General features: G+C 52.6%; 57 protein-coding genes and 1 tRNA gene (2 of these 58 cut by a window edge). 22 read left to right on the top strand and 36 right to left on the bottom strand.

Going from position 1 to position 56,790, the window contains the following annotated elements; all coding sequences use genetic code 11:
• From MKY12_RS09970 to MKY12_RS09955, 4 genes are all read left to right on the top strand, one after another.
• A protein-coding gene (locus MKY12_RS09970) for a PIN-like domain-containing protein (protein WP_339255461.1) crosses the window boundary here: on the top strand, positions 1–472 show its 3' portion. 149 nt of this gene lie to the left of the window's left edge; 472 of the gene's 621 nt are visible here — the last part of the coding sequence; the start codon falls outside the window, past its left edge; it ends in the stop codon at positions 470–472.
• 456 nt (positions 473–928) lie between these two features.
• The gene (locus MKY12_RS09965) at positions 929–1,717 is read left to right on the top strand and encodes a hypothetical protein (RefSeq protein WP_339255459.1); all 789 of its coding nucleotides are present in this window, start codon (positions 929–931) and stop codon (positions 1,715–1,717) included.
• Between the two features lie 497 nt (positions 1,718–2,214).
• A complete protein-coding gene (locus tag MKY12_RS09960) occupies positions 2,215–2,925 on the top strand; it encodes a hypothetical protein (RefSeq protein ID WP_339255457.1) in 711 nt (236 codons plus the stop codon).
• A gap of 98 nt (positions 2,926–3,023) precedes the next feature.
• Positions 3,024–3,245: a DUF4238 domain-containing protein gene (locus tag MKY12_RS09955; protein WP_339255455.1), complete on the top strand. Its 222-nt coding sequence runs from the start codon at positions 3,024–3,026 to the stop codon at positions 3,243–3,245.
• 304 nt (positions 3,246–3,549) lie between these two features.
• Here the strand turns inward: MKY12_RS09955 and MKY12_RS09950 are convergent, their stop codons facing one another.
• From MKY12_RS09950 to MKY12_RS09925, 6 genes are all read right to left on the bottom strand, one after another.
• Complete coding sequence (locus MKY12_RS09950) at positions 3,550–3,789, bottom strand: AAA family ATPase (protein WP_339255453.1); 240 nt, start codon at positions 3,787–3,789, stop codon at positions 3,550–3,552.
• 231 nt (positions 3,790–4,020) lie between these two features.
• The gene (locus MKY12_RS09945) at positions 4,021–4,377 is read right to left on the bottom strand and encodes a group II intron maturase-specific domain-containing protein (protein ID WP_339255451.1); all 357 of its coding nucleotides are present in this window, start codon (positions 4,375–4,377) and stop codon (positions 4,021–4,023) included.
• Between the two features lie 139 nt (positions 4,378–4,516).
• Entirely contained in the window at positions 4,517–5,764 is a 1,248-nt protein-coding gene (gene ltrA, locus MKY12_RS09940; RefSeq protein WP_339313603.1) for a group II intron reverse transcriptase/maturase, read from the bottom strand.
• 510 nt (positions 5,765–6,274) lie between these two features.
• Positions 6,275–6,952, bottom strand: coding sequence for a group II intron reverse transcriptase/maturase (gene ltrA, locus MKY12_RS09935; RefSeq protein ID WP_339255447.1), 678 nt, complete (start codon positions 6,950–6,952; stop codon positions 6,275–6,277).
• 3 nt (positions 6,953–6,955) lie between these two features.
• Positions 6,956–7,081, bottom strand: a complete 126-nt coding sequence (locus MKY12_RS09930; RefSeq protein WP_339255445.1) for a hypothetical protein — start codon at positions 7,079–7,081, stop codon at positions 6,956–6,958.
• Positions 7,082–8,126: 1,045 nt separating this feature from the next.
• The gene (locus MKY12_RS09925; RefSeq protein WP_339255443.1) at positions 8,127–11,714 is read right to left on the bottom strand and encodes an LAGLIDADG family homing endonuclease; all 3,588 of its coding nucleotides are present in this window, start codon (positions 11,712–11,714) and stop codon (positions 8,127–8,129) included.
• Between the two features lie 177 nt (positions 11,715–11,891).
• On the opposite strand from MKY12_RS09925, the gene MKY12_RS09920 reads away from it, so the two are divergent.
• The 4 genes from MKY12_RS09920 (at position 11,892) to MKY12_RS09905 (ending at position 16,189) form a co-directional block, all read left to right on the top strand.
• Positions 11,892–12,140, top strand: a complete 249-nt coding sequence (locus tag MKY12_RS09920; protein ID WP_209878007.1) for a hypothetical protein — start codon at positions 11,892–11,894, stop codon at positions 12,138–12,140.
• Complete coding sequence (locus MKY12_RS09915) at positions 12,137–13,882, top strand: SNF2-related protein (RefSeq protein WP_339255441.1); 1,746 nt, start codon at positions 12,137–12,139, stop codon at positions 13,880–13,882. Before MKY12_RS09920 ends, MKY12_RS09915 begins: the two co-directional genes overlap by 4 nt.
• Entirely contained in the window at positions 13,879–14,961 is a 1,083-nt protein-coding gene (locus MKY12_RS09910; protein WP_339313602.1) for a YqhG family protein, read from the top strand. Before MKY12_RS09915 ends, MKY12_RS09910 begins: the two co-directional genes overlap by 4 nt.
• Positions 14,962–15,112: 151 nt before the next feature.
• Positions 15,113–16,189, top strand: coding sequence for a hypothetical protein (locus MKY12_RS09905; protein WP_339313600.1), 1,077 nt, complete (start codon positions 15,113–15,115; stop codon positions 16,187–16,189).
• A gap of 191 nt (positions 16,190–16,380) precedes the next feature.
• Here MKY12_RS09905 and MKY12_RS09900 read toward each other — a convergent pair whose 3' ends face one another.
• Positions 16,381–16,575 carry a YqzE family protein gene (locus MKY12_RS09900; RefSeq protein WP_036725054.1) on the bottom strand — a complete coding sequence of 65 codons (195 nt, stop codon included), beginning with the start codon at positions 16,573–16,575 and terminating at the stop codon, positions 16,381–16,383.
• Between the two features lie 207 nt (positions 16,576–16,782).
• Between MKY12_RS09900 and MKY12_RS09895 the strand changes: the two genes are divergently transcribed.
• The gene (locus MKY12_RS09895) at positions 16,783–17,586 is read left to right on the top strand and encodes an N-acetylmuramoyl-L-alanine amidase (RefSeq protein WP_339313599.1); all 804 of its coding nucleotides are present in this window, start codon (positions 16,783–16,785) and stop codon (positions 17,584–17,586) included.
• On the opposite strand, the gene MKY12_RS09890 is transcribed toward MKY12_RS09895, so the two are convergent.
• Both MKY12_RS09890 and MKY12_RS09885 read right to left on the bottom strand, forming a co-directional pair.
• The gene (locus tag MKY12_RS09890) at positions 17,573–18,487 is read right to left on the bottom strand and encodes a divergent polysaccharide deacetylase family protein (protein WP_339313598.1); all 915 of its coding nucleotides are present in this window, start codon (positions 18,485–18,487) and stop codon (positions 17,573–17,575) included. The two genes, MKY12_RS09895 and MKY12_RS09890, sit on opposite strands and share 14 nt — an antisense overlap.
• Before the next feature lie 209 nt (positions 18,488–18,696).
• Entirely contained in the window at positions 18,697–19,155 is a 459-nt protein-coding gene (locus tag MKY12_RS09885; RefSeq protein WP_339313597.1) for a MerR family transcriptional regulator, read from the bottom strand.
• A 161-nt stretch (positions 19,156–19,316) separates the two neighbouring features.
• On the opposite strand from MKY12_RS09885, the gene MKY12_RS09880 reads away from it, so the two are divergent.
• The gene (locus MKY12_RS09880) at positions 19,317–20,174 is read left to right on the top strand and encodes an SDR family NAD(P)-dependent oxidoreductase (RefSeq protein WP_339255429.1); all 858 of its coding nucleotides are present in this window, start codon (positions 19,317–19,319) and stop codon (positions 20,172–20,174) included.
• A gap of 131 nt (positions 20,175–20,305) precedes the next feature.
• On the opposite strand, the gene MKY12_RS09875 is transcribed toward MKY12_RS09880, so the two are convergent.
• A complete protein-coding gene (locus MKY12_RS09875; RefSeq protein WP_339255427.1) occupies positions 20,306–21,241 on the bottom strand; it encodes a hypothetical protein in 936 nt (311 codons plus the stop codon).
• A gap of 241 nt (positions 21,242–21,482) precedes the next feature.
• Here MKY12_RS09875 and MKY12_RS09870 point away from each other — a divergent pair, with 241 nt between their 5' ends.
• The 4 genes from MKY12_RS09870 to MKY12_RS09855 all read left to right on the top strand — a co-directional run bounded on the left by MKY12_RS09870 (position 21,483) and on the right by MKY12_RS09855 (position 24,662).
• Positions 21,483–22,361, top strand: coding sequence for a YihY/virulence factor BrkB family protein (locus MKY12_RS09870; protein ID WP_339313596.1), 879 nt, complete (start codon positions 21,483–21,485; stop codon positions 22,359–22,361).
• Entirely contained in the window at positions 22,358–23,044 is a 687-nt protein-coding gene (locus tag MKY12_RS09865; RefSeq protein WP_339313595.1) for a hypothetical protein, read from the top strand. The genes MKY12_RS09870 and MKY12_RS09865 overlap by 4 nt, the downstream gene beginning before the upstream one ends.
• 101 nt (positions 23,045–23,145) lie before the next feature.
• Positions 23,146–23,517, top strand: a complete 372-nt coding sequence (locus MKY12_RS09860; RefSeq protein WP_339255421.1) for a PadR family transcriptional regulator — start codon at positions 23,146–23,148, stop codon at positions 23,515–23,517.
• Complete coding sequence (locus MKY12_RS09855) at positions 23,514–24,662, top strand: DUF2812 domain-containing protein (RefSeq protein ID WP_339313594.1); 1,149 nt, start codon at positions 23,514–23,516, stop codon at positions 24,660–24,662. The genes MKY12_RS09860 and MKY12_RS09855 overlap by 4 nt, the downstream gene beginning before the upstream one ends.
• Before the next feature lie 84 nt (positions 24,663–24,746).
• Here MKY12_RS09855 and MKY12_RS09850 read toward each other — a convergent pair whose 3' ends face one another.
• The 7 genes from MKY12_RS09850 to MKY12_RS09820 all read right to left on the bottom strand — a co-directional run bounded on the left by MKY12_RS09850 (position 24,747) and on the right by MKY12_RS09820 (position 32,155).
• A complete protein-coding gene (locus MKY12_RS09850) occupies positions 24,747–25,406 on the bottom strand; it encodes a GntR family transcriptional regulator (RefSeq protein WP_036725153.1) in 660 nt (219 codons plus the stop codon).
• Positions 25,407–25,423: 17 nt separating this feature from the next.
• Positions 25,424–26,107, bottom strand: a complete 684-nt coding sequence (locus tag MKY12_RS09845) for a hypothetical protein (RefSeq protein ID WP_339313593.1) — start codon at positions 26,105–26,107, stop codon at positions 25,424–25,426.
• 35 nt (positions 26,108–26,142) lie between these two features.
• Positions 26,143–28,275, bottom strand: coding sequence for a hydantoinase/oxoprolinase family protein (locus tag MKY12_RS09840; protein WP_339313592.1), 2,133 nt, complete (start codon positions 28,273–28,275; stop codon positions 26,143–26,145).
• Positions 28,276–28,531: 256 nt separating this feature from the next.
• Positions 28,532–29,878 (bottom strand): citrate transporter, encoded by a 1,347-nt coding sequence (locus MKY12_RS09835; protein ID WP_083684870.1) that lies wholly within the window; start codon positions 29,876–29,878, stop codon positions 28,532–28,534.
• A 206-nt stretch (positions 29,879–30,084) separates the two neighbouring features.
• The gene (locus MKY12_RS09830) at positions 30,085–30,504 is read right to left on the bottom strand and encodes a hypothetical protein (protein ID WP_339255412.1); all 420 of its coding nucleotides are present in this window, start codon (positions 30,502–30,504) and stop codon (positions 30,085–30,087) included.
• A 39-nt stretch (positions 30,505–30,543) separates the two neighbouring features.
• Entirely contained in the window at positions 30,544–31,170 is a 627-nt protein-coding gene (locus MKY12_RS09825) for a hypothetical protein (protein WP_235191872.1), read from the bottom strand.
• A gap of 94 nt (positions 31,171–31,264) precedes the next feature.
• Positions 31,265–32,155, bottom strand: a complete 891-nt coding sequence (locus MKY12_RS09820; protein WP_339313591.1) for a 2-dehydropantoate 2-reductase N-terminal domain-containing protein — start codon at positions 32,153–32,155, stop codon at positions 31,265–31,267.
• A 145-nt stretch (positions 32,156–32,300) separates the two neighbouring features.
• On the opposite strand from MKY12_RS09820, the gene MKY12_RS09815 reads away from it, so the two are divergent.
• Positions 32,301–32,783 carry a TetR/AcrR family transcriptional regulator gene (locus MKY12_RS09815; protein ID WP_339313590.1) on the top strand — a complete coding sequence of 161 codons (483 nt, stop codon included), beginning with the start codon at positions 32,301–32,303 and terminating at the stop codon, positions 32,781–32,783.
• On the opposite strand, the gene MKY12_RS09810 is transcribed toward MKY12_RS09815, so the two are convergent.
• On the bottom strand, positions 32,762–33,097 hold the full coding sequence (locus MKY12_RS09810) for a MazG-like protein (protein ID WP_339314843.1): 336 nt from the start codon (positions 33,095–33,097) through the stop codon (positions 32,762–32,764). The two genes, MKY12_RS09815 and MKY12_RS09810, sit on opposite strands and share 22 nt — an antisense overlap.
• 172 nt (positions 33,098–33,269) lie before the next feature.
• Positions 33,270–33,353 (bottom strand) — tRNA-Leu (locus tag MKY12_RS09805).
• A gap of 180 nt (positions 33,354–33,533) precedes the next feature.
• Between MKY12_RS09805 and MKY12_RS09800 the strand changes: the two genes are divergently transcribed.
• Complete coding sequence (locus tag MKY12_RS09800; protein WP_339313589.1) at positions 33,534–33,992, top strand: hypothetical protein; 459 nt, start codon at positions 33,534–33,536, stop codon at positions 33,990–33,992.
• 120 nt (positions 33,993–34,112) lie between these two features.
• On the opposite strand, the gene MKY12_RS09795 is transcribed toward MKY12_RS09800, so the two are convergent.
• From MKY12_RS09795 to MKY12_RS09770, 6 genes are all read right to left on the bottom strand, one after another.
• Positions 34,113–34,625, bottom strand: coding sequence for a hypothetical protein (locus tag MKY12_RS09795; RefSeq protein WP_339313588.1), 513 nt, complete (start codon positions 34,623–34,625; stop codon positions 34,113–34,115).
• 49 nt (positions 34,626–34,674) lie between these two features.
• On the bottom strand, positions 34,675–35,352 hold the full coding sequence (locus MKY12_RS09790) for a hypothetical protein (RefSeq protein ID WP_339255405.1): 678 nt from the start codon (positions 35,350–35,352) through the stop codon (positions 34,675–34,677).
• Complete coding sequence (locus MKY12_RS09785; RefSeq protein ID WP_339255403.1) at positions 35,349–36,140, bottom strand: SDR family oxidoreductase; 792 nt, start codon at positions 36,138–36,140, stop codon at positions 35,349–35,351. The genes MKY12_RS09790 and MKY12_RS09785 overlap by 4 nt, the downstream gene beginning before the upstream one ends.
• Positions 36,141–36,159: 19 nt before the next feature.
• Positions 36,160–36,381 carry a hypothetical protein gene (locus tag MKY12_RS09780; protein ID WP_036725081.1) on the bottom strand — a complete coding sequence of 74 codons (222 nt, stop codon included), beginning with the start codon at positions 36,379–36,381 and terminating at the stop codon, positions 36,160–36,162.
• A gap of 131 nt (positions 36,382–36,512) precedes the next feature.
• The gene (locus tag MKY12_RS09775) at positions 36,513–36,830 is read right to left on the bottom strand and encodes a hypothetical protein (RefSeq protein ID WP_036725087.1); all 318 of its coding nucleotides are present in this window, start codon (positions 36,828–36,830) and stop codon (positions 36,513–36,515) included.
• 108 nt (positions 36,831–36,938) lie between these two features.
• Positions 36,939–37,508: a xanthine phosphoribosyltransferase gene (locus tag MKY12_RS09770; RefSeq protein ID WP_209877970.1), complete on the bottom strand. Its 570-nt coding sequence runs from the start codon at positions 37,506–37,508 to the stop codon at positions 36,939–36,941.
• A gap of 176 nt (positions 37,509–37,684) precedes the next feature.
• Between MKY12_RS09770 and MKY12_RS09765 the strand changes: the two genes are divergently transcribed.
• Positions 37,685–38,818, top strand: coding sequence for a hypothetical protein (locus MKY12_RS09765; RefSeq protein WP_339255401.1), 1,134 nt, complete (start codon positions 37,685–37,687; stop codon positions 38,816–38,818).
• Here MKY12_RS09765 and MKY12_RS09760 read toward each other — a convergent pair.
• From MKY12_RS09760 to MKY12_RS09750, 3 genes are read right to left on the bottom strand one after another with little or no spacing between them, the layout of a single operon-like run.
• Positions 38,805–42,479: an AAA family ATPase gene (locus tag MKY12_RS09760; RefSeq protein ID WP_339313587.1), complete on the bottom strand. Its 3,675-nt coding sequence runs from the start codon at positions 42,477–42,479 to the stop codon at positions 38,805–38,807. The genes MKY12_RS09765 and MKY12_RS09760 overlap by 14 nt on opposite strands.
• On the bottom strand, positions 42,476–43,867 hold the full coding sequence (locus tag MKY12_RS09755; protein WP_339313586.1) for a DNA repair exonuclease: 1,392 nt from the start codon (positions 43,865–43,867) through the stop codon (positions 42,476–42,478). The genes MKY12_RS09760 and MKY12_RS09755 overlap by 4 nt, the downstream gene beginning before the upstream one ends.
• A 4-nt stretch (positions 43,868–43,871) precedes the next feature.
• Entirely contained in the window at positions 43,872–45,008 is a 1,137-nt protein-coding gene (locus MKY12_RS09750) for a glycosyltransferase family 4 protein (RefSeq protein ID WP_339313585.1), read from the bottom strand.
• Between the two features lie 216 nt (positions 45,009–45,224).
• On the opposite strand from MKY12_RS09750, the gene MKY12_RS09745 reads away from it, so the two are divergent.
• From MKY12_RS09745 to MKY12_RS09730, 4 genes are all read left to right on the top strand, one after another.
• On the top strand, positions 45,225–46,631 hold the full coding sequence (locus tag MKY12_RS09745) for an RsmB/NOP family class I SAM-dependent RNA methyltransferase (protein ID WP_339313584.1): 1,407 nt from the start codon (positions 45,225–45,227) through the stop codon (positions 46,629–46,631).
• Between the two features lie 114 nt (positions 46,632–46,745).
• Entirely contained in the window at positions 46,746–46,835 is a 90-nt protein-coding gene (locus tag MKY12_RS09740; RefSeq protein WP_143803672.1) for a sporulation protein YjcZ, read from the top strand.
• Positions 46,836–47,145: 310 nt separating this feature from the next.
• Positions 47,146–47,811, top strand: a complete 666-nt coding sequence (locus tag MKY12_RS09735) for a hypothetical protein (protein WP_339255391.1) — start codon at positions 47,146–47,148, stop codon at positions 47,809–47,811.
• A gap of 19 nt (positions 47,812–47,830) precedes the next feature.
• Positions 47,831–49,057 (top strand): hypothetical protein, encoded by a 1,227-nt coding sequence (locus MKY12_RS09730; protein ID WP_339255389.1) that lies wholly within the window; start codon positions 47,831–47,833, stop codon positions 49,055–49,057.
• A 125-nt stretch (positions 49,058–49,182) separates the two neighbouring features.
• On the opposite strand, the gene MKY12_RS09725 is transcribed toward MKY12_RS09730, so the two are convergent.
• The 7 genes from MKY12_RS09725 to MKY12_RS09695 all read right to left on the bottom strand — a co-directional run bounded on the left by MKY12_RS09725 (position 49,183) and on the right by MKY12_RS09695 (position 55,797).
• Positions 49,183–49,986, bottom strand: coding sequence for a Cof-type HAD-IIB family hydrolase (locus tag MKY12_RS09725; RefSeq protein WP_339255387.1), 804 nt, complete (start codon positions 49,984–49,986; stop codon positions 49,183–49,185).
• A gap of 334 nt (positions 49,987–50,320) precedes the next feature.
• Positions 50,321–51,070, bottom strand: a complete 750-nt coding sequence (locus tag MKY12_RS09720) for a pseudouridine synthase (RefSeq protein ID WP_209874234.1) — start codon at positions 51,068–51,070, stop codon at positions 50,321–50,323.
• Between the two features lie 3 nt (positions 51,071–51,073).
• Positions 51,074–52,690 (bottom strand): RsmB/NOP family class I SAM-dependent RNA methyltransferase, encoded by a 1,617-nt coding sequence (locus MKY12_RS09715; RefSeq protein ID WP_339255384.1) that lies wholly within the window; start codon positions 52,688–52,690, stop codon positions 51,074–51,076.
• 68 nt (positions 52,691–52,758) lie between these two features.
• The gene (locus tag MKY12_RS09710; protein ID WP_339255382.1) at positions 52,759–53,247 is read right to left on the bottom strand and encodes a DUF309 domain-containing protein; all 489 of its coding nucleotides are present in this window, start codon (positions 53,245–53,247) and stop codon (positions 52,759–52,761) included.
• Entirely contained in the window at positions 53,213–54,025 is an 813-nt protein-coding gene (locus MKY12_RS09705; RefSeq protein WP_036725183.1) for a GTP pyrophosphokinase family protein, read from the bottom strand. Before MKY12_RS09705 ends, MKY12_RS09710 begins: the two co-directional genes overlap by 35 nt.
• 27 nt (positions 54,026–54,052) lie before the next feature.
• Positions 54,053–55,147 (bottom strand): quinone-dependent dihydroorotate dehydrogenase, encoded by a 1,095-nt coding sequence (locus tag MKY12_RS09700; protein WP_339255380.1) that lies wholly within the window; start codon positions 55,145–55,147, stop codon positions 54,053–54,055.
• Positions 55,148–55,302: 155 nt separating this feature from the next.
• Entirely contained in the window at positions 55,303–55,797 is a 495-nt protein-coding gene (locus tag MKY12_RS09695) for a hypothetical protein (RefSeq protein ID WP_339255378.1), read from the bottom strand.
• Between the two features lie 155 nt (positions 55,798–55,952).
• Between MKY12_RS09695 and MKY12_RS09690 the strand changes: the two genes are divergently transcribed.
• Positions 55,953–56,090 carry a hypothetical protein gene (locus MKY12_RS09690; RefSeq protein ID WP_200869536.1) on the top strand — a complete coding sequence of 46 codons (138 nt, stop codon included), beginning with the start codon at positions 55,953–55,955 and terminating at the stop codon, positions 56,088–56,090.
• Here MKY12_RS09690 and MKY12_RS09685 read toward each other — a convergent pair.
• Positions 56,087–56,790: the 3' end of a L,D-transpeptidase family protein gene (locus tag MKY12_RS09685; protein WP_339255377.1), read on the bottom strand. 724 nt of this gene lie beyond the right edge of the window; only the last 704 of its 1,428 coding nucleotides appear in the window; its start codon lies beyond the right edge, outside the window — the gene reads right to left on this strand; the stop codon is at positions 56,087–56,089. The two genes, MKY12_RS09690 and MKY12_RS09685, sit on opposite strands and share 4 nt — an antisense overlap.

Genomic DNA, 56,790 nt, shown 5'->3' with positions numbered 1-56,790 from the left:
CAAAGAATTACTTAATGAGTTTGGAGAATATAGCAAAAATTCATTTATCATGTTGAACTTATCAATGTTTATTCAATATGTAAATCAACTTTATGGATATACAGATCCTCGGTGGATCAAACTCCGTATGGAGCAGGAGGAATTCACTTCTCAATGCATTGAACTTGGTGGCGGTTGGGATGTAGTTTTGGATGATCGTTTGGCTCTTACTAGCTACCTCATTCATAGTGGTGACTTACAGGATTATTTGGATAATCCGTTATCGGATGTTGAAATTTTAGAATATTTAGATTATGACATTGACATAGAGTCTTTCAACATAGATGAAGCAGATTCTACAGTCATTATCGTAGGCTATTTTAGTACAAAGATTATTGTTCAAATATCGGAAAGTGCTTTCTCTGATTATTATATCGATCGTCACAATCAGGAGATTATTATAACGGTTGGATTAATATTAAATGTACAGTAACATTTGAAGAGCATAATTACATCATTCAAAAAAAATCAATTGATTTCAGCATCGGCGGTTTTGAGGCAATATTAGTTTCCCAACAATATTATGAAGACGATAAAGAAACTGAGACGGAAGACCATTTACCATTTTAAAAGAGGGTTCATTTTGTGTACATTGTAACCACCCGCGATACCAAGATATGCGGCTACATTAGATTCATAGCAATGAGGCGAGTAAGATTTTAGTCTTATTCACCTCGTTTCCCCAACTAATCAGGTCCACTTCCGTTATTGAAGAACATCCTTACGGATAATCTGTACGTTCGGAGGCACTTTAAATCGCCGATAAGCTATAGTTGTGTATCAGTTGACTGTAATAATAAATATTAAAAAGTTAGAGGTGTACAGAATAATGCTTCATTCCACTGGCATAACGCCCTTGCTAGAAGAGATCATAGCCTGGGAGAAGGTAATGAAACAAAGCATTTCTTACTTGGAGACACCTACAGGTTATTTTCTACAATTCGATCCAAATGATAATGGTGGGTATAGAACCTCCCCAATCGACTCGATCATGTTTGCACGTACAGGTATGGACGGCATTCACTTTTCTTTCTTGACAGACTTCAGTTCCGTAACTGATTTAAGTTTGGCGCCTATTGTTCGCGTCGACCCGATGGATTTTGGGAACTGTATTAAAATAGTTGCTAAAAATATCAGAGATTTTTTCACTCTTCATTTTTCTGGTCATGAAGATCTTCTACTGAACGAGTTTGAATCCAAAGAAGAATATATAGATTATTTGGAAGAGCAAGATCACAACGAGGAAGATAATGAGTATTTTGATAAAAAGAAATGGTACCAGCAGAAGAACGAGGTACGTGAGAATGCTATGCAGCACTTCGGATTCCAGCCCATTCTTGACGGGTATGAATACATACAAGAGGCACGAACGATAAGACAGAATGAATTAATTTTAAACACTATTGATGGATTGGGGGTTACAGCACGAGATAAATTCTTTTATAAAGCAACTCCTCATCCGTGGCACCTGAAGGAGATACCCATTACGATGGTTAAACTGTTGCAGCTCTATATTGCTAAATCGGAGCCAACAGGTTTTTTCGGATTTATTCGTGACTGTCAATCTCAAGGTGTAAATGATACCAAAATCATTCAAGCGATATACGAACAACTCATATCGCTCAACCTGCCTTCTGAAGCCAAACGGCTGTTATTTTGTATGGATATATATAAATAAATAGCGGCAACTTAAGCTCGGTTAATTATGCCTTGGTCGTCGTTTCTTCTTTCCTATTAAAGAATTTACGTCCAAACGTTAAAAACGTTTGGACGTAAATTATTGCTGTGCTTAGTTAATTGCTGTGGTACTGTAACCATTAATTATTTTCAACATAAATAATTCCCCATTCATATGTCTACCAAGTGATTATTAATAATATTGCTCTGTTTTCAGTTCTGCTTCTATTGTGATTAAACGTTATTCATCCCCTCATCTCTTAGTTCACCATTTCTTGTATATACTTTACGATCACCCATCTATGAAAAGACTTTTCAGAGCAAACAAGTTATTATCCATTATATTTTTGTCAACAATACATATTGAGTAGTTCGAATGATTATATCAGGATTAAATAAAACAAAGATTTCTTACCAAAGTTGAAACGTGTGACAAGTGGATTTTGATGACGATAGAGGAATAGCTACAACCAATTCTTTACTGGAAGGTGATATATTTTGAGCGAACAATTCAGCTTTTCTCTTAAAGTCTTAGATAAGTGGAAACAAAAATGGAATATTGAAGCAATCGATTACTTAAAGACTGCACAGGAGAAAGTGTATTTTTCAATTTTGAATTTAAACTCTTATTATTATATTCAAAACGAACTAAATAAAAAAAATGAAAACTGGTTGAAGGAATTCGAAAAAGGAAAGCCTTTTGAGTTGCCATCAAGTTTATTAAGAATAGATTATTATTATGCGGAGCAACCTGCGGAAATTTTTATGAGTAAGATTACATTGGATTTTTTCGGCACGGTACATAGCTTCTTCGATACTTACGCACATTTTTTGCATAAAGCTTTATTTCCTCAAGATTCTCTTCCCAACAATTTGTACTTTCATAAAATCAAAGAAAAAATAGAATCTGATAATTCTATGAAAAATATTATGGATAAGATAAATGAGAAACTAGAAGATATCTACGTTTATATTGGAGACATAAATAATATGAACAAGCATAGAAAACATATACTTCCAATCAGTGAACTTAGTTTTATAACTGGAAAACAATCATTTAGCTTTCCTGCTTTTAAAAAAGGAAAAGAACATGATGAGCGAATTACTAAAGAGACACTAGAGTCTTCTTGTAAATTGATTATAGAGCTTTTCAATGAGGTGACTCAAACAGTATTTGATTACAGCGAAAATATAAAATCATCAACATAACATTATTATCGCAGCAGATTTATCACATCAATTAAATGTTATAATATGGAAGTGAACAATGTAAAAGATAAGTTATATCCACTGAAAAAGGTGATCATATGGAAGAAAAAAAGCGAAAACAACATTACATTTGGCGGCATTATTTGACTGCGTGGGAAGATGAAAATCAAAAACTTTATTGTTTACGGAAAAATAAGATTTTCCCTGTCAGCGCTAGAGATGTTGCAAACATCCGTGACTTTTACCGTTTAGATGAACTTACTTCACTTGATATTGAGATGATAACAAAATTATTCATAGATGGTTTTGGGCCTGAATAAATTGGATTACGCAGTTCAATAAGATTTTTGATTTAAAACGATTTCTTGAGCAGAAAGGGATAGCTTCGGAAGAAGTGAATGAGCGCATTGAGGTGTTTATTAATAATATGGAAGAAGAACTTCATAGTAAAATCGAAAGTATGGGTACGCCCTACTTAAAGTTACTCAGAAACGGAGATGCATCATTCTATCAAAACGCGCTGGGGAAGACAGATTTTAACATCTTCATCTGTACTCAACATTTTCGAACAAATAGGATAAAAAATTTTATTCTCAGAAGTGTAAATTCCCCACCAGTTTCACCTCATTTTGAAACGGTAATTGGTTCATCTATATTATAGAAATCGGTCTCTTGAAATTCTAGAGTCCGAATGGACCGTTCAGGATTGAAAAGATAATGCAGGATCGTTAAGATACTTGTTTTTCCTGCGTTATTTCCACCTACTAGGACGACCATATCCATCCCATTTACTACTTTCGGAACGATTGTAATTTCTTCATCGAAATTTCTGAAATTGCTTATTTTGAGTTCCTTAATCCGCATAATCTCACTCCTTGAATGTATATATGTCATAACGGACTAGAGTAAAGGGCTGAACAAATTCAGCCCCTCCTCATCAAACCGTACGTGAGTTTTTCCCTCATACGGCTTTCCGATGTTTGTCATTCATGGGCATGCAGATTACAATAGCGTTTTTAGTCCATATTGGATGTTCAAATATCTAACTTCTGACCGGGATTTCATCCATCTTCCTCGTTGTCTCTTCTTCGTGTACTACCGGGTTAATCGCTGCAGAATATACCAATCCAGCTTTGCTAACCTCTTTTGGCTGTAGTTCGTGTAGTAATAATTTCTCCATCCTTGAATCTTGGGATTGAGCCATTCCACGTGTTCCACGAACGATTTCCAGCGCATGCCGGGCGGTGCTAATCTTTCTTTGACCACGCCTCGGATACGTTCCTCTGCCTTCTTCGTTAGCCACTGTTGTGTGGTATAGTACACCTTCCCTTGAGAAGTTTCTGCTTTCGTTTTTCGGTGGTGCATTCCTAAGAAGTCGAATCCCTCTTCTCCTGTCCACAGGCCTACAATGCGGGTTTTGGTTGGATGTAGCGTAAGCTCTAGACGTTCCATAATTCTGCGGATGAGTTCATACGCATGTTCGGCATCCTTCTTGGTTTTACAGACCACGACGAGGTGAGTAGCCCGAGGGAATCGCACCCTCAGGCCCTCTCAGAACCGGACGTGAACCTTTCGGCTCATCCGGCTCCCATTATCCAGCCGAGGGCAGTATGCCCAATCTCCAATGTGCAAACAGTTTGGGAATGTTCCTCGCCAGTTGCCCCAACCATCGAATGGCTTTGGTCTTGTGTCGCTCGAGCTTCTTGTATTTCCGCCGAGCCCACATCACAAGCGCATCGTTCATATGGCGTAATACGGGGTAGAGTTGCGACTTATAAAAGTGGCCATAGTAGTTGATCCAACCCCTGACGGAAGCATTGAACATTTTTGATAAATCCTCAATATCCAGATCCGGTTTCAGGTGCATCCGCCATCCTCTAATCGTCTGTCTCATCGCTTTGCTCGCCTTGTTGCTTACGGCTGGCGTAAAGTTGATGAAATATTTCCCGAACCGGTTCTTTGATCGTCTTGGTCGAAAGGTGTATCCCAAGAAATCGAACTTGATCTCTGTATGATCGCCTTTCCGGTCATCATCTTTGCAATAGACAATCCGCGTTTTATCCGGATGCAGTTCGAGTTTGCAATCTTTGAACCGTTCCTTGAGCCGCTCTAGCAGTTGTTCAGCCTCTTCTTTCGTTTGACAGTGAATCACTGCATCGTCCGCATATCTTGCCCACGGATTTTGGGGATGCTTTTTTGTCATCCAGATATCGAACGTGTAGTGCATGAACAGATTCGCAAGTACCGGACTGATGACACCTCCCTGGGGTGTGCCGGAGGTTCTCTCTTTCTTGCTCCCGTCCTTCATTTGGAAGGGAGCCGTTAACCATCTATCGATGTAGAGAGCCACCCACGCGCAGTCCGTATGTTTCTTCACCGCTTTCATCAGCAACTCATGGTCGATATTGTCGAACAGACCTTTGATGTCAAATTCCAGCACCCAGTCATATTTCCAACATCGCGTTCGCGTCACTCGAACCGCATCAATCGCGGATTTCGCTGGTCTGTACCCATACGAATCCGGGTGGAAAATAGGTTCCACTAACGGTTCAACGTACAGTTTGACTGTCATTTGCGCGATTCGATCCGATACCGTTGGGATTCCCAATATCCTTACACCGCCGTTTTTCTTCGGTATTTCTACCGCTTTAACTGGCGGTGGGAAATAGCTTCCTGAGGACATCCGATTCCAGATTTTATAGAGATTGTCTTTCAGGTTTTCTTCGAACTTCTGTATCGACTGTTCATCGACTCCGGCCGCTCCTTGGTTCGCTTTGACCAGCTTGTACGCTTCCCAGACGGCATGCCTTGAGATTTCATACGGCTTTGTTTTGTCCATTTGTTCCTCCCACTTTCGCGGTTGACGTATTTTCAAAACAGGATAACACAGCCCCTTCGCTCCGCCACCTTTTCAGTAGGTTCATCGCTACTACGGGCTATTCCGCCCCTATACTCCGCATCTGTACTTTCACCCTTGCGGGATTTCCGCTTGGATTTTTCCATTGTCATCGGAGTCGTAGGTTCCCACGTTCCGAACAAGAGCCTGTGCTAAGTTCACGCCGCCTTCATGCCGGCCACCATCTGGACAGTAAACAGGTTTCCTCCAGACTTATCCCGGGCCAACGACTCCCTCCCGGTTTTGATGACGTCCCTACGCTTTCGACACTTTATCAGCCATTGACTTGTGTTCGTCTCCATAGCACTCACCTGACAGAGTCTCGCTCTGCCTTTTCCTTAACGCTCACCACCACGGCTTTTGACCGTAGCAGCTTAAGGTGGTTTGAAGCCTCCGCCTGCACAGCGGCTCCGAGGGGCCCTCCCTCATCTCTTGTTCAGCATTGCTTGGCTCTTACGCGCCGCACATTCGTGGCGCACAGTCGTCCGCATACCTTGTCAGTTCTCCCAGCCTACTTCCGTGTTTCTCCCATAACTGGTCAAAATAGTTCAGGTAGATATTTGCCAAAAGCGGGGAGATGCCCCCACCTTGCGGTGTCCCTAAATCGGAGCGCCGTACGTTTCCTTCTTCCATCACTCCCGCATGAAGCCACTTCCGTATGAGCTTCAAGATCCGCCTGTCATTGATACGCATCTGTACCAGTTTCATGAGCTTCTCTTGATTAATATGGTCGAAGTAGCCTTGGATATCGACGTCGACTACCCAATTTCCTTTCCGGTTGCAGGCTTTCCGGATTCGATCCAACGCTCCTTTCGCACTTCGTTTCGGATGAAATCCGAAGGAGACTTCTTTAAAATCTGCTTCAAAGATGGGTTCAATCACGAGTTTGGTTGCCATCTGCATCACTCGGTCGCGCACAGTGGGGATGCCTAGCGGTCTTGGCTTCCCATCTTTCTTGGAAATGTAGTGCCGCCGTACGGGCTGCGGGTGGTAATGGCCTTCCTTCAGTTCTCGTTCGCATTCCTTGAGGAAACTTGTTTCCCCTTGTTCTTCAATTTCTGCGAGCGTCACGGCATCCACTCCCGCAGCTCCTTTGTTCGCTCTCACCCGTTTCCAGGCTTCGCACAGCACATCCTACCGGTAGACTTTGTCGTACAGGGCATGGAATTTACGCTTGTTGTTCTCCTTGGCCGCATGACCTAGCTTTTCTTGGAGTTCTTGAACTTTTTCCTTGGGTGTTGTTAGCCGTTTGGCATTCACTCACTCGTACCTCCTCCAAAAGCATAAACAAAGCAGGGCTCCTTCCCTCCCTAAGGTATGTTGTCCTTAGGTTCCTTGGTACTACGAACCCCTCGGACTCCCTTCCCACAGACGGTTCATTTCGTCTTTTGGACTTATAGAGCGCCTCTTTACGGGTTCCTAAAAAAATTCTCCCGTGTGGGGGAGGGTCTCCCCAGTTCACTGCATCCTCTTTACTACCATGCCGATCCCTTTACGCTGGAGGATTCTTCACTGTCGCTCCAAGTTCTTGACAGCTTCCATGGCCTTCGCCCAATTTCCCGAGGCTCGGCTTCCTCTCTTCCCTCTTGCGAGGCCTTTTTGACAACGCGGCAGGATTCACTTCATGTTACGGCCTGGCAGTTTGCTCGCCCTGTCTCTGACAGGTACTTTTGTCGATTCGCTTTTACATACGGCTTTCACCCTACGTAAGAATCCTAGCTACACGGGGGCTTGGCCCCTCCCACAACCGGGCTTTCACCGGCTAGACGATGCGTGCTTAGCTGGGCACGCGGTAATAAAAAATACGGCAGCACAAAACCTATGCTGCCGTATTCATGGTGTGGAGTACTACCTGACGCCTATTTGAGCTTACTTCCTACAGATCAGTGTGTGAAAATATCATCAGATTATTTCTGACATTCTTTTTCAATGCGGCGTTGAGTTTTCGATATGTGCCTAACTCCATATCTCCACGAACATCTAAATCTAACCTGTACGTCTTTTCAATTGTTTCAATCTTAGTATCGTCACACTTCTTACGATAACGTCCATCCTTGTTACGATTACGCATTAAAATCCCTCTCACAATGTTGGTAATTGCATAAGGAAAAACGGATTTCTTAAGATTGGTCTGAAATAGCCGATTTTAGTGTAAAACAGGGCTGTATTTAAACATTTATTTCCATATATAAGGTATTTTCCTGTGGATATCTCGTTTTTGGTGGCATTCCGTCCCGTTTTTTATGGCGATATCCCGTTTTTGGTGGCACATCACACTAATTAATTATGGAATTCAATTCCACCTTTACCCACACCGGCTATACCCACAATTCCCGCAAGTTTTACAGCCCTCAATATTAATCAGCGAGGCGCTGCCGCAGGAAGGGCAAAGATCCCGTGAAGCGGTAGCGTGGCTGTGCGAGCCGTGGCTACCGTGGCCGTCATCGGCGGATGCGGCAGGAACCGTGGATTTCAGCTCGGCGTTCAGCGCCTCGTTGAAATCAAGCTCCAGTGTGGCCGCGATGGGTGCCGGGATATGGTCATCATGGGCGTTGTTCAGCACATGGGTCTCCAGGGCTTTGGCTACGGCGTCGGCGATGGACTCGACGCGGTTCGCACCGAAACCGATGGCGCCGGAGCCGCCGATGCCCTTGAGGTGCTTGATCAGCAGGCCGACCTTCTCGCCGTGATCGCCGTAGCGCAGGAACAGCGAGCAGACGCGGCCCAGGGCTTCCGCCATGGCGAAGACGTCAGAGCCAGCCTTGCCGACATTCAGGAAAATCTCGGCCGGGATACCATCAAGATCGTTGATCGTGATATACGCCATGCCGAACGGCGTGTTGATCTTATAGGTCGCGCCGCGCAGCACCTGCGGACGTTTCTTGTATTGCTTGTCTACTCCGCTGGCCGCTGCCTGGTGGGCAGGCGCTGCGGCTACAGTTGTCGGAGCTGACGGAGCGGCTTCCGTTTCCTTAATCACCTCAGGCTTGGCAGCCGTTGCCGGTTCGTCCTTCTTGTCCTCCTTCTTCTTCGTCTCCAGCACCTGTACATCACGGCTGCCATCACGGTAGATGGTTACGCCTTTGCAGCCCAGATCGAAGGCCATTTCATACAGTTCGGCGGTCTCTTCCACGGTGAAGTCAGACGGGCAGTTCGCAGTCTTGGAGATAGAACTGTCCACCCAGCGTTGAATAGCGGCCTGTGCACGGATATGATCCTTAGCGGACAAATCCATTGATGTGACGAAGTAGTCCGGCAGTTCTTCTCCCGGATGAGCTTCCAGCCATTCCTGGGCGATAGGTACGAACTGCTCATCGTATCCAAGACGGCTCTGGCGGAAATATTTGAAGGCGAAATACGGCTCAATGCCTGTAGATGTACCCACCATAGTCCCTGTGCTGCCTGTAGGGGCCTGGGTAATTACAGTAACATTGCGCATGCCATGCTTGCGGATCGACTCGCCGACCTCCGGGTAAACCTCGGTAATATTCCGCATGAAGCCGCTCTGCAGATATTTATCGGTGTCAAACGCCTGGAACGCCCCCTTCTCGCCGGCAATCTCGGCGGAAGCCAGATACGCCTCGCGGGCCATGAAGCCGTAGAGCTTGTCAAGGAACTCCAGCGATTCCGGGCTGCCATAACGGATATTCAGCTTGATCATCAGCTCAGCCAGACCCATGGTGCCGAGACCTACGCGGCGTTCGAGCTTCTGGTTGGCTTCATTTTCCGGGAAATGATATGGTGTCTTGTCGATGACATTATCCAGGAAACGCACGGAATAACGGGTCGTTGTCGCCAGATCTGCCCAGTCCACATCATGCTTCTCGGCATCGTAGAACTTGGAGAGATTGACGGCGGACAGGTTGCACACGCCCCAGCCGGGAAGGCCTTGTTCCCCGCAGTTATGGGCAACAACACCACCAGCGATCAGCGAGTGCGTAACAGGCTCAGTAATATCGTATACCGTCACAACCTCGCCTGCTTCGATACCAACGACTTTGGAGATAAACTTTTCATTTTTGCGGGAAGGCCGGGCAATCCGCTCCAGTGCTTCTTGTTTTCTGGTAATCAGCTTGAAGCCGATCTTATTCTTGAACTCCAGGATGTTGTTGCCGCTTAAGATCAGCTCATAGAATCCGCTGCCTTCATAGCTCCGTTCCTCGCCTGCTATGGTCGTATACGTAAATACAGCTTGATTCTTCTTCTGACGGTTATAGATGGAACTGTTAATTCCGAAATTAAGCAGCAGCAATTGAACGCCTTGAAGAAGTTTTTTGGAAGCTGAGGTCAATCTGACCGTACGGTGCATCTCATCATTCTCATATACCGTTCCGTCTGCAGAGAATAATCCTTGCAGGAATGCCACAACCGTCGCACGTGAAGCTGTATACAGCGCAGCCGGAACCTCTTTTTCAGCGGCTCTAACTGCCTTCACTCCGAGTTCCTCAAGTTGTTCATTGACCCACCCCTCACCAAGCGTATCCTCAGCCGCAAAAGCACCTTCACCAGACTGCAAATAAACGCAATCGTCTGCACTCAGAGTCTGAGCCTCTTTCCAGCCGGAGTCAGTAAATAAGCGGTGTTCAGGCGTTACGGACAGCTCCACCCCATTTTGCAGCGAGATCTTCAAGGTTTCTCTGGTGCCGGTTGGGAACACTGTCGCCCGTCTCATCTGTAGACCTGGAACTTCATAGCTTCTTCCGCCAACCACTTTGGCCTGCTCCACCAGTCTCGAATCGGTTCCCACCAGGAAGGATTCCGTTCCGACCTTCTTATACAGCTCTTCAATGGTTAAGAGACCGTATTCCGTTGCAATCCGGGTGTCCGGGTGGAAGCACGGATTGGTACAAATGATTGGATTGAAATACCAGCTATTCGACATCTGATTATAATATTCCATGAAAACAACGCCCGGTTCTGCGGACTTCCAGGCCGATTCGATAATCGTATGCCAGACATCGCGTGCTCTGACGGTGCGGTAAGGGATGACACGGCGGTTGTCGGCCTTCCATTTATCCAGATCGCCGTCCCAGAGGGTGTCGTAATCCGGGTCGGTCGTATCCGGGAAGACCAGCTCCCAGTCCAGATCCTCCTTGACGGCCTTCATGAAGCTATTACTTACGCATACCGACAGGTTGGCGTTCGTCACCTGGCCCATCGTCTGCTTCACGGTAATGAAGTCCAGCACATCCGGGTGCCAGTCGTTGATCATTAGCATCAGCGCGCCGCGGCGGCTGCCGCCTTGTTCAATCAGTCCGGTTGTATAGCTGAACAGGCCGCCCCAGGACACGGAGCCGCTGGAGGAACCGTTCACCCCTCTGACAATGGCACGGCGCGGGCGCAGCGAGGACAGATTGATGCCTACCCCGCCGCCGCGGGCCATAATCTCGGTCATCTCGGAGAGTGTCTCCATGATGCCGCCCCGGCTGTCTTTGGGAGAAGGAATCACATAGCAGTTGAACAGTGTAAGCTCCTCGCTGGCTCCGGCCCCAGCCGCAATCCGTCCGCCGGGAACCAGCTTCCAGTCATCCAGAATCGAGCGGAATTTGCCTGTCCATTCTTCCTGAAGCCCGGGTGTCTTCTCCACGGAAGCCATCGCTGCCGCAAGACGGTCCCACATCTCCTCCGGCGTCTTCTCAATGTTCAGCGTCAGCTTTTCCACATCCGACTGCACCAGCTCGCCACTGCGGGTTTTTACCGTAACCATCCGGCCTGTACGCTCTACAATCTCGCCAACCTCCTTGGTTGGGAACTTCGGATCATCCTTCGTCAGGACAAGTACTACATCGCCTACCTTGGCATTATTGCTGTCCGCGTCCTTCCAGGCATAGCGGTCCAGGAATATTTTCTCGCTCAGACCCTCTAGACGCTTGTTGTGTTCCACTGTACTCAATAGCAAAACCTCCCAGGATATAATAGGTCATGCTTCCGGCGGCCGGGCAGCCGCAGCCTGCTTGTCCGGCGGAAGCTCCTCTTGTCAATAACAAACAGCCGAAAAAATCCGCATACCAGCTAACTTTCATGCTTTTGTAACAATATATGGTGTGCGTTAACTTTTAAACTATACCACATGTTGTGGATAGAGGTCTTTTTTGAAAAAGCAGCCCCAGGCAGGAATAACGGAAAAACAGGAAAAGAAAGGCTCATTTCCTCCCTCTTTCTCGCTTTTTTGCAAGCACTGGAACTGAAAGCTTTCAAGGCGGATTACAGCGTTCCTCTGTCAATTCCACGCCCCTCTGGTTATGAAATCTCTCTGAAACGAGCATACTACTGCTACGCATTTCGATATGAAACTGCGACGGAGGAGGCTGCAACATGACGCAATTATTCCGCAATTCCCTGCCCCAAGAGAAGGTAACTTCTGCGCCGCTGCTGCCTGTTCCTCTATCTTTTGAGCGTAACTGGCTGCATGATCTGGAATCGAGACTGGATAAAGGGGGGCCGTGGGGCGACTGGCGGTTATCCCGCCTTGCCGTGCAGGGAGAGCAGTCGGGCCTGGTTACCAGCTTCGATGAGCTGCAGTGTATGAAGCATCTGTCCGGGCTCTCTCCGCTTCCCCATCAGCTGGATACGGCGCACAAGGTGCTGTTCGAGATGTCGGGACGGGCGATTCTGGCCGATGAAGTCGGACTTGGCAAGACAATCGAAGCCGGGCTGGTGCTGAAGGAGTATCTGGTGCGCGGGCTGGTAAGCAAGGTTCTGATTCTGGTGCCGGCCTCGCTTGTCCTGCAATGGGTGCGGGAGCTGAATACGAAGTTCGGAATCTCTGCCGTAGCGCAAAAGAAAGCCTATTCCTGGGGCAATGACATTGTCGTCGCCTCGATGGATACGGCCAAGCGTGACCCGCATAAGGAAATGCTGCTGAGCCAGGAGTACGACATGCTGATTATCGACGAAGCGCATAAGCTGAAGAATAAGAAATCGACGAATTATCTGTTCGTCCAGCAGCTCCGCAAAAAGTACTGTCTGCTGCTCACCGCCACCCCCGTGCAGAACGATCTGGGCGAGCTGTTCAATCTGATCACGCTGCTGAAGCCGGGCCAGCTGGGGAATCAGGGCGATTTTGCTACTAATTTCGTGGTGGATAAGCGCCAGCCCAAGAACGAGGTCCAGCTCCGGGGCGAGCTGTCCAAGGTCATGATCCGCAACCGCCGGGGCGAAGGCCCAGTGAATTTCACCAAGCGCAAGGTGCGCAATATCCCCCTCACCCTCTCCGCTGAGGAGAAGGCGCTGTATGACGGAGTGACCGCTTTTGTCAAAGAACAGTATCAGGAGGCAGGCGGCAATCTCAGCAGTATGCTCTCCCTGGTCACGCTTCAACGTGAGGTGTGCAGCAGCCGGGATGCGGTGTTCGTAACGCTGGTGAATCTGATCAAGAAGCTGCCGGCCGATTCGCCGAAGCGCGAGCGGATGATGGGGCTGCTCCAGACGATCCGTACGGTCAAGACGAATACCAAGGCGGAGAAGACGATGGAGTTAATCCGTGAAATGAACGAGAAGGTAATCGTCTTCACGGAGTACCGGGCTACGCAGGAGTATCTGCTTCAGTATTTCCGTGACCATGGACTGCAATGTGTGACGTACTCGGGCGGGATGAACCGCGGCAAAAAAGACTGGATGATGGACCTCTTCCGCGGACGCGCCCAGGTGATGATTGCCACCGAAGCCGGCGGCGAAGGAATTAACCTGCAGTTCTGCCACCATATGATCAATTTCGATCTGCCCTGGAATCCTATGCGGGTCGAGCAGCGGATCGGCCGGGTCCACCGGCTGGGTCAGGAGAATGATGTGGTCATCTATAACCTCTCCACCGAAGGGACGATTGAAGAGCATATCCTGCACCTGCTGCATGAGAAAATCAACATGTTCGAGATGGTCATCGGCGGGCTGGATGTCATTCTGGAGCGCTTCGAGCAGAAGGGCTCGCTTGAGAAAAGCCTGTACAAAATCGTTCTCGAAGCGGGCAGCGACGAGGAGCTGCGCAGCGGGCTGGATACAATCGGCGATTCGCTCAGTGAATTGACCCACGCCAAGCTGGATGATAGCGGGGTGCCTAAGTGATGCTGACGCCTACAGAAGTGCGCAAGCAGGTCATGGATTATCTGGAAGCGACTGAATGCACCATATTGGAATCCTCGCCGCTGCATGTGACGGTGAAGCTCTCCCCCCGCGCGGACCGGATGCTGACGGACCGCCCTTATTATTGGGGCTTCGTGGAGCGCACCGGCGTAGATCCCGAGACCTTGTCCTTCAGCTTCGTCTTCGACCCGCAGAAGTACGATGAACTGGCCGCGCAGGCTGCTGCGCAGGCTGCTGCGCCTGCGGCCCGCCCGCGCGGCGGGGCCAGCCGCCCGGCAGGGGCGGGAGCGCCGCCGGGTCTGGCCGGGGCGGCGGATGCCGAAGCTGCTGCGGAGCCGCTCGGCGCAGCGCAGGCCCCCGGAGCTGCGCTGCAGCCCGGGGTATCTGCTGCGCCGGAGGACAGCATCCTCGCGCGGTACTTCGGCATCGTTCCGGCGCTGCCGCGCCTCGGACCGGGCATGATCCGCCGCGAGGATGTGACCTACGGCAGCAAGCGCCTGCGGCAGATCTGGTCGGCGGCACGGGACGAAGGCCGGTGCCTCCAGCTGTTCGAGGACCCTGGCCTCAGGCAGCGGACCACGCTGTTCTCGGCCGCCTACGAGCCATGGCTGGCGGTCTGCTACAAGGTCGAGATGACCTGTGACCTGAAGCGGGAGGAGCTGCATTTCATCGCGGTGTCGTTAACCTCCGGGCTGATCGTCCCGGACTTCGAGGCCCGGCTGGCCGGCAAGGAGCTGACGCCACGGCTGCCGGAGAACATTCATGTCCAGCCGTTCGAGCTGGGGATTACGGACGGGGCCGACCGGCTGGAGGGATATCTGACCTCGAAGCTGGCGCTGCTGGATTACACCTGGGCGGAAGAAGCGCGCGAACGATTGGAGCTGGAGCTTAGCATCGTGGACATCTACTACGCGGAGCTGCTGAAAGAACCGGAAGAAGAGAAGCGCCTCGCCATCCTGGAGCAGTACAACCGCCGCCGCCAGGAGACCTCGTGGCAGTATGAGCCGCAGATTGCAGTTTCTGCCGTAACGTACGGATTGTTTCATCTGCGCAGCACATAGAATGCGACCTGGTCCGCTAAAAGCAGGCAAAAAAACAGCGAAACTCCCGCTGCCTGGCGCGACAGCAAGCAACAGCCTTTTCAGGGCTTGTCCCCTACAATGAACAGTAAGAAGCGTACATTCCCTCTAAACAGGAAAGGTGACTGAACCTATGAATATCACTGCGAGGCAGAAGAGCTTCCGGCGGCATGGCCGCCTGCTCCTCTGTCTGATTCTTGGACTGACTCTGTTGGCTGCCAGCGCCTCCTCTCCCCAGGCGCTAGCGTCACAAACCAGCCGACTTAGCGTGACGCAGGCCGTCACGCAGGAGGTTCTTCCGGGACTTGAGATGAAGCCGATTCCAGCGCCGGAAACGCTGCAGGCCTTCACCCGCCAGACGATTAGCCAGCTCTCGGCGGATGCTCCTTTTAAGGAATGGAAGGATGCCGTCACCAAGGTCTACCCTCTTGGTCCGGGAACGCGGAGCTGGCTGGTCAATGTGATGCACAGCGGTCAGCGGATCGGCTATCTCATTATCTCCGCTGCGGATCAGGGCGGCTATCTGCTTAGCGAATACGGAGCCGGAACCGATGGTCTCCCTTACAGTATGACTGAACTGCGCCAGTATCTGGCGCAGCAAGGACTGATACCCTCTAATTCTTCAGGTGCCATCGGGGTTACGGCACTCTATGCTCCAATGCTGCCTGTCTGGAAAATCACTACGGAGAACAGAACGTTGTATCTGAATGCTACCGTTCTGGAGACGCTGCCCTGGAGTCAGAGCCAGGCTGAGTATATTCTTAATGCTGCACCGGAAGTCTCAGCCATGCTGTCCTCCGGTCCGGGCCAGGCGCGCACTCCCCAGCCCGCTCTGCGGAGCGGCGGAGAGGATGACCCGTATGCCGATCTGCTGTGGCTGACCGCACCCGGGCTGAAGACGTTGAACGGAGCAAGCCTAAGCGCTCTGCTTCAGGAGCGGGGCAGTCTCGCCTTCCAGTCTCCGGGGCACAACGACACGCTGGGCGCGCCATTCATGATTACAGGCAGCCAGAGCTGGCTGAAGCCCGGTGCTTCCCGGGACCAAGGCAGCACAGAAGCTGCCGTAGTCTATGCCGCTGCCGGTCCAGGTGGCATTCGCTACCTCCCGCTTAGCGCCCTTCAGAAGGCCGGAACCTTCCATAAGCTGCCGGTGCCACTGCCCGGGGGAGCCACGCTGGGCTCCGCTGCTCTACCCCGTTCAAGCCGGTAGACTGGCACTGGCAGTTCCTGCTCGATATTGAAACAGCCTTCCCGGGTGCCGCCTGCACGACGCCACTTGGGAAGGCTGTTTGCTTATACACCTAAATTCTACTCAGCGTCCGCTTTCTCCGAATTCAGGTGCATTTATGCACCTCATGCTCACACAGCGACCGATTTCCGCTGAAGTGCTACTCCTACTCCTTACTCCTTACTCTCCCCGCCCCGGCTCCATTTGCTGCGCCACACGGACCAGGCGAGCGGCAGCGTGCCGAACCACTTTTCCGCCCACGGCTGCTTCTCTGCCTTCCGCCGGGCATGGACAGCACGAGGGTTCTCAATGTAGACGACTACCTTCTCCGTAATATACTTCACCAGATCATCTCCGCCGGATGCCATCTCATACACCTCCCAGGTGAGTGCTGGGGCGGGCTCCCGCCCCTTGACCTTATGCCTATAGTGTGCTCCAATCCTCCGATCTCTAAACCGGAATCCGAAGCTTCGTATAGGTTAGGCCGTTAAGGCACAATCTAACAAGACTACACCTGTATAAACCGTCATTAAGTACAAGTAGCTGTTGATTATTCCGGCAGGGAGGTTATTCACTTGAGACAGTCAGAAGCATTAGAGACCCATACGGCTACACATTCCCATCATTCAAATGAGCAGCCTGAGCTGAGATCCGGGCGGCGGCTTAAGCGGATCATAGCCGCAGTAAGCGTTCTGCTCATGCTTACGGCTGGAGACACCGCAGTGATTCACGCGGCTGCACCCCGCACTAATCCACAGGCAGAGCAGCCCGGACAGCGCCAGCATATGCTCGGCCATGACCAACGGATCATTCTGATTGATGCCGGGCATGGAGGGATTGACGGCGGAACCTCCTACGGCAGCATTCTGGAAAAGGACATCACCCTTGCCATCTCCCGCCGCCTCTTTCTCCTGCTGCGTGCAGATGGCTTCGATACGATTCTGAACCGGACTGGCGATTATGCGCCCAGCGATGAGAATCTGTGGCTGAGGAACAGATCCCGGCATTTACGCGATCTGGCCCAGCGCAAGGAACTGGCAGAGACGCTTCCGGCCAATGTCGTGGTCAGCATCCACATTAACTGGGCGAAATCCCCGTCCAAGCATGGTCCGCTCGTTCTGTACCGCCAGGAAGGGCGCAGCTTCCTGCTGGCCCGGACCATTCAGGATCAGCTCAACCAGCTCTACGGGATGAAGAATGATCCTGTCCGGGGCAAGCCCTTCTACCTGCTCAACAAAATAACCGCCACAACGGTGATCGTTGAGGCGGGATTTGTCAGCAGTCCGGCTGACCGGGAGAAGCTCTGTACACCGAAGGGCCAGGAAGAGATCGCCGAAGCCATTGCGAACGGGATCGCTGCCTACCTTATGGAAGTGTAAGCCGGGAATTCCACTTCCATTCCTCACGGACCAGATCGGAGATGCCGACGAATTGCACCTTGTCCTTCATTTCGGCAATGCCGCGGCGGATGCCCGCGGCGGTCTCTTTGCCTTGGATGCCGACATGACCGATGGTGACGCAAAACTTCTGGCTCAAGGCCCGCTCCTGCACCAGCTTCATCTGCTTCGCCACATGGCTTGCCGAATGCACATCATCCAGGAAAATATGATTCTCCACCGGCGGCATTCCCAGCTCCCGGGCCATCCGTCCCGCGACTGAACGGTAATTGGTATGGCTGTCTACGAAGAAAAGACCGCGCTCCTTGCAGACCTCCAGCACAATACCCATTACCCTTTCATCACCTGTCACCTTGGAGCCCATATGATTGTTGATTCCAATCGCATAAGGGACATTATCCAGCGCTGCCTCCACCCGCTGGCGGACCTCGGCGTCATTCATGCTGGTCAGCACAGCCCCCGGTCCAAGCCATTCCGGCTTGCCCTGGCGCGGCTCCATCGGCAGATGGACCAGCACATCGAAGCCCAGCTCATGGGCGCGCCGGGCATCCTGTTCACTGGAGCGCAGGAACGGCATGACTGCGACGGTGATTTTGACGGGCAGCTTGAACATTTCCTCTGTCCCGCGCATGCTGTTGCCGAAATCATCAATAATGACCGCCACACGGCTGAGCGCCTGCTGCTGCTGCTGATTCCCAGCTGTCCGGTTGCCCGATACGCTGCTCCCTCTGCTATTCGCAGGTGCGGGTGCTGAAAGTGCCGTGTCTGCCTGTGCAGCAGACACGGCAAGCGGGGCTGACGGGATTAGCGCCGCTGACATAATTACAGCTGCGGCCAAGGGATATAGAAGGACACGCTTTACTCTGTGGTTGCTTGTATTCATACTGGAACACCTCCTTCGTGATTGAACAATTGTACTCATTGTTTGGCTCACGAAGGGTAAATATGTACGGAGCGCTTACGCAATTATTAACAATGGGATGCGGATACGGCACGGGCGGCCTGTCAGCTATGCGATTCCTCTAGCTCCCCGTCTGTCAGCGTCAAGCATAGCCTTCAGCACCTGAATCCCCTCCTACTTCGCATTAACCCTCACGCTTTAGCTTTAGCTTTGGCTTTACGTCCTCTTGGCATCTGCTTACGGTCTCCGGTCAGCTCGCAGGTCTGCGGGCCCAGATTTCCCTGCTCTATTTTGACATCAATGAAGTCTACAATCTGCTGCAGCGAAGCGATCTGCTCCAGGATCTTGCTTCTGTGATTACGGATCATCTCGTGCAGCTCAGGATAGCCGGACAAGTCCGTGTCGAGTGACAGGTTCAGATAGGGCCGCATATCGTCGAGTGACATGCCTGTTTTTTTGAGACAGGAGATCATCTGCATCATCTCCAGATCCGCATCGCTATAAATGCGGTGGCTGTTCCCCTTGCGCTTCGCCCGGGGCAATAGTCCTATCTTCTCGTAATAGCGTATCGTATCCTCCGGCATTCCTGTCCGCTCCGCCGTTTCTTTAATTGAATATCCCTGCACGAGATCCACTTCCGCCAGACTCATCGAATCACTCCCTCTCTACTTGCTCTAAAAGTGCCTTCGTACCATTGTACAGCCTGGAGTCAGCTCCAAGTCAACGGTTAATTTCGGCACTTGACTTGGACTCAGCTCCAAGTTATAGAATGGACACCATTCACCCACTCACATTCAAAGGAGCAATCATAATGAACATAACACACAGCCCCCGCACCGCACTGATCACCGGGGCAAATCACGGCATCGGGCTAGCCTTGACCCGCCGAATACTTGACGAAGGCTGGGAGGTGCTCGCACTGATCCGCTCAGCTTTTGCTGAAGATGACCCACTCATCCATAAGGCGCTCGGCAGCAGGCAGCTACGAATCTATAAGGCAGATTTAAGCGATTTTGGCCAATTGCGAAGTGCCCTGCAGGACATTAACCGCCACGAATCACATATTGACATCCTGTTCAATAATGCCGGCGGCAGCTTCCCCGAGTTACTCTTGTCTAAGCAAGGACGCGAGCTGCATTATGAGCTGCAGACGGTGGTTCCGTATATCCTTACGATGGAGCTGAAGCCGCTCTTGCTGAAAGGCACGCTCCGCACGGTCGTGAATACGTCCTCTAACGCTTTTATGATGAAGCGCAGCTTCGACCCGGCTTCGCTGGAGCGCCCGGCGAAATTTCAGATGCTGACTGGCCCTTATGCCGACACCAAGCGGGCCATGTCCTTGTGGACGGAGGCGGTGGCCTCTGAGCTTGCAGCCGAAGGCATCCTTATCCGCAGCGCGGATCCCGGAGGCAACAACACCCTTCGCAGCGGCAAAAAATCAGGCATCCCGCTGTGGTTAAAACCCATTACGCGCTTGTTCTTCCCCGAGCCTACCCATGGGGCAGGCCTGCTGTATCAGGCGGCTCTGGGTGAACACAGCGGCAAGTCCGGTGTCTTCCTGATCAAGAATCAGGTACGACCGCTGAAATTCACAGAGCATAGCAGTCGTATCTTGAAAGATGTCCGGGCCATTTACGAGCAGGAATTCCTTCAATCCGGCGACGCATAATCGCTGCTGCTGGTGAAGAAGCAGCAATTGGCACACGACGCGATCAAGCCACAGCTCCCGATACGGAGGGCTGTGGCTTGACGATGCGCTGCATTTGTTTTATTTTATGCTAAACTGCATTCCAATCCTGTTCATTGCAGCTCCGCCATTCGTCCGAATTCCCGCAGCAGCCGTAAATTCTCAATCACGATATGTGCCTTCCACCAATTCTCACTGACAGCATACTCACGTTCATATCCTTCCCAGCCCCAGGTCAGCTCCCAGACCCCTGCGGCATTTCGGGTCTCCAGCAGATAATCCAGCTCCTGGTGCAGCAGCCCGCCGAGTTCAGCGTACCCGGGACTATGCGGCGAATGGACGAACGCTGACGGTCTGCAGCCATACCCGTTCCAGTTCCCCTCATCGCGGCTGATCAGCCGTGCGCTCTGTACTTTGAAGGCTTTTTGCAGCTCCACATAGGGGAAGTGCTCCTGCAGCCCGGCCCAGGTGATGCAATGCAGCAGCGTATCCACGCATTTCAACGGATGCATCTCAATCACAGGGTCATGCAGGAAAAGCTCCGTCAGCTCACGGGCAATCCCTAGTCCGTTGGCATACAGCCCGCTATCCTTGGGAGCAGCCTTCAGAATGAATCCGGCCAGAATAGCTGTAGGGTTATACATACTGTGGGAGGTACTATCCGAGCTTGTATGCCACCAGGGGGCATGAGGATAATCGTTATTGGAAGCTACGACATTCTTCCATGTGCGGCCATCCATATCCACACCGCTGTCCAGGTATTTCAGAATTCCCTGCACCAGCGGATGCCCGTTATCTGCAAATTCCAGCTCCAGCAGCCTCTCTACCGCCGTAGCGGTCTGGATGGGCGTGGAATTCGGATTCCACGCGTCCGCTTCCAGGGCATGGCCGAAGCCCCCATCCTCATTCTGATAGGCGGACAGCGCTTCCAGTACCGGCGCAGACCCGCCCCCCTCAAAGTGAAATCTCCATCGCGCCAGGTCCAGCGGACGGGCATTGCGGTACATCCAGCGCCTGATTCCCTCATACTCCTCCAACAACAGCTTCATATACATTCTCCTTATATTCCTATATTGTTATCTTTCCTACTATTCTAAGAGTTTTCCAATATAATACAAGGGAATTTCCTGCTTGAATTTTCACTGCCCCAGATCCAACTAATTACTAATTCCGGTATGTTACAATAAAAACTACCCCGGCGGACTAAAGGATATTATAACGGGTATACATATATATGGAACGATTTGGCTACCATGTCAGTCTATCCGCAAATTCATGGAGGAGGGTCTTATGAACAGCACTTCCGGCAGTACAAGAGGCACTTTCAAGTTCATCAAGCAGCTATGGGTGAAAATCAACGACGATGATGTCCAGGGCATCGCTGCGCAGCTGACCTATTATTTAATCCTGTCTTTGTTTCCTTTTCTGATCTTCATCATGACCCTGATAGGGTATGCGAATATCTCCCTGGAGAAAAATATACAGCAGCTGGAGCAGATCATGCCCGCCGAAGCCATCTCTATTATAGAAGAGATTCTGCAGGATGTGTCCGCCGGACGCAGCCAGACGCTGTTGTCCTTCGGGATGCTGGCTACCCTGTGGGCCGCCTCCAAAGGAATCAATGCCATCATCAAGGGGCTGAACCGTGCCTACGAGATTGACGAGAGCAGAGCGTTCTGGAAAATCCGGGGGATCGCCCTGCTCGCTACCTTGACGATCGGGTTCGTCGTACTGCTCAGCATTCTGCTATTGGTCCTTGGCAGCTGGCTCAAGACGCAGGTCTTCCTGCTGGTTGATCTTCCCTATGGATTCCAAAAGCTCTGGGATCTGCTCCAATACGCGATTCCGCTGCTCGTGATGTTCATCGTCTTCACCCTGCTGTACTGGATCGCTCCCAGCCGGAGACTGGCGCTGCGGGAGGTAATGCCTGGGGCGTTGTTCACCACCATCGGCTGGATTACGACCTCGATTCTGTTCTCGGTATACGTCAATCAATTCAGTGATTTCTCCAAAACCTACGGCAGTCTCGGGGGTGTAACCGTGCTGCTAATCTGGCTATATATCAGCTCTTTTATCATCCTGGCCGGAGGCGAGATCAATGCGGTCCTGCTGAACCGCAAGGTGAAGAGTATGCCCTTCAGCTCCTTCAAAGGACAAAAGCTCCCATGAACCCCTCATTGATTGACGCCATTACCAAAAGCCCGCTCCGCACCTCCTTCTATCATTTCACCCGGGCAGTGAATCTGCCCGCCATGGCTGCCTTTGACACCATCTATTCCTCTGCCGTGCTGAGTCCCGCCCATGCAGCCGGAGAGCGGCGGGCTGTCGCGCACCGGGTAAGCTACGCCGGGCAAGCCGCGATTCTGAATGCCCATCTGCGAATTACCCCCGAAGCCATGGACCCAGGCACAACGGCGGAGGAATTCCGCCGCTGCCTGGACCGTCATGTGTTCCTGTGGCCGACCTGGCGCGATTGCCTCGCAATGGCTGCAATGTATTCGCGCAGAGAGCCGGGCGAGGTCTTCGCTGTGCTGAAGCTTGATGCCCGCAGAGTCCTGGCTGATCACTACACCCGCATCAGACTGTCCAAATACGATTCCGGCAGCTCCCCCAGGTTCCCGCACCGCATGTCATACCGCAAGAGCTGCGCCATGCTGCTCCCTCTCACCGAATTCATGTCCTCCACCGGACAAGCTATCCCCGTCAAGCCGTCCGAGATTAAGGAGGTACTGGCCCAGGACAAGCTGGCCCCACTCAGCCAGTATCTACAGGCAGTCTACTGTTCACAGCCCCAGCTTGTACCTGAGCTCTGGCAGCCATTGTGCCGGCCCCTGCTTCTTTCGCCAATATAACTCTGCTACCTCATCTCGCTCACCTCAAGTTGATTTATATGTCGCACCGTGATATAGTCATGTTGTGACATAGTCACAGCATGACATATTCTTTTATAGCCATGACTTGGCACAACGAATTGACGAAGCAGGTGAACGCGATGTCCGCAGCACAAAAGGTTCTAAAAAAGTACGTCCCCATGACCGAAACGGCCTTCTATATTCTGTTGTCCTTAACCAAGCCGCGCCACGGATACGGAATCATCAAGCATGTGGATGATCTGTCGGAAGGACGGCTACGGCTGGGCTCCGGTACGGTGTATGGAACCTTGACCAAGATGAATAAGGATGGGCTAATTACCGTATTTGCCGATGAAGAGAGAAAGACGGTGTACGAGGTGTCTGAGCTGGGGAAGGAAGTCATGCGCGCAGAAATCGGCAGATTAAAGGAACTTCACCGCAACGCCGTCACCAGTGAGGAGGAATTTCAATGAGAACTGTATTTCGGCCCTTTTGGAGCTACGATCTGCCGGGGACAGAAGCCTGGTTAGCCGATATGGCCGGCAGGGGATGGCGTCTGGAGGAATGGAGCTTACTGCTGCGGCGCTTTACCTTCCGGAAGGGTGAGCCCGCCTTGCTAACTTATCAGCTGGCTTATCATTCATCCAAGCATTCATCCATGTCTCCTTATCTTGCCGCAGAGGGATGGAGCAGGCGGCTGCAGCAAGGAAAGTGGAGCCTGTACGAGAATGATAGTTCACCTTCACAGATTAGCGCCTATCCTTCACGTAAGGATGTCCTGAGGCGTAACCGCATCCTCTCCTATCTTTTCATGGGAATCCTGGTGTATTTGCTGCTCATTGCACTTATTCCCCTGCTTGCTCTAGGCTTAACCTACTCTAACGATGCTCCTATCCGCATTCAGCCTAGCCCAATGTGGGCGGCAACCTGGACGGCCGCTGCCTTGGCAGTACTCCTGCTGGTACTTGCCATTTATTCGCTTATCAAGCTCCGGGCAGCCAACAGGGAACTTCTTCAAGGGCACACGGACATGAAGAAGCCTCCCGCAACGCCTAAGCCTGCCGGCACTACGATGGCGCGGATGAAGTTAGGCTGGATGTATGCCCCAGACCGGCTGGAGCAATGGCTGGAGGACAAGGAGCTGGACGGCTGGAATCTCTATAAAGTAGGCTTCGGAGGAACGTTGTTCCATTTCAGCAAGGGCCGTCCGCGCCGTATGAAATATCACGCTGACTATCAGGTCGTTGCGGGTGAAGGGTATTTCGAGCTGCATCAGGAGGCAGGCTGGACCAGACTCTACAGTTCTCCCTTCTCTCTACAGAAATGGACCCTGTGGAGCCGGGAGAACCCGGAGCATGCCGAATACCCGGAGCTCTACAGCGATCCGTTACACCGCCTGAAGCACGCACGTAAAATCGCCATCAGCTATACCCTGCTGTTCCTGCCCATGATTCTGCTCTACAGCCTGAATGTGTCGGCCTTCATAGGTAGCATCCTGCGGGATGAAACTACCACTTCCCAGGCGTGGAACACTTCAATTATGTTCCTTTCCATTCTGCTCTTCGGCTCGTTCGCGGGCCGAACCTGGCTATATTACCGGCGGCTCAAGCAGCAATAGGAGCGGTATCACAAAAAAAGGCGTATCCCGGAAGTCCTCTCCATAGAGCGGAACTTTCGAATACGCCTTTAATCTTGTGTACATTTAGAAAAATTGCGGGTATTGCCCCGACATGCTCTGGACCCGGTCCAGCAGTGTATTGGAATGCTCCATCACGACCTTGCGCATCCCTTCCACATCGCGCTTGCGGGTAGCCGCCACCATCTTCACATGCTTATCGATATCAGACGGCTGCACCCCCTCCATCTTCCCGTAGAGCAGACGGATACGGTTGTAATGGGATGCTACCTCTTCGATGGTGAACCAGGACAATTCTTCCCCGGCCGTCTGGAAGATCAGCTGATGGAACCGGTTGTCCTTAATATAGAATTCTCTGAAGTATTTCTTGTCCATATATTTCTTCTGCTTATTAATCAGTTCCTGCATCGTATCTGCTACCAGCTCGCTGCACTTGCGGATGAACTCATCGATCACCGCAGATTCAAGCGAGGTGCGGATGAACCACTCCTCACGGACCCGTTGCAGATCGATCTTGGAGACTACCGTTTTGCGCTGAGGATATATTTCCACCAGTCCTGACTGTTGAAGACGGACCACTGCTTCCCGCACCGGTGTGCGGCTGACGCCATAGCGTTCGGACAGCTTCTGCACACTGACATCCATTCCTGGCTCGAGCGTCATATTCATGATGTCTTCTTTTATTCTATTGTAAGTTACATCATTCAGTGAATTGCTGTTATTCATAATCTTCAACGGCTTCCCTACACCTTCCCTGAACTCACTCCTAGTACATCACGGGTTATTGTCTCCGCACTGGCTGGGTCGTAGGCATAATACAACAGAACATCCAGAATAAACGGCGAGTATCGCAGTCTGTTCAGCTCCTGTGTAAAAGCCATGGCTCCAACTTCACTTAAGGTGCGTATTGTAGAATAATTCTTCAGGCCCAGTAGCTTCCACAGCAGAATGCGCTCGGTCCGGGTGTATATTTCCTGTGCAAACCGGTCTTCTACAAAATGATAAATTTCGTGGCCAAGGATAGTATTCATTATACCAGCTTGAGGAAAAAGTTCAACTAGACCTGGACCCGCCTCCCGCACCTGTTCTGCCGCTATGTGCAAGGGTTCTTCCATGATTTCGATCCGGTCGGGAGGGGTATAGGAAGCGAACAGCACACGCTTGCCGGTCATGAGCGCATCCTTGAATTCCAGCTTCAGGTTCATACGTTCAGCAAGCACCCGGACATCACAGGTCCCATATTCAAGCATCATCCGCTGTGCATATTCGGTGCCGCAGGCTCTGGCCTGCTTCAGCATTTCCCGCTTCGTCTCCGGCGGAATACGCCGGTTCAGGATGTCTCTCCTGAAGGCATACATTCCCCAAGCCTCATCGTCAACCTCCAGCAATGGATTCAACAGCTCTCCCAGCTTCGTCTGTACTTGCATACGTCCTCCTGTCTACACGCTCTTCCGCGCAGCTCTTAGCTCTGCTTGATATTGGCCGCCACAACAATAAGCTCCGTGTCCGGCTCGAACGTGGATATCTCAATGTCCATCAGCAGCTCCAGCTGCTCGAAGTCTGAGGCGGTAAAGTCCATCACCCGTGCGCCGATACACAGGTAGAAGTCAGGTCTTGCAATCAGCTCAGTCTGGTAGACGGCCATTGCCTCCCACAACTGCTTAACCGCGCTGAGATAGTCCCCGGCTGTTGTCTTCAGCGCCATGCCCCGGCCTCTCTGCACCTTGATGAAGCCCTTGGTGTCCAGGATGCGAACCGCGCCGGCTTCACCGGCTTTATCCATTTTCTCGCCGAAAATACTAACATATCTAGTCTTCTGCAGCAGCTCCGTCCGCTCTACAGGAATGCGCATATCCTGGGCAGCCAGCTCCCGCAGCTCCGCCTCATCACATTCCTTCAGCAGCTCGGTCGTCTTCACCTCGGTAGAACCTGTAGCGATCGCGGTCACCTTGGAGGTCTGCGGATCTATATCGATATGAATTTCGATGCTCTCCGGGGTCGCTCCGCTCTGGATGGCCTTGTTCAAGGCTTCCATCTTCAGGGCGGCAATCACTTCCTTGGACGGGGACGGAATAATCCGTTCCACCACATCGCGGACCATCGACAAGGCAACTCCGATCGAAGAGATAACCTCGGCATTCTCGGGGATGCTGTATTTCAGGCCCATTTTCTCCGAAAAATAGACAATCAGCGAAGCCGCTCCGCCGCCCACGCCGACGAGGGAGATCTGATCCTTCTCCAGCTTGTATTTCTCAGCCAGCGCCAGAATGATCGGCTCGATCTTGGCATAGGCCTTCTCCATAATCTGCTTGGCGATATCCTCTACCGTCGTTCCGCAATAATCCGCCAGTGCCTGTATCGCCCTTCTGGCCGCTTCCACATTCCCGTAGGAGAAGTGCTCCGGCTTCACCAGTCCCAGCACATTCGCCGCGCAGGAGTTCGTGATCGTCACCCGCTCCCCGTTCTCCAGCCGGATGGCCACATAATCAGCAGGATCACCCGGTTTCGGAGAAAAGAATTCGACCTGCGCTCCCTTAATCTTATCCGGATCGGTGAATACCGAATAATCCAGACCGCCGATATGCGCCGATCTTGGTCCGACATCGACCACTCCGCTCTTGTTCGCCCGGATCATGGACCCGCCGGCCACGCCGAGCACCCGTACATCCAGGGAATTGACATAGGTCGGATGACCGCCGACGATGGAATAGTCGATGGCCGGGCGGCCGTTTTTGATCACACCGATATTGGTAGTCGTGCCGCCGACCTCGAAGTACACCCCGTTCGACGCTCTCAGATACATCAGTGATCCCATGACCGAGGCCGCCGGTCCCGACAGCATCGTCAGCACAGGCCGTTTCTTCATCTCACTGATCTCCATGACGCCGCCGTCGCCTCTCATAATCATCAGCGGAACATGGACCCCGGCCTCCCGCACAGACTTCTCTGTGGAATTGGCGGTATCCAGCATCTTCGGCAGAATGCTTGCATTAATCGCCGCCGTCCGCGTTCTGCGGGTCAGCCCGTATAATTTTGTGATGTCGGAGGCCATGGTGGTCGGCATGCCTTTTTTCTCTGCTTCTATATAGACGAGTTCCTCGGGCCGCCCGTTATCTACGCCAAAAGCCATCGAAGGCACAATCACCTGTGCCCCCTGCTGCTTGAGTTCATCGATGACCGTCAGCACAGAGGCTTCGGACATTTTTTTAACATTAAGGAAGCTATTGTAGATCTTGATCTCCTTGCCGTTGCCCAGATCGATATTCTGAAGCCGGGTCTGACGCTTGGCGAGCCAGCCCTCCAGACCGCCCTTCGCCAGGCCAATAATGCCCACCTGTGCAATATCTCCCTCGATCAGCGCATTCGTTGCCTGCGTGGTACTGTGGGCCACGAACACTACATCCTCCGGACGGATATTGTTCTCCTCCAGGCAATTCTGGAAGCATTTCACCACTCCTGCGGCAACGCCTGTGGCATGGTCATGCGTCGTCTTCACGGACGATTTGCCGATAATCTCATGTGTCGCGTTGTCAATCGCAACTGCTTTGGTATGGGTTCCCCCCACATCGATCCCCATTCTAACCATTGTACTCATATGATTTCTCCGTTTCTCTTCATTAATAGTAGACCCAAGTGAAATTTGAAGCCTAACCGTCACTGCGGTGAACATTTGGACTTCCGGCCGCTGTTGTCTGCAAATTTCTTGATTTGTACCGCTGTTCGCGGTGGAAATCCGCAGACAAAGGCGGACGCTACCGCTCCTACAGTTCCAAATTTCCCCTTCGTTCCTTATAGCTTCTCGTTATTGACTTGAGTACTACTTATTGATTAATGCTAAGCAGTGCTACACGCTACACCAGATTGCCATACATGAAGAACACAACCGCGCAGAGAATAATCCCGATGATCCAGCCGGTAGGAATCGACATCTTCATATATTCCTTGGCCGGAACCTTCGTATAGCCGAAGCCCCAGGCCACCCAGGACTGTGTAACGTCCAAATGCTGCGGTGCTACTGTAGTAATGGCGAACAGCGGATAGAGGAATTGTACCGGCCAGGCAGCGGTTGCCACCACGACAGCCAGGATGGCCGAACCGGAGCCGACCAGGTTCATCGGGCCGCGGAAGAAGCCGAGCGGTGTCAGAATGGCGAAGACAATACACAAGAGCAGCGCGGTCTGGGGCATTGCGCCGTCCAGCAGGGTTTTGAAATAAGGGGAAGCATACGTGGCCGCATTGTTGAACATCGACAGCGTAAGCAGGAAGCCGATCATCGGCGCTACATCAATGGCTCCGTCCGCGAACTGCTTCGACAGCATTCTGCAAACGCTTGCAAAACCACCCTTCAGCTTACCGCAGGTCAACAGGGCGAACAGGGCGGCGAAGATAAATCCAAAAATGATCGGAACCTTGAGCACCACCACACCCACTACCGGCAGAATGATCGAGATCCAGGAGATAGCAGGTGCATCTACAGTAGCTCCGCTATCCGGTGTTGCCGCCCAGGCCCGGGAGAGCTTCCGGTTCATCATCACGTTAGATACCACCAGAACCACGATCAGGGACACAGCCATCGCAATCATGCCAAATTTGAAATATGTATTGTAGTCGTAGCTGGCATAACTCTCATTGGCTGTTGCAAATATCGCCTGATATTGCTTAAAGTTCACGATATTCCCGAAGATCCCCGCCATGATTGAGCCCATGAAGGAGAACAAGGCAATCGGGGAAGGAATTCCTAGCGACAGCATGATCGGCAGCACGATGACGGCAATGGAGATTACCGGGCCGATACCGGTCATGGATGTGAAGATTACAGCGGTAACGATACACAGCAGAGACATGGTAATTCTTGGTTTGTCTCCTCCAAGCTCTACAACCTTACGAATCAGAGTAGCGGCAATCCCGGTGTCGATCAGGACTCTTCCGAAGAAGGCGCCGAAGAAAATATTAACCAGTATCGCCTTCCCGTAATTCTCAGGCCCCGTCTGGAACACGTTCGTCAGGACGTCAATGAACGTCTTGCCCTCCATCACGGAGGTAGGATGAATGCTATTTCCGATCAGGGCAATCGAGGTCCACAGCACTGACATGACGAAGAAGCCGACCATAAGGTTATACCCCTTGACGCAATACCACACCAATCCAAAAAACGATAAGACCATAATGAAACCGATTACAACATTAGCCACATCCACAAAATAACCTCCTGAAGTAGGATAAATGAGTTAACATGCTAACATGCTATTTATGTATACTGACATGTTAGTTTGTCACGTGAAAATATTAACATGCTACTTCATTAGGCGTCAATACCCTTCTGCATGTTATTTCCAAACACTTCAAAACAAAACAGAGGCTGCAGATGTAATCCATCCTGCGCCTCTGTTCATGTCTATATTCTTCAGTTATCCTTGTTAATCACCTGGTTAATCACCTGGTCACGATAGCGCTGAAATTGCTCCCAGGATTGCTCCGCTGCTTCAGGCTGCTCAAAGTCGATATAGCCGGAATCTGATGTATCCAGCGCATAAGCCTCCAGTGTCTCACAGACCAGACGGATCGTCTCCATCACCGTTCCCCCGCCCCGGACATGCAGCATGATGGAATTCACGAGCTCCTCTTCGCCTGTGTTGAACTCGATCGAATACCCCTCGCCCTCAAGGAAGCCCCAAGCCTTATCCCGGTAATCCAGATTCGGTATACGACGGGTCAGCTTCTCAATGATTTCATCACGTTGTCCCAGGGGAGGCACTGGGGGCTGCTCCTCCTCCGGCGCTTCAAAATCATACTTCTCTTTCATGATAAATACATCCCAGCTCATATGCGCTCACTCCTGTCATTATAAACTCCAGTACTTAGACTACTTATTACCCGATTCGTCCACTCTTATCAACTCAAACGTGGCAGCTTCGATCCACAGGATCAGTTTGCTATGATTCACATCCAGGAACCCTAGCGGTATACCCAGCCCCGGCGAAGCTTCCGCTATGTCAATGACTGTCATTTCATCGTTGATTCCGATAATGGGCAGATCCAGTTTGTTCACTCTGTAAAAGGAATCCCTGTTATAATGTCTCTGGGTTATGCTGTAGCGGGGATTGGTTAACTCGTATTGGTACGCTTCATAGCCCTCTAGCCCCTTGGAGGAGAAGTAATCCTGATGAATCACAATCTCATCTCCAATGATGTCCTGCCCTGTCGGATATTCAGATGCGTCATTATAGGAATTCGCGAATCCCAGCAGCTTGTCCACCTTCCAGGTTCCATAGATGAATTCCTCCGTCGCCTGATCCAGCTCCATTCGCCCGATAAAAGGTTCGGAGGTATTGAGCGGAATCAGATTCTCCTCTTGCTTAGCATGTTCTGATGGTGGTGCTGGAGTGACCGGAACATGCTGTGCGCCTGCCGGTTCTGCCGCCTGACTGCATCCAGCCAGGCAGACCGCCAATATGGATATTTTCAGTATCATCCCTAATCTTGTGATCATGGTAAGCCTCCCGCCTGCTTCAGTCCTTCAACCTTACCATCCGCTGGAAGCAAAGAATAAACAGACAGGTTACAATACCGGAACAATCGATTCATCAGCCGTTCTGCATAGATAAAAATTTCGTTAGATCCTTCTCCAGCTGCACAACCTCCTGGTTCGCAGCATTCGCATAATCCGGCAGCAGCATATCTTTAACCATTTTCGTGCGTAGCCAAGCAATGAAGAGAACATCCAGTATGAAGCTTGGGAGCTTTGGGACTATTGTGAAAAGTGGCGGATCAACGGCAACACCCGCTTGTTTTATTTTCCTGAGGTACGCTTTGAGAGTAACTGTTATTTGACGTGCCGTCTTTCGGGTTCGGGCCGGGTCTGCGTTTCCGCCGTACAAACTGCCCAGCAGAGCAATGTCGGATACGGAATGGGTGATTAGAAACGCCTGCATCTCCTTTTTGATAACGTAAGGAAGCTTGGCGGCTTGAAATACTTGTGCGAGCTTTAAGACGCGCTGCGTCACTGCGCCGTTCACTTCGCCAAATGAGGTGGCCACTAGAAACTTGGGCATGAACCGGGCGTACAGGACCCCATCTTTAATCTGTCCGCCGAAGCCGGGAAAAGCAGGTAAAAGTCTATCCCCCACAATCCCCCGCCACGAAGAAAATCCAATCGAACTATTGGTCATCGTAACAATATTCGGGCTTTGATTATCCTTTAGTGCTAACAACGCGGATTCGGCCCGGTCATAACGGACGGTAACGAAAATATAATCGTATACATCATCATTTTCGAGTGTATCTATAACCTTCACCGGAATCGATCTGACTGTACCTTTGTCATGGTATTGCAGACCTTTTTCTTGTAAAGATCTGAGTCTGTCCGAACGTGCAAACAGGCTAACGTCAAACCCGGCTTCCATAAGCTTCATTGCATAGATGCTTCCGATCACACCTGCACCGAAAATTAAAATTCTTTCTTGCTTTGCTGACATCTTACCACCCCGCCGATTCATATTTCCGTATGATCATCCAACAACATGTTGTATGATGTGATCATAAAGCTTTAGGATTCCTTGATCAATCATCAATTTTTTAATATCTGTCGGATGATATCTTATGCACCAGCAGGAGGAACACATGAAAAAACAACCTCAAATCACAGAGAAAACAAGACAAAGATTTATAGAAGTTTTTTGTGAGCTATACAGCCAAAAGCCGGTTGAGAAAATTTCCATTCAGGAAATCTCCAACCGGTCAGGGTATAACCGCAGTACCTTTTATCAATATTCTACTGATATTTACGAATTGCTGGACGCTGTTGAAAGTAACTTGCTCCTTGACATCAAAACAGAACTTGCCGATAAAGAGCTGTCTATGCATTCGGTACAAGATGCGCTCTCTTCTCTGGACAAAAAAGACATCCCCATGGAGCAATACCTGAACCTTCCGCAAAACCATGCCTTAACGCCGTATTTCATTGAGTTCTATCTGACGACGACCCTTTCTTTATTTCGTCTTTGGCTCCAAAGTGATAAGGATGTACCCCCAGAAGAATTCATCAAGTTAGCGGAGAATTTATATTCAAGAGGGGTATCGGCTTATACTGATGAAGGATTCTGATCTTCGAATGAGGACAGGAAGACCTCCATGGATTCACTGATATCAACCTCCATCCGCTCCGCCAGAATAATTAGCCACCAGATACACTCGCTAAGCTTATGTTGCAGCTCAGACCGGGTGTCGCCGCCTTTGGGCCAACGCTTCTGCTCAGACATCGTCAACCGGCCCACTAACCCGGCATCTGTCAAAAAAGCAAGCGCATCCTCTTCCACACTCCACTGTGTCCCGTGATGCTGCTGCTCCAGTCTGTGATAGAATTCTCTTATAACGAGGGAACGCTCAACAATCTCATTGAAGCTCAGGCTCTTCTTCATTTCTTCCACTTGATCAAGTCCCTCCTTTTCAAATGACTAGAAAACAATAGCATGCCTAACATGACTACATTCTGTCATATTAAAATGAAATAAATGAATTGCTGAACGCAAAAACAGGTTCTTATATCACTTAAATAAGTGACACAAGAACCTGTGTTGATGTTACCTATGATGCGGTCAAGAGGACTCGAACCTCCACGATATTGCTACCACTGGCACCTGAAGCCAGCGCGTCTGCCAATTCCGCCATGACCGCATATTCAGTTGACTTGCTTTCGCAGTCACAAGATAGATCTTACCATGCCTGAATTATGGAGTCAAGTTTATTTTATTGTAAATTGCTATCCATAAATTGCAAGTAAAATATTGCTTTTATTTGCGGATTCGGTGTATAATGAGAACAAAGGTTCGCATACTATAAATGAGGTGATTTATAATGGCGATTACCAAGAGACACCCCCTAACTACACCAACCATCCCTGAGAATATAACCAAAGATGAATTGTCCCTGGTCAGAAGCTATCTGCTGCTAACGTTTATTCATAAAGTATTTGAACGGGACTGCCGTGCCATCGGCAAGAGCGGTCTGTTCAAGACTCCCCAGCTCTACATGGAGCTGGTATCCAGCGCTACCAAGAAGACATCCCTGATGCTGCAGGAGGTTACCCGCGAGCTTACCGTGAGCCAGCTCAAGATCAGCACTGTGCGCCAGGATCAGCGCGGAGTTACCGCCGAGTATAACTGCCGGGGCTATGTTGGCGAGATCCATATTCTATGGCCCGGCTTCCGTAATGAAATGATGCAGCGTATGCGTGCCTACCTCGGACTGGGTGCCGAGCTTGCCTCCGTCCTTCCCCAGGAAGAACAAGTCGAACAGTTGGCGATGTCCATCTAAGCCGCACCTTGTAATGGATTGTACTGCTGACACAAGAGCCTCGTCCTATTCTGGACGAGGCTCTTGGTGCGGGTGCAGATCAATAAGTGATACGTTGGTGGTGAGCGGCTATTCCAGACTTTATAGTCTGGAATACTGGGGACCTATACTCGGTTTTTCGATTACATCTGGCCCAGGTGCCTCCACGCGAGCCATTGTAATCGGTTTTTCGATTACATTTGGCCCTGGTACCTCCGCACGAGCCATTGTAATCGGTTTTTCGATTACATTTGGCCCTGGTACCTCCGCACGAGCCATTGTAATCGGTTTTTCGATTACATCTGGCCCAGGTACCTCCACACGACCCATTGTAATCGGTTTTTCAATTACATTTGGCCCTGGTACCTCCGCACGAGCCATTGTAATCGGTTTTTCGATTACATTTGGCCCTGGTGCCTCCACGCGAGCCATTGTAATCGGTTTTTCGATTACATTTGGTCCAGGTACCTCCACACGACCCATTGTAATCGGTTTTTCGATTACATTTGGTCCAGGTAGCTCCACGCGAGCAATTGTAATCGGTTTTTCGATTATATTTGATCCAGCTTCCTTCGCGCGAGCAATTGTAATCGGTTTTTCGCATACATTTGGCACAAACGGCAACCCGGTCCCTTCCTGCCGTTCACCAGTTCGACGCCCGTCCTTACTTTAGAACCTTCTCCAGCTGCTTCGATCCTGCCTCCGGGAACAGCTTAGCCGTATGCTCCATAATCCGCTCCCTGGATGACACTGGCTGATCATTGTAACGCGAAGTCACATAGTCTGTTCCAAATACATGCTCGCTCACGGCATACCGCCCGATTCCCCAGCCGTAAGGACGGCCATGCTTGTCCTGCTTATACTCGAATTTGCTGGCTGTAATGTAGGTCTGCATCTGGAGCAGCGTCATGGCTGTGTCGAAGCCTTTCGCACCTTTGGCCGCGAAGCCGGACAGCCCTTTAAGATCACTGGAGAGCAGCCCCGCCTCATGCTCCAGCAACACATCCATGATTCGTTTGCTGGCCATAGAGGCCAGTCCGTCATCATATCTGGCATCGAAATCATAACCGTCCCGGCGGTAATTCGCGAAGTCCGGGTACCATTCTCTGCTGATGAACCCGGCCTTCTTGTTAAAGAGCTTCGCATAAGCGATCTCGCCCCCAGCCGCAATCTCCTCGCGCCACTCCCACGGCCCTTCTACACCCTTCACGAACCAGTAGCCTGCAGGAGTGCATTCCTCCAGAGAGAAGCCTGCGATCTCGCAGCGAAACATGGGCAGGTAACCGATCTCCCGCACCAGCGCGGCCAGTTCCCCGGCATTTTTAATTATAGGCAGCTTCATCGTTGTCCTCCAGGCTGATAGGTCCAGCCTTCGTCTCCATGGTAGATCATCTGCTTGCTCATTCCGCCATCGATTGTAATATTCTCGCCCGTTATGAATCCCGCAGCCTCACTGCACAAGAACAGCACCATGCCTGCGATATCCGCCGGAGTTCCTACCCTTCCCGCAGGATGCTGCAGCCGATCCGGCTCTGTATGAACCGGCTCTGCCGATTCCTCTGTACCGTGATAAGTGGTGGTATCAATCCAACCCGGGCTGATTGCATTAACCCGCACTTTGCCGCTAAGACTTACACTAAGGGCGTGGGTCAATGCGCCGATCCCGCCTTTGGCCGCTGTATAGCTCTCGGTATCCGGCTGAGACATCCGCTCCCGGCTGGAGGAGATATTCACAATAGAGGCTCCTTGGGCAAAATGCGGCTTAAGCCGCAGCGTCAGGTAATAAGGCGCCGTCACTCCGATCCGCTGCACATACTCGAAATCCTCATAGCTGCATTCTGATTGCAGCCCTTTACGGCTGATACAGGCATTGTTAATCAGGTAATCCACCTGTCCGTGGCGGCTGATTACCTGTGAGATGAAATCATCCAGCACCGGCTGTTCCGCAATGTCTCCCTGATAAAAGAACAGACGCTCTCTTCCATACTTGGCCTCCAGCCAGCGTCCGGCAGCAAGATCCGTATCGATGCAGGCAACCACTGCTCCGGCCTTCAGTAATTCCTCGGTGAGGCAGCGTCCGATTCCGCCTGCACCTCCGGTAACGATCGAAATTTTATTGTGATGGCTCATCTTGACCTCCATTCTCCGCTCATTCCGGGGTATAGGCTTCCGGTCTCGGCTCGCTCACCGGCTGATACAGGTATCTCCGGTCCAGCTTCACCACATGCTTGTTCGGACGCCGGATCATCACCTGGGTCTCGTCCCAGGCCAGCACGATTCCCCGGATATCATTGCTCGCCAGCCCGTCGCGTACAACTCTTATCCGCTCACCGGAAATCCGGTAGGCATCCAGTTGTTCATCACTTATCATAGTATTCTTACTCCCCTCTCTGTGCTTAGCTTGTCCAATTTAACTCTGAATCCGGTCATGAAAAAGACCCAAATGAGAATCATCCGGGTCTAGTTATCTTTCAAAAGCAATCTGTATGTCTTATGAAGTTCCTATATCAGCGCTTCATTCTTCTCAAACCAGAAGTCAAGAACTTTAGCGGACATCACACGTTGTTCCAGATATTCGACCTGATGCTCTGTGAATGTCTGTCTCCAGCTATACGACAGTTCTTCACACAAACTTGTGATTGTCAAAAGCTCTGACCAAGCAACATAACGTTTGTACCAGAAAAACTGAGGATGTTCGATCATATAGGGATACAAATCGTCGAACTCCGTGTGTTTGCAATCCAGCGCACGTTCGAAGTGATCCTTAGCCTCGGTTAGTTTATCAATAAAAAATTGCTCTGTCACCGGTTCATTCCCCATTGTGACGCCTCCTCTCTCATGTCTAATTTTTATTATAAAGGAAAACTTATAGGGTGAAAAGCAGATGTTTCAAAAATAGGCTGTGTTCCTGTTATTGTCACTTCAGCCTTATCCAAAAACAATCGTCCCGTCATTAAGAGAGGTGATATCAACAAGAGACTCCAGACGGATTCCCTGTTCCCGGATCGTGCGGGCACCGGCCTGGAAGCTTTTTTCGACCACTACGCCAAGGCCCACCAGCTCGGCACCTGAACGCTGGATAATCTTAATCAGGCCGCGCGCCGCGTCGCCATTGGCGATAATATCATCGATGAAGAGGATTTTGTCATCCTCCGAGATGAACTGGCGGGACAGCATAATGTCCGTAACAATCCCTTTGGTAAAAGATGGAACCCGTTCACACAGAGCGTCGGGATCAGCCAGCAGCGTTTTTTTGCGCCGGGCAAACACCAGCGGCACCTTCATCTCATAAGCGGTGGCAAATGCCACGGCAATCCCCGAGGATTCCACAGTCACTACGCGAGTAACTCCAGCCTCAGCAAATCTGCGGGCAAATTCCCGTCCCATTTCCATCGTCAGCATCGGATCGACCTGGTGGTTGAGCAGTCCGTCCAGCTTCAGCACCTGATCCGAGACGACAATCCCTTCCTCCAATATCCGCTGTTTCAATAATTCCATCATTGTAAACCTCCATTACACTTAATAGACGTTCCACCGAAATCGCACCTGTTCGTCCAGGCGGAAGTCATGTCCCTCTGTTCCTCATCATAACCTGTACTATGCGGACTACACAAGGCTATATCCTTGCAGGCCCCGCAATTGTAAACTTCGCAGCATTCATAAGGAGGCTAAGCATGAAGTCACATCTCCGCACATTACAGATCGCTTTCACTTATATTGGCACCATTGTCGGCGCCGGATTCGCTACCGGCCAGGAAATCCTCCGTTTTTTCACCAGATACGGCCACTGGGCGCTGCTGACGATTCTATTCTCTGCCGCTCTCTTTATCTGGCTGGGCACCAAAATGATGATCATCGCCCGGAAAATCTCTGCGGACTCGTATGAGGATTTCAACCGCCACCTGTTCGGAGCCAAGGCCGGGACCATCATCAGCCTGTTTACCATGATTATTCTGATCGGGGTGAACAGCATCATGCTGGCAGGCGCCGGGGCGATCTTCAAGGAGCATCTCGGCCTTCCCTATCAGGCGGGGCTGCTTCTGACTATCCTCGGATCTTACTTGCTGCTGAAGCGCGGTATTTCCGGCATTCTGCAGATCAACAGCCTGGTGGTGCCCCTGATGCTTACTTTGTCGCTGATCCTTGTCTGTAATACGCTGGGCGTTCCGGGAGCCGAACGCTTCCTCTTCCTGCCCACCGATTACAGCAGTATCAACGCATGGATCTCCCCGCTGCTCTATACCTCGTTCAACCTTGGCATGGCCCAGGCGGTGCTGGTTCCGCTGGCCCGTCATACGAATGACGAACGTGCGCTGGTGCGCGGCGGGATTCTGGGCGGAGCGGGCATCGGGTTCATGCTGCTGGCGGCCCATTTTGCCATGAGCTCGCAGATGCCGGGCATCCTGCAGTTTGAGATTCCGATGGGAAGCATCGCCATCCGGCTGGGTCCGGTGGTGCAGATGGTCTTCTTGCTGCTGATCTTCATGGAAATCTTCAGCACCTTCGTCGCCGGTATCTACGGGGTAAGCGTACAGCTCCAGCAGCGGCTCCCGGTCGCCCCCGCGCTTGTCGCCCCGCTGCTGATGCTAATCTGCTATGTGTTCAGCCAGTTCGGCTTCAGCTCGCTGCTGGGCATCTTCTACCCGATCTTCGGCGCGCTGTGTCTGATATGGGTGGTCATGCTGGTGCGCTCCCCCATGTCCCCGCCGCCAGGGCAGGGCAAGCCGCCCGCAGGAGGAGCGGGCGGCAAGAAGCAGGGGATTACGATTGTCAGCATCAAGCCTGCGATCCGCACTACACGGAAATAACTGCTGCGGCAGGAATGCTGCCCGCCACAGCTTCGGCGACATGACGGTGGCAGGTCATCATGACGATCTGCCGGGAAGAAGACAGCTCGCCAAGCAGAGCCAGAGCCGCATGAAGCCGGTATTCATCGAAGTTAACGAACAGATCATCGAAGAACAGCGGCAGATTCACCTTGCTGCTCATCGTTTCTGCCAGTGCCAGCCGGATCGCCAGATACAGCTGCTCCGCGGTTCCCCGGCTGAGCAGCCCGCTGTCCAGCAGTCCGGCATCCTTATGTTCAGCCTTCAGCTCCTTATGCCCCAGCGTCATCACAATCCGGCGGTATTCCCCGTGCGTGAGCTTCGAGAAATACACGGAGGCCAGCTGCAGCACCTGAGGCTGCTTCTCCTGCTCATAGATCCGGCGTGTCCTGCCCATCAGCTCGGCCGCCAGCGCCGTTACCGCATATCGCCCGGCCAGATTACGCAGTGCCGCCCGCTGTTCCTCCAGTTGCTGGAGTGCAGTATCTTCCTTGCCGCGCTTCGTCAATGCTTCCCGTTCCTGCAGCAGCTTACCGCGCTGCTCAAGCAGTGCGCTGCGTTCCTCTTCAAGCTCGGCCGCCGCTTCTTCCGTGGCCTGACGCTCCTGCGCAAGCCGCCCGGCGTCCAGATGCTCCAGCAGACTCAGCAGCTCTGCCCGGCCTTCGTCATCCCATCCGCTGAACATTGCCAGCTCCGCTTGACGCACGGACCGCGTAACCTCTATCCGCCTCAGCCACGCAGAGGAACGGCGCAGGAACTGCTCGCCGTCCTCAGCACCGCCTTCCTCCAGCAGCTTCGAGCAGCGCAGGTTCAATTCCGCCTGCTCCCTGTGATTCGCTGCCAGCTCCTCCCGGAGTTCAGCTAGCCGCGCCTCCACACTCTCTGTGCGCAGCAGCTCAGCCTTCAGCTGATCCCACTCCCGCTTCCGCAGCTCCAGCCAGGTTAATAGGGCGGCTGGTATGGGGTGGCGGGGAGCAGCTGGAGTTGCGGGTGGATGCTGGGCGGTAGGATTGGTGGCGGGTAGCCGGTGCTGATCAGTGGGCTCGGTAGCGGGTAGCTGGTGATGATCAGTAAGCGGAGTAGCGGGTAGTGATTGCTGCTCAGTAGGCTCGGTGGCGGGTAGCCGGTGCTGCTCAGTAGACTCGGTAGGTGATGACGTCTGATAAGCAGATGAATCGCTAGCAGATAGCTGCTGGTGATGATCAGTAAGCGGAGTAGCGGGTAGCCGGTGCTGATAAGTAAGCGGAGCAGCGGGTAGTGATTGCTGCTCAGTAGGCTCGGTAGCGGGTAGCTGGTGCTGATCAGTAGGCTCGTTAGCGGGTAGCTGGTGCTGATCAGTAAGCGGAGCAGCGGGTAGTGATTGCTGCTCAGTAGGCTCGTTAGCGGGTAGCTGGTGCTGATCAGTAAGCGGAGCAGCCGGTAGCGATTGCTGGACAGCTACAAAGGAAATGGAGTTTACCCGTCCGGTCTCCGCAGCTGCAAGCAGCTTCATCCCTTCCTGCTCATATAGTGCACATTCCGCCGCCAGTCCGCTTAGCCGCGCAGACCATTTGGCCTCCTGGCGCAGCAGCTCATGGCCCTGCTCTGCCAGGGCGAAGATATCCGGCAGGCCGTCCGGGGACAGCCCTTCGGGGAGTCTCCGCTGACGCAGCCATTCTTCATAGCGCGCCGCCAGCTCTGTGAAGCGGGCCTCCGCTTCCTCCAGTTCGCCTGTCAGCACCTGTTCCTGTCCGCTTAGCCGCTCAAGCTCCGTCCGGCAGGCCTCGGCCTCAGCCGCCTGCCGGTCTACGCGCTGGCGCCAGGTGCCCCAGGCCTCCATCAGCCGGCGCAGCTCGCGCATCCCGGCCTCCAGCCCGCCTGCGTCAGGGCTGGACGCCTTGCCGCTCTCCCGCTCCGCGCCGGAGAGCAGCTGCCCGCGCAGCCGCAGCATCTCCGCTGCGGCCTTGCCCGCCTCCCCGCCGCCCGGCTCCGGCGGGGCAACCGCCGCCCCCGCTGCGCGCAGGGCGGCCCAGAGCCACAGGTCCGCTGCGGCCAGCAGGCCGAGCGCGGACCATACGCTGACCGGCGGTGCGCCGGTCAGCCACAGCGCAGGCGGCAGCAGCAGCGTAAGCGCTGCGCCCGCCTGCAGGAAGCGCCGGTAGCGTGCCGCCCGGCGCCCGTTCGCGCCGGGGCGGCTGCCCCCGGCGGCGTCACTGCGGCGCGGGGCTGACGCGCCGCCTTCCGGGCCGAGCTGCGCTTCGCGCCAGCGCTCGGCGGCCTGCTGCAGCTCGTCCCAGAGCTGCACCAGTTCACGCGGGCTGCGCGCAGCCAGGCCCGCGAAGTCCGCTGCGCCGCTGGCGTGCTCCTGCGCCAGCAGGCGCTCGGCCGCCTGCAGCGCAGCAGCGGCGGCGGCCTTGCGGGCGCGGAGGCTGAGCAGCTCCGCGCCCCGGGTCTCCATTTGCCGGTCATACCCGGCAAATGAGCCGGCATAACGCCGCGCGGCCTCCCGGTCCGCGGCGGACGGGGTGAAGTCCGCGAGCGCTGCCGAATCCCAGCCTGCACCGATACTGCGCAGCAGGCGTTCCAGCTGCTCCCGCAGAGCCGTCAGCTCCGCGGCAATCCGCTGCTGCTCTGCCCGCTTGTCCTCATAGCTGCTGCGGCTGCGGTCCAGCGCTTCGAGCTCAGGCCCCTGCTCCGCAAGCAGAGGGTCGGGCGGATTCGCCTCAAGCTCTGCTGTAAGCTCCGCCGTCAGCCGCTCCAGCCGGAACGCCGCCCCCTGCAAGCTGCGCAGATCGGCTGTAAGTGACCTCCAGCGCTCCGCCCCGTTATCCGGGAACGACGCGATCACGGGAAGCTCCTCCAGCTCCAGCCGGCCTTCGCTCCATTTCAGCCACAGCTCCCGGATGTCCTGCGCCTTACGCAGTTTCATCAGCCTTGCTCCGGCGAGCTCGCGGTCCAGTTTCATCTGCTCCAGCTGCTGCTCCGCAGCTTCCAGAGCCAGGGTGTTCCCGTTATATCTCGGCAGATAGGAGCGGCTCTCCGCTACCTCCTGCTCCAGCTTCCCGATAGACTGTAGAATCCTGGCCGCCTCCTGGACCTTGCCGCGCGGCTTGTAGAGCTTCTCGGCCTCCTGAACCAGACGCTTCTCTGCCCGCATAATCTCTCCACCGCCGCCCATCCCGGCATGGAACAGGTAGCTGCTCATTTCCCCGGACTGCAAGGCACCCAGCTCCTGCAGCTCGTCAAGCGAGACAGCGAACAGCTGGCGGAACATACTCCGGGAGATGCCGCCAAGCAGACGCCGCTCCAGCTCCGCCTGATTCAGCTCCTCCGTACGGCCATCCGGATGGCTGAGTGCAATATGCAGCTTCTCTGCACGGCCCGGCCCCGCGCCGCCGGATGCATACCGGCGGATAGTCCATAATGCGCCGGACTCATCCTTTGCTTCCAGCACCCCGCCGTGCGTCCCTCCTTGCAGCGGCTCGTACCGTTCAGCCGGATTCCCCCGGCCGGGGATGCCGTACAGCATAGCACGGATGAACTGCAGGGTCGTGCTTTTACCCGCCTCGTTGCGTCCGAACAGAACCGTGACCCCTTCATTCAGTCCGATCTCCCGCTGAGCCAGCCTTCCGTAGCCATCTATCCGCAATGAATCGATCTTCATTCCTCTACCTCCCGGCCTTGCTGTCCATCGCCATCTCCTGCATCCCCAGCAGAATACGCCTTGCCTTCTTCCGCAGCATTCAGCGGCGTCCCGCCGGACTCTTCCAGTCCGCTCAGCAATGTGATTCCCAGCTCCGCTGCACCTCTCAGCCATTCCTGCTTCTCTTCGGCGCCTACGGATAATAGCAGCCTGCGCAGCTCCTGATTCTCCATCATCGGTCTCAGCGCAGTAGCGACCAGCTCGTCCAATTCTGCGGCATTCCCGTTACTGCGCCCGGCAAGCCGTAGCATTTCACCCAGGAAGCTGTCCTCCAGAAGCAAGTGCTCACGGTCAACCGCAAGTCCCGTTTCGATGGAGAAGCCTTCCGTCCAGACCAAGCCCGCATATTCCTTGCACACCGCGCGCACCGTTTCCCGCCGCTGCAGCTCGGTGAGCAGATCATCCGCCGCCCCCTTCTCAGCCAGCACCTTATGTATATCGCCCCGTCCGGTCAGGCGGAACCTGACCACAGACATCATCTGCGGGGTCTCGCTGCGGATATCCTCCACTGCATTCTCTACAGCGAGGGTCCACTCGGCCTCGTCAGTGAGCCCATCTATAGAGAGCTCACGGACCTGCCAGCGCACACTGTCCAGTTCATGGAAATCCAGCCGGACTCCCCCCTCTGCACTGACATCAACCGTATAGCAGCCCTTGGGCCCGGTCTCCTTAATGCTTCTTCCTTGAATATTGCCCGGATAGACGATAGGCGGATGCTCATGCAGAATACTCCGCTTATGAATATGCCCGAGCGCCCAATAGTCATAGCCCCTGCCGATCAGATCCTTCCGGGTGCACGGGGAGTACGTCTCATGCTGGAGATCCCCATCCACATTGCCATGCAGCAGGGCGATGTGGAACAGGCTGCTGCCCGGCTGGCGGCTGAAGCGCAGAGCTGTATTCTCTGTCACTTTGGAGGTCGGGTAGGAGATGCCGCTAACCACAGCTACCTCCCGTCCGTCTTCCCTGCGGCGGGCGGTCACGCGCTCCGGCTCACTCCCGCCGAATACCGTAACATGGGCAGGCGGTGCCGAACTAAGGCGCGGGCCGTCCAGAGGATCATGGTTACCGTGGATCAGGAATACCTGAATCCCGTGGCGTCCAAGTTCCTCCAGGGCCTCCCGGAACCGGAGCTGCCCCTGAAGTGAAGCATCCGCGACATCGTAGACATCGCCGCTTATGACCACGAAATCCACCTTTTGCAGGGTGGCTACGCCAACAAGCCGCCCGAGGGCGGCGAAGGTAGACTCCCGGAGATAGGAGCGGATATCCTGGGGGAGATGGGACAGACCGGCGAACCGGCTGTCCAGATGCAGATCCGCCGCATGCAGGAAACGAAAAGGAATCATAGCCTCACCCCTTCATTCCCGGCTGGAACTGCAGATAGGTTTTCTTCAGCTCATTGGCTACACGGGTCAGGGAGTAGAGGCTCTTTGCTTTATCCCAAGCCGAACGCGACAGCTCATAGCGGTAGCCGGGGTCCGTGATCACTTTTTCCAGGGCATCTGCCAGTCCCAGCTCATCATCCGGATTCACCAGCAGCCCGTTCACCCCGTCCTCAATCTGCTCGGGAATACCGCCCACATTCGTCCCGACCAGCGCCAGACAGCTCAGCGCAGCCTCGGCAAATACCGAACCGAACGCCTCCGCCCGCGAAGGCAATACGAAGATATCGAAGAACGGCATGAATTCCTCAGGATGCAGCGTATAGCCGTAAAAAATAGTCTCATTATAGATACCCAGCGCCTGCGCAAGCTGCTCCAGCTCCGCCCGGCTCGGTCCGTCCCCGATAATATGCAGCACATATTCATGTCCCCGCTTCTTCAGCTCGGCACAAGCCTTGAACAGAATATCTATGCCTTTGGCCGGTACGAGACGGGTAACTGTAACCAGCTGCGGAATGTCATTCTCATGCGGGACAGGCTTGAATCTCTTTTCATCGAATCCGTTGGGAATGACTCCAATGCTGTCCGGCTGGTCAATATAAGGTGTCACATAATCGGCAAAAGCACGCGAAACCGTCATCAGCCGGTCACTCACATGCTCCAGCTCCCGGTAAATCGCGACCAGGAACTGATGCTCAAGCCCCCCCTCCCGGATCACCCCATTCAGAATTAATTCACGCTCATAGCTGGAGTGCAGCGTCTGAATCAATGGAACGTCAGGATAAATTCTCTTCATGGCCAGCCCGGCAATCGGGTGATGGGCATGGATCAGGTCATAATTTTTACTCATCCGCAGCTTAGTCCACCAGATGTAATCCCGGTAGGTCTGAATGTATTTTTGCACAACAGGACTTTCGCCGTACAGTCTCCAGTCGAAGGTCTCGAAGACGATGTCTTCACGCCCCTTGCCACGGATGCGCTTAGGCAGCCAGAACAAATCCATCTCCCAGCGGCTGGACCGGAAGCGTTCCTGGAGATAAGGGATCATAGAAGATACACCACCGGGCTGCTCCGGCGGGAAGAATAGCGCTTGCAGCAAGTTCATATAGGTACATCTCCCTTTACAATTGCCCTATTTACGGTGAACACCGGCAATTATGATATAGTTGTGTATATGTACAATTACAATTTCGGGTGCTGCTACAGTTATAGGTACAGGTACGCTAAGGTTCCATATCTTAATTTTATCGGTATCCACCAGAAACAGCAACTAAGATGACAGCTTTACTTATCTTGAACTTGGACTAGAGGAGAGTGATTTATGAATGAAGAACGACTGCCTGCCGCTTACACCGCCAATATTAGAGAGATGCTGGGGGATTCGGCGGACGCTTTTCTGAAGAGCTATCTTGCTGCGCGGACCCAAGGTCTGCGGTTCAATACTTTAAAAAGCAGTGTACCTTCCGGCCGCACCGCAGCGGAGCAGGCAATCTCACAATTCGGTCTGTCACAGGTATCATGGTGTCCGTCAGGCTTCTATTACGAAGACCCCGCTCGCCCGGGGAGACATCCGTATCATACCGCCGGACTATATTATATTCAGGAGCCCTCCGCAATGTCCGCAGCCGAGCTGCTGAAGCCGCTTCCCGGAGAGATCGTTCTCGACCTCGCGGCTGCTCCCGGCGGCAAAACCACCCATATCGCCGCACTGATGCAAGGGGAAGGGCTGCTCATCTCCAATGAAATTCACCCGGAGCGGGCCAAAATCCTGGCCGAAAACGTCGAGCGGCTCGGCATAAGCAACACACTGGTTACTTCCGCAGCTCCTGGTGATCTCTCCAAAAGATTCCCTGAGGTGTTCGACCGCATCATGCTGGACGCGCCTTGCTCCGGTGAAGGAATGTTCCGCAAAGACCCTGCGGCGATAGATGAATGGTCTCCGAAGCATGTGGAGATCTGTGTAGCCAGACAGTGGGATATTCTGCAGGATGCGTATCTGATGCTGAAGCCCGGCGGCCATATGGTCTATTCGACCTGTACCTTCAACCGCCAGGAGAATGAGGAGACGATGGAGCGCTTCGTGCAGACCTATCCCGATATGGAGCTGATCGTTACGAAGCGGCTGTGGCCGCATCTGGAGCGGGGCGAAGGGCATTTCGTGGCCCTGCTGCACAAGGCGGCTTCAGCAGACCCGGCGGATTCCGCTCCGCGCAAGAGCCGGGGCAAGCGGGGTGAACGCGGCAGTGACGGTCCGAAGACAAGTGCTACGCTTAGGGAGGCCTATCAACAGTTCATGAGCTGGGCGGCGGCAGAGCTGCCCGGATTCGCTGGACACGGCGTCCCGCTTCTCTTCGGCGAATCCCTGTATCTGCTGCCTGAGGCATTCAATGGGCGGCTGCACATCGGGATACTGGACGGGCTCAAGGTGCCGCGTGCCGGACTGCATATTGCCCATCTTAAGAAAAACCGGATCGAGCCCGCCCACGCCCTGGCCATGACACTCCGGCCGGATCAGGCGGCGCACAGCTATGATATGCCTGCGGACGGCACGGAGATCCAGGCCTGGCTGCGCGGCGAGAGTCTGCCGGTTCCGCCAAGCCTGCATGGCTGGACGCTGGTAACCGTAGACGGCTTGCCTGTAGGCTGGGGCAAAGCCAGCTCCGGCCAGCTCAAGAATCATTTGCCCAAGGGTCTGCGGATCAGGGCAGCCCATATTGACGAAGTTTAGGCTGCTGACCAGTTCACGAATCGTTCATAAGCATATGATGTCATTATCCCATGGAGGTCCGCCGGACTTAAGGCGGCAAGTGGGAACAGACATGAATCAAGGGAGGAATCAGACATGGGTGCAGGTGTAGGCTTCACTTCGACCGGTGCGATCTTGGTACTCTTCATATTGCTCGTAATCATTTCCCGTTCGTTGTTCGTCTAATTCCGCTATAAGCAGCACAGCACACGGACCTCAAGCAGCCCGCCCCCTTTAAGGGGGCAGGCTGCTTTTTCGATTCTCCTGATCGCGTGTGATACATATTATAAAGCCGTTTTTAATAGAACCTTAAAGCCTCATGGCACCGAATTATGCTTTATGTTTTCGCCATATAGCTCCGCTTTGTTCCCGCTATTCTCTAATTCATACCTCTTCATTCCTGTAAATTCGACAATTATTGGTATTAAATACCTATATTCGTAAAATTTAAACAATGCTAAAATATGGAATATCCACTTAGACCATACCTGTTATAATGGAGGTGATTATTTATATTAGAAGTATCGGAGGGATTACTCTGAAATCGTCTAAAAACAAGATTATGATTGTGTGCTCTGCGGTTGTAGTTGTCATGATTATCATAATAGTGCAACATTTCCTTACTCAAGAGAAACTCTCCGACTATACCGTTGTAAATGATGGTGTTGTGGTAACTAAGCAATTTAGTATCAGATCCAAAACTGCACAACAAAACACATCAGCAGTAGGATCGATTTTTGTGTGGGGCGAAAAAGCAATGGCCAAGCGCATACGAATTGTTGCTTCGTTTGAAATTGATCCCAAAGATTTCGGCGGAATGACTATCTACATTCCGAAGAAATGGTATATCGCCAACATTCTAAGCAATTTCCCTGAGAATCAAAAAACATTACTACAGCCATTTGCTTCCGAAACTGATATGAACCTAGGTAAGGAGTGGAGAAATAAGGTTGAAGTCGGTGTAACAAATCTACAAAACCCTGCAGGCGGTGGAAGTGGAATGATAATTATCGATCTAGTATCCGATAGCAAAACAATTTTACCTTCGGAAAATTTCAACATTATGGTTTCCGTTGGCTCCGATACCAAAGGCGGCGTAAGGTCGATAGGCGTCAATTCAATTAAAATCCCAATCTCTGTGAAAGCTGAGAGCAAGGATTAATGAGGAGAGATGTTAGATTATGATTAAATTCAGAAAGTCAGCACTCAAATCTATTCGTATAGCACTCATTTTATCTCTAACTCTAGTACCCACAGGAATGGCTTACGCATATGATACGCCCGTAAGTCATGTAGACGCTAGTAATTCAATTAATTGGCCTTACACTACTGGAGCTAACAAAATTGCTGCTTCTTCGTCAATTGGATTCATGGGGGCAACATGGCTTGGTACAATTAATAGATGGCATTTCGATTTCAGATTCGCGGGCACAGGGGCTAGCAGAGCGACCACAAGCCCTCCCATACCTATAAATAATAGGATCCAAATAGCAAGAATGGAGATAAAAAACACTCAAAACCCAAGTAATATGGCACTTAATTCATATACAGACCCAGCATTTATCGGTTCTGCTCCCGAATCTTCAGGATCTAACCTACCAGGATACTATAATGCAGCCTATGCAGTATTAAATTTTTCTACATTCCTCCTTACTCCCATGAGCGGTTTTCTTTATAACACTGGTAGTCTCATTGCTTCATTGCGCAATGTTTCTGACAGTAATACAACTAGTGCTTCAGCATTAACTCGTCAGTGGAACTGGTCAACCGACATTGCTGATACTGGCCAATTTTTTTGGTTTAGTGCTGATGTCCCTGCAAATACAACCTCGCAACTTTCTGCTGAATATATGCTATTAGGCACTGGATACGAGGTGTTATCCGCGGGGAAACGTTATTATAACCTGACTGCTGGTACAGCAAGAAGTAGTAATAGTTTAGCTAAGTCTGCTGCGATACAAGACAAAAACTGGAACCCAGGAATGATGACTCCCGAAGAAAAAGCTGAATGTGGGATCATAGAAATACCAAGAGATGAAATAGACCAACAAGCAAGTAAACTGAATATCGCCCCATCTGTGGTCACGAGTTTAAAGGCTTCTGATGATCAAGTATTTTATTATGCAACAAAATTTCCAGTCACTGAATCTATCCGTCCTACGAATGAGGAGCTGACCCCTAAAGAAAAATCAATACAGGATATTAATGACCAACTGGATAGAAGCGAAACCATTATTGATGCCTTCCAACGATACGATACTAAGAATACAGAGCAAGAACTAATTATCAAAGACCATGAATCTCAAGAAATAATTCTTCAGGGACTTCTTCAACGTGCAAATCAGACCGATGAGAACGACCTCAGAAGCTTAAGCGAAATTCAATTATCATTGTCGGACTTGAAGTAGAGTAGCTTCTTAAAAGCTTAAAGCGGCAAAAAAAGGGCGATTCTCCGTTATTGGAGGATCGCCCTTTTGCATTTTTGGTCGCTCGCTACTTAGCAAGAAATTAGATATGCTGAGTGTACAAGCCATCAGGAAGACAAACAATATTTCACCAGCGCATCGCGCACACCGTTCGCATTATTGGTGCCGGTGATCACATCTGCGGCTGCTTTGACCTCTACCGGAGAGTTATCCATCGCCACGCCCAGACCGGCATACGTCAGCATAGAGATATCATTATAATAGTTGCCGATCGACAGCACCTGCTCTTGCGGAATGCCAAGCTCGGCTGCCAGGTGCTTCAGGGCATTGCCTTTGGAGGATTCCGGGTGCATGAGATCAACGAAGAACTCTCCGCTGCGCAGAATATTGTATTGCTCTCCCCAAGTAGCCCACTCCCGCTGCGCTTCATCCAGAATATCGGACTGTGTGAACACAGTGAATTTGACAATCGGTTCGCGGAACTCCTCCCAGGCTGGAAGGGATGCAGGCATAATCCGGAAATGCTCATACATAAAGTGGGCTTCCTTCGTCAGGTTCTCCACATTATCCACATACATCTCAAATGCCGTATTCACATCAAAATGGATATCACGCTCGCGGCAATAGGCGATATACGGGTCCAGCCCTCTGGCGTCCAGCCCGTACTGGTGCAGTACCTTACGGTCCTTGACACTCACTGTAGCCGCTCCGTTATGGCCCAGCACATACCCCGACAAGCCCATCTCCTCCATAAAAGGAATCGAATTCTGCGGACTGCGCCCTGTGCAGAGTACAATCTGCCCGCCCTGACGCGTGACCTCAGCAACCGCCGCTTTGTTCTCTTCGCTGAGCTGATGATCATCATTCAGCAGTGTTCCGTCTACATCCAGTGCAATCAGTTTGTATTTCATACCCCATCATCCTATCTCTGTATAGTATACCGCTAGGCATTTTCCTGCTTCACCATTCATTGGCAGCTCATTGAGATCAAGCTGCTCCCGGCGTACCTAACTAAGCTTCCGTTTAACGGACTCCAAAGACGCTAATTCGGCACAAAAGGTTATTTTAAGCATCTAACGGACCCGAGTGTACTTATCTCCTCACCAGTGGTTGAAATTACGCCAAATGCCCGCCAATAAAGGCTATGGAGTCCGTTAACAGGTTAAAATCAGCCTTTTTGCCGAAATAAGCGCAGTTGAGTCCGTTACCGGCAGTTAGGCTATCAGGCTGTCAGAGGTGTATCATCTAACGCTTCAGCAGCTCCAGCTCACGGGCCGTGAGCTCCCGGCAGGCTCCCTCGGGCAGAGTCTCGTCCAGCTTCAATTCGCCCATCGACACCCGCTTCAGGAACACTACCTTCTTCCCGACAGCTACGAACATCCGCTTCACCTGATGGAATTTGCCTTCTGTAATGGTGAGTGAGATATACGACAGCACGCGGCTGCCCCGTTCTCTGCTCAGAATGCTAAGCTGCGCGGGCAGGGTCACATAACCATCCTCAAGCGTAACACCCTCGGCAAAAGCAGCCACATCCGCAGCATCGACCTCCCCCTCGACGGTGGCCTCGTAGGTTTTGGGGACATGCTTGCGCGGGGACAGCAGCTCATGTGCCAGCTTGCCGTCATTCGTGAGCAGCAGAAGACCCACGGTATCCTTATCCAGCCGCCCGACCGGGAAAGGCTCGAACAGCGCATGCTCCTGCTTCAGCAGGTCCAGAACCGTGCGGTCCCGTTTATCCTCGGTGGCGGATAACACGCCCGGGGGTTTATTCATCATCAGATAGATGAATTCCCGGTAGAGGACCGGCTCCCCGCCAACCTCTATGCGGTCCTGCTGCGGGTCTACATGGAACCCGCTGTCTTTGACGACAGCTCCATTTACTGTGATCAGGCCCTGCTTGGCCTGCTTGCGGATATCGCTGCGCGAGCCGATCCCCATGTGGGACAGCACCTTGTCAATCCGTTGCTTCTTATTTGCATTTTCTCCTGTAGCCATACTCTAAGTCCACCTCCAGCCTGCGGGATATTCGTTCTTCAGCAGCCCGTCCTGCCATTTGCCCCAGCCTGCGCTGAAGCCGTCAATGCAGACGAGGGTATAGCCTTTGTAAGCATGTCCCTCCTTAACGGACAGGCGCCCTGCGGGGATCGACAGGGTCTCCCCCTTCAGGTAGGACACCGCTTCCCCGCTGGCGCTGGATAGCGATACCGAGCGGCTGCATTCCTCAGGACGCAGTGCTGTAGCGAGCGGATGACCGGGAACAAATCTGCCGCTCTTGATCTGCCCCACATACCAGCCCGGCCGAACCGTCTTCAGACCGTCCAGCGCTTCACGCGGCAACGGGGAGATATATAGATGATCGCCGAACCATATGGCATGTCCGGGCGGCTGTGTCCCCAGCAGCTCTTGAATAAAGTCCGCATAGACCGCGAACGCTAGCGCTTCCCCGCCAGTTCGCTGTGACTGCGGACCTGGACCCGTTCCGGCTCTACCAGAGCCGGAGCCGTGTCCAGATCCGCGTCCTCCCTTGCCGCCCCGGCCGTGATCTGCCCTGCCGGGAACTGCCTTACTGTGAAAGTCTGTTTTCGCAGCCGTGCTCCGGGGCGCGGCAGACAGACTTCTCTCTCTTTTATCATTTCGTGCTTTTACATTCTCTAAAGTGTCTGTCACCGTAGCTCCATTCTCTGCTGCCCCGGCCTCAAATGCCTCTCTCGCAGGTCCGCCACTTCCGTCATGGCGCAATACAGCCATGAAATGTCCTTCCCCCTTAACCTTATGCGGCCACAGCCGCGCCGCACACGGCAGTGGGCCGAGTCCGGCAGCGAACGGGCCGGTTCCGCCTACGGGAACCAGCGAGAACTGCGGATGCCCGGACAGGAATCCGGCAATCATCTCCTCATTCTCCTCCAGAGCGAACGTGCAGGTGGAGTACACCATAGTACCGCCTGGCTTCAGCGCTGAAGCTGCGGCCTGCAGAATCTCCCGCTGCATCTCCGCATATTTGTCCGGGGTTCCCGGCTCCCACTGTCTGACCATATCCTCGTCCTTGCGGAACATGCCTTCACCCGAACACGGCGCGTCGATCAGAATCCGGTCGAAGAAGCGGGGAAAGGCCGCCGCAATCCGCTCCGGGCGCTCATTCAGGACAATACCGTTACGCACGCCGTACAGCTCCAGATTCTTGGCCAGTGCTTTTGTCCGCTCGGGATGCAGGTCGTTGGTCACCAGCAGACCTTCACCCTGCAGCTTGGCGGCGATCTGTGTAGACTTGCCGCCCGGTGCTGCGCACAGATCGAGCACACGGTCCCCCGGCTGAATGTCCAGCAGTTCAACCGGGGCCATGGCACTCGGCTCCTGAATATAGTACAGCCCGGCATGATAATAGGGATGTTTGCCGGGTCTGGCTCCCTCTCCGGTATAGAAGCCCGAAGGGCACCAGGGAATCGGCTCCAGGGTGAAGGGGGAACGCCCCCGCAGCCCGTCCACCGTTATTTTCAGTGTATTGACACGGATTCCCCCGTAAGGTGACTGCTGATAGGTATCTGTAAATTGCTCATATTCCGGTCCCAGCAGCTCTTTCATACGCCGCGCGAAAGCTCCGGGCAGTTGTGCTGTCATGATGCCTTCCTCCCGCTCAAATAATCAGGAACACCCCTGCGGGTGCTCCTGTTGTAGCCTTACTATGGTCAAGCGCCATCCGGCCTGTTCCTCGGTCTGTCCGGCTGCTGCGGCCCGCGCCGCTGGGGCACCACAGGCTGAATGGACTCTGCCGCCAGCCTGACCTCTTCCTTCAGCACGGGGTCTACGATGCGGATGGTGAGATCATAATAATCAAAGGGCTGATCTTCGTAAGCTTCCAGACGGGCAACATACGCTCCCGCTTCCCGGACCAGCTTCTCCAGATCAATACCAAGCGTCACCGCCGGATATCTGCCCAGTACTTCATGAGACTGCTTCAGCAGAATCAATCCCCCGCGCACATTGGCATTACGGAAATGGTACAGTCCGACTGCCACCTGCAGCAGAGCTTTGTATAACGGATCACGCTGCTTTTCCAGCCATAATTCCTCAAGCACCTCATGACATTCGAAATAATCCCTGTCCCGGTTGAAGTAGATGAGGTAGGCCAGATACAACGGCTCATAAGCCATCCGGCTCGCTGCCCTTCTTGGCATTCGAGAGCAGCTCGCGCACATGGTCCAGCAGTTCCTTCATCGCATCCATATCCTGAGCCTGCCAGATCGCATTGAACCGTTCCTGGCTCTCAATCGCTTCATTCACAAGATGATAGAAATACAGCTGATGAATAGCCTTCAGCAGTTGGGTCGTCATGTTCGAGTTCTCCTCGAAAGTCTTCTGGGCCTCCAGAATCTCTTCCCGGATACTCGACATCTCGCTGTCCAGAATGGAAGCCGCTTCTGCTGCCGTCTTCAGGCGCACCCGCATTTCATCGGGCAGGCTCTCCCGGTATTTATAATTCAGCGAATGCTCAATGGTTGCCCAGAAGTTCATCGCCAGTGTACGGATTTGGATTTCAGCCAGCACAATCTTTTGGCCAAGCGCAGTCTGTACCGGATACCGGATGATCATATGGAAGCTGCGGTAGCCGCTTTCCTTATAGTTGGTAATGTAGTCCTTCTCATATAACACTTCAAGATCCTTGCGGGCACGGATGTATTCCGCCACTCTGCGGATATCCTCGACGAACTGGCACATAATGCGAATGCCGGCGATATCCTCGATGCCCGTTTCCAGATCCTCCATTTTTACATTTAACCGTTTGGCCTTCTCAAGTATGCTAGACAGCCGCTTCACACGGCCGGTAACGAATTCAATCGGCGTATATTCTTCCCTTTTCTTGAGTTCAGAGCGCATCGTCTTGAATTTAACCTTCAATTCCTCCACCGTTTGTTCATAAGGAAGCAGAAAAGTTCCCCAGTCCCTGACGTCCATCGCCTTGTCCTCCTGTCCATTCATCCTTCAGTGATGATCAGCGCCTACCGCATCAAGGAGCCTCTCGAAGCCGTCCCGCCGCAGCAGCTGCCGTAGTCCGGCATGCACTCTGCGGTTAACCTCCGGCCCTTCATAGATGAGTGCTGTATAAATTTCGACCAGACTGGCGCCTGCCCGTATCTTATCGTAAGCATCCTGGGCTGTAAAAATCCCTCCCGAACCGATAATCGGCAGCTTGCCGCCCGTCTGGCTATAGATTCTGCGGATAATCTCTGTAGAACGTTCGCGCAGCGGCTGGCCGCTCAGCCCGCCCGTCTCACCGGCTTTGTCGCTCTGCAGCCCTTCACGGGAGAGGGTCGTATTGGTGGCAATGATACCGTCCATTCCGGCTTCCGCGATGGTATGTACCATATATTCCAGCTCAGCGTCACTGACATCGGGAGCAATCTTGACCAGCAGCCCCTTCGCGGCGCCCGTCTTCGCCCGCTGCAGCTCCATCTCTTCCTTAACCTCGCTAAGCAGGTTCGAGAGCTCGCTGCCATGCTGAAGACTCCGGAGATCCGGGGTATTCGGCGAGCTGATATTGACCACAAAAAAATCACCGTACGGATACAGCGTACGGATACACTTGCGGTAATCCTCATGTGCCAATTCATTCGGGGTGGCCTTGTTGCGTCCGATATTGACCGCCACCGGAATTCTGCGCTTCTTCAGCCTCTTGAGGCGTTCAGCCATGGCCTCCGCGCCTTCATTATTGAAGCCCATCCGGTTAATGAGCGCCTTGTCGGGCAGCAGCCGGAACAGCCGGGGACTGTCATTGCCGGGCTGGCCTACCGGAGTTACCGTGCCTACCTCCATAAATCCGAAGCCGATCGAAGAGAATCCTCCTACCGCTTCTGCATTCTTATCCAGTCCTGCCGCTAAGCCCACTGGGGTCGGGAAATGTACCCCGAACAGATCCACCGCAAGGTCAGCTGTCTCAGGAACCCCGTACATGAGGCGCATAGCCGCGCTCCCGCCGGGAACCAGATCTGCTTTATTCAGTCCGCCGATGACGAGATGATGTGCCGTCTCCGGGTCCATTTTAAAGAAAATTGGTTTACCAAAATGTCGATACAGCACCGTTCTCGCTCCTTTAAGGGAACCACAATTGACATAACGACTCCCGTATCTATAGGTTTCTTCTTAATTTTATCCGTTTCCGGGGGAAAAGAAAAGTTTTTTGCCGCAGCGATTGTCTCCGCCCTGCCGTACTTCCTTAACGCCGCCGCCAATCCTCACAGATTCCCCGTAATTTCAATCCCGTCCGCAGTCCGCAGGTGATTCCTTGCCCAGCTTATGAACTGGTTCAGGAAATCCTGCAGTTCAGCGTCTGTAACCGGCTGCTGCTCCAGTTCAGTCAAGATAGACTCCCACTGGCTCTTCGGAATCGGGTTCTCCCAGCACGGGTCCAGCAATGTCATCTCTTCCCCGGTGAACGGATCGGATAGAGGGAAGACCCTGCTGACTGCAGGCTTAAGATACTCGAAATCCCCTTCATAAATAAACAGCATCTCTCCCGGTGCATTCCCGCCCGCGTCCATGTTCAAATCATACCGGGAAAAGGTAAACCCTATATTCCTCCGCGGACCTGCATAGCGGTAGAGCAGTACCGGAATTTCGCTTTTGGACCTGCTCGCCATGGCAGCATCACTCCTGCTCCTGTGTTCTTCATGCTCCAGCATAAAACCTTCCTTATGATACTCCAGCCGGTAATCCTCTGTATAGACCAAGACTTCGGCCAGCCAGTCCCTACCGTAAGAGATTGCAGCTAGACTTGTCTTTTCATCCAGACTAGAATAGAGGAGCGGGTACAAGTTCCATGCACCGCCGCCAATCCTCACATGTAAGGGTTATCACAGATCAAGAGAGAAAGAAGGGTGACCAAATGTCAACGAAACGCAAGCCTCCCACACTCCAGCAGAAAAAAGAAGAAGTGAACCGCAAAGCCATTCTGTGGATCAGCGCCAGTCTGGTACTGCTGATTGCGCTTATCGCCGTTTTATTTGTCTTTGTCGGGAATTAGTTCAGCCAATGGTACACTTTATGGGGGTTGGTCTGATTACGGGGCGAATCCGAAGGGAAACGTTCCTCCGGTACGACAAGCTCCTCAGGCAGAACCCCTTGACTGATTTGAACCTTCGTGCCCATCGGCACCATGGCGAACAGTTCCTCCACATCCTTCCGGCTCATCCGGATACACCCCAGCGACTCATCCTTGCCGATGCTATCCGGCTCATTCGTCCCGTGAATCGCATAATTACTGTCCGAGAGCTGCATGCCGCGGCTGCCGAACTCCCCGTTATCGCGCCCGTTCGGGTTCACAACCTTATCCTTAATGAAGAACTCCCCTTCAGGGGTCTTATCTCCGCCGAGTCCTACGGCATAATTCCGTAGAATCACATTGCCGCTGGTGACCGCCAGACGGTGGTTTTGCTTATCTACAATAATAGCAAGCGGTTCTTTGAAAAAAAGCTTCTCCCCCGGCCCCTCCGCCGGACCTCCGCCGCCCGTCTGCTCTTGCCCCGGAATACCTGCATCTTGGCCGCCGGACGGCTGCGGTGATGCTGAGAACAGCGGCGCCTCTCCCCGTGCGGCTCTGCGCAGAGGTGCGAAGGCTTCCTTCATCAGCGGGGTGATGCCGCCCAGCACGTTCGCCGGGAACGGCTTCACTAATTCCTGTACCGCTTCGGGATATGCTCCCTTGCTGCTCTTGTACGCACGCA

This window comes from Paenibacillus sp. FSL M7-0896 (genome assembly GCF_037975415.1).
Lineage (GTDB): Bacteria > Bacillota > Bacilli > Paenibacillales > Paenibacillaceae > Paenibacillus_AQ > Paenibacillus_AQ silagei.
Note: the sequence above shows the minus strand (reverse complement) of the source record. Positions and strands in the feature narration are given on the sequence as shown.

Excerpts from the sequence above, each read along its gene's own strand:
- MKY12_RS09965 (WP_339255459.1), top strand. The coding sequence starts at position 929 with ATGAAACAAAGCATTTCTTACTTGGAGACACCTACAGGTTATTTTCTA.
- MKY12_RS09950 (WP_339255453.1), bottom strand. The coding sequence starts at position 3,789 with ATGCGGATTAAGGAACTCAAAATAAGCAATTTCAGAAATTTCGATGAA.
- MKY12_RS09825 (WP_235191872.1), bottom strand. The coding sequence starts at position 31,170 with ATGATCACAAGATTAGGGATGATACTGAAAATATCCATATTGGCGGTC.
- MKY12_RS09705 (WP_036725183.1), bottom strand. The coding sequence starts at position 54,025 with ATGGACGTCAGGGACTGGGGAACTTTTCTGCTTCCTTATGAACAAACG.
- MKY12_RS09865 (WP_339313595.1), top strand. The coding sequence starts at position 22,358 with ATGAACCCCTCATTGATTGACGCCATTACCAAAAGCCCGCTCCGCACC.
- MKY12_RS09710 (WP_339255382.1), bottom strand. The coding sequence starts at position 53,247 with ATGCCAAGAAGGGCAGCGAGCCGGATGGCTTATGAGCCGTTGTATCTG.
- MKY12_RS09780 (WP_036725081.1), bottom strand. The coding sequence starts at position 36,381 with ATGATAAGTGATGAACAACTGGATGCCTACCGGATTTCCGGTGAGCGG.
- MKY12_RS09840 (WP_339313592.1), bottom strand. The coding sequence starts at position 28,275 with ATGAGTACAATGGTTAGAATGGGGATCGATGTGGGGGGAACCCATACC.
- MKY12_RS09920 (WP_209878007.1), top strand. The coding sequence starts at position 11,892 with ATGTTGTGGATAGAGGTCTTTTTTGAAAAAGCAGCCCCAGGCAGGAAT.
- MKY12_RS09880 (WP_339255429.1), top strand. The coding sequence starts at position 19,317 with ATGAACATAACACACAGCCCCCGCACCGCACTGATCACCGGGGCAAAT.
- MKY12_RS09745 (WP_339313584.1), top strand. The coding sequence starts at position 45,225 with ATGAATGAAGAACGACTGCCTGCCGCTTACACCGCCAATATTAGAGAG.
- MKY12_RS09760 (WP_339313587.1), bottom strand. The coding sequence starts at position 42,479 with ATGAAGATCGATTCATTGCGGATAGATGGCTACGGAAGGCTGGCTCAG.
- MKY12_RS09740 (WP_143803672.1), top strand. The coding sequence starts at position 46,746 with ATGGGTGCAGGTGTAGGCTTCACTTCGACCGGTGCGATCTTGGTACTC.
- MKY12_RS09870 (WP_339313596.1), top strand. The coding sequence starts at position 21,483 with ATGAACAGCACTTCCGGCAGTACAAGAGGCACTTTCAAGTTCATCAAG.
- MKY12_RS09885 (WP_339313597.1), bottom strand. The coding sequence starts at position 19,155 with ATGAGTCTGGCGGAAGTGGATCTCGTGCAGGGATATTCAATTAAAGAA.
- MKY12_RS09875 (WP_339255427.1), bottom strand. The coding sequence starts at position 21,241 with ATGAAGCTGTTGTTGGAGGAGTATGAGGGAATCAGGCGCTGGATGTAC.
- MKY12_RS09850 (WP_036725153.1), bottom strand. The coding sequence starts at position 25,406 with ATGAATAACAGCAATTCACTGAATGATGTAACTTACAATAGAATAAAA.
- MKY12_RS09815 (WP_339313590.1), top strand. The coding sequence starts at position 32,301 with ATGAAAAAACAACCTCAAATCACAGAGAAAACAAGACAAAGATTTATA.
- MKY12_RS09720 (WP_209874234.1), bottom strand. The coding sequence starts at position 51,070 with ATGGCTACAGGAGAAAATGCAAATAAGAAGCAACGGATTGACAAGGTG.
- MKY12_RS09945 (WP_339255451.1), bottom strand. The coding sequence starts at position 4,377 with ATGGAACGTCTAGAGCTTACGCTACATCCAACCAAAACCCGCATTGTA.
- MKY12_RS09890 (WP_339313598.1), bottom strand. The coding sequence starts at position 18,487 with ATGAATACAAGCAACCACAGAGTAAAGCGTGTCCTTCTATATCCCTTG.
- MKY12_RS09955 (WP_339255455.1), top strand. The coding sequence starts at position 3,024 with ATGGAAGAAAAAAAGCGAAAACAACATTACATTTGGCGGCATTATTTG.
- MKY12_RS09775 (WP_036725087.1), bottom strand. The coding sequence starts at position 36,830 with ATGGGGAATGAACCGGTGACAGAGCAATTTTTTATTGATAAACTAACC.
- MKY12_RS09905 (WP_339313600.1), top strand. The coding sequence starts at position 15,113 with ATGAATATCACTGCGAGGCAGAAGAGCTTCCGGCGGCATGGCCGCCTG.
- MKY12_RS09915 (WP_339255441.1), top strand. The coding sequence starts at position 12,137 with ATGACGCAATTATTCCGCAATTCCCTGCCCCAAGAGAAGGTAACTTCT.
- MKY12_RS09830 (WP_339255412.1), bottom strand. The coding sequence starts at position 30,504 with ATGAGCTGGGATGTATTTATCATGAAAGAGAAGTATGATTTTGAAGCG.
- MKY12_RS09690 (WP_200869536.1), top strand. The coding sequence starts at position 55,953 with ATGTCAACGAAACGCAAGCCTCCCACACTCCAGCAGAAAAAAGAAGAA.
- MKY12_RS09855 (WP_339313594.1), top strand. The coding sequence starts at position 23,514 with ATGAGAACTGTATTTCGGCCCTTTTGGAGCTACGATCTGCCGGGGACA.
- MKY12_RS09860 (WP_339255421.1), top strand. The coding sequence starts at position 23,146 with ATGACTTGGCACAACGAATTGACGAAGCAGGTGAACGCGATGTCCGCA.
- MKY12_RS09755 (WP_339313586.1), bottom strand. The coding sequence starts at position 43,867 with ATGATTCCTTTTCGTTTCCTGCATGCGGCGGATCTGCATCTGGACAGC.
- MKY12_RS09785 (WP_339255403.1), bottom strand. The coding sequence starts at position 36,140 with ATGAGCCATCACAATAAAATTTCGATCGTTACCGGAGGTGCAGGCGGA.
- MKY12_RS09820 (WP_339313591.1), bottom strand. The coding sequence starts at position 32,155 with ATGTCAGCAAAGCAAGAAAGAATTTTAATTTTCGGTGCAGGTGTGATC.
- MKY12_RS09800 (WP_339313589.1), top strand. The coding sequence starts at position 33,534 with ATGGCGATTACCAAGAGACACCCCCTAACTACACCAACCATCCCTGAG.
- ltrA (WP_339313603.1), bottom strand. The coding sequence starts at position 5,764 with ATGGACAAAACAAAGCCGTATGAAATCTCAAGGCATGCCGTCTGGGAA.
- MKY12_RS09765 (WP_339255401.1), top strand. The coding sequence starts at position 37,685 with ATGAAGTCACATCTCCGCACATTACAGATCGCTTTCACTTATATTGGC.
- MKY12_RS09810 (WP_339314843.1), bottom strand. The coding sequence starts at position 33,097 with ATGAAGAAGAGCCTGAGCTTCAATGAGATTGTTGAGCGTTCCCTCGTT.
- MKY12_RS09735 (WP_339255391.1), top strand. The coding sequence starts at position 47,146 with ATGGAGGTGATTATTTATATTAGAAGTATCGGAGGGATTACTCTGAAA.
- MKY12_RS09790 (WP_339255405.1), bottom strand. The coding sequence starts at position 35,352 with ATGAAGCTGCCTATAATTAAAAATGCCGGGGAACTGGCCGCGCTGGTG.
- MKY12_RS09750 (WP_339313585.1), bottom strand. The coding sequence starts at position 45,008 with ATGAACTTGCTGCAAGCGCTATTCTTCCCGCCGGAGCAGCCCGGTGGT.
- MKY12_RS09715 (WP_339255384.1), bottom strand. The coding sequence starts at position 52,690 with ATGACAGCACAACTGCCCGGAGCTTTCGCGCGGCGTATGAAAGAGCTG.
- MKY12_RS09770 (WP_209877970.1), bottom strand. The coding sequence starts at position 37,508 with ATGGAATTATTGAAACAGCGGATATTGGAGGAAGGGATTGTCGTCTCG.
- MKY12_RS09900 (WP_036725054.1), bottom strand. The coding sequence starts at position 16,575 with ATGGCATCCGGCGGAGATGATCTGGTGAAGTATATTACGGAGAAGGTA.
- MKY12_RS09845 (WP_339313593.1), bottom strand. The coding sequence starts at position 26,107 with ATGCAAGTACAGACGAAGCTGGGAGAGCTGTTGAATCCATTGCTGGAG.
- MKY12_RS09730 (WP_339255389.1), top strand. The coding sequence starts at position 47,831 with ATGATTAAATTCAGAAAGTCAGCACTCAAATCTATTCGTATAGCACTC.
- MKY12_RS09725 (WP_339255387.1), bottom strand. The coding sequence starts at position 49,986 with ATGAAATACAAACTGATTGCACTGGATGTAGACGGAACACTGCTGAAT.